Origin of the sequence: Lichenibacterium dinghuense, from assembly GCF_021730615.1 — a bacterium.
In the GTDB taxonomy this organism is placed as follows: domain Bacteria; phylum Pseudomonadota; class Alphaproteobacteria; order Rhizobiales; family Beijerinckiaceae; genus Lichenihabitans; species Lichenihabitans dinghuensis.
The window spans coordinates 2765246-2822916 of record NZ_JAJLMN010000001.1 but is presented as its reverse complement, the minus strand read 5'-3'; the positions used below and the strand labels follow the sequence as shown (position 1 = coordinate 2822916).

The following is a 57671-nucleotide window of genomic DNA, read 5'->3' as shown; positions in this document are numbered from 1 at the left end:
GAGAGGAGGCCGATCATCGGGCCACCGCGGCGCGCATGCGCAGGTCGGCCCAGCGCGCCGCGAAGGCGATCGGCAGGCTGATGGCGATGTAGAGGGCGCCGGCGATCGCGAAGACGTCGAGCCCGTGGAAGGTGCGCTGGGACATGTGGTAGGCCTGGAAGGCGATCTCGCCGACGCCGATCGTGGAGGCCACGGCCGAGTCCTTGAGGAGGCCGATCACGTAGGTGGCGGCCGACGGCAGGGCGATGCGCAGCAGCTGCGGGCCGATCACGTCGGCGAAGCGCGAGCGGGCCGGCAGGTTCAGCACCGCCGCGGCCTCCCACTGGCCGGAATGCACGGCCGCGAGGGCGCCCCGGTAGATCTCGGCCATGTTGGCCGCGGTGATGAGCCCGAGGCCGGCGACCGCGGCCGTGAAGGGGCCGACCGGCACGTAGTCGCTGCCGATGCCGAAGAAGATCACGAACAGCCACACGATCGGCGGGATCGCGCGGAAGGTGAGGATGACGGCGCCGCCGACGAAGCGCAGCGGGGCCGAGGGCGCCATCCTCAGGCCGCAGAGCGCGAGGCCGAGCACGGCGCCGATGGCGAAGGACAGGGCCGTGAGGGCCAGCGTCCAGGGGATGCCGGCCGCGATGCCGAGGAAGATCTCGCCGGTCATCGGTCCTTCACCGCGTTGAGGAAGCGGCGGGCCCGCTCGGTCTGGGGCGCGCGCATCAGCTCGCGGCTCGGGCCCTGCTCGACGATGCGCCCGTCCGCCATGATGATCACGCGGTCCGACACGGTCTCGGCGAAGTGCATCTCGTGGGTCACGACGATCATCGTCATGCCGCCCTCGGCCAGCTCGCGCATCACGGCGAGCACTTCGAGGCCGAGCTCGGGGTCGAGCGCCGAGGTCGGCTCGTCGAACAGCATCAGCTGCGGGTCGAGCGCCAGGGCGCGCGCGATGGCGATGCGCTGCTGCTGCCCGCCCGAACAGCGGGCCGGGTACTGGTCAGCCTTGTTGGCGAGCCCCACGCGGCCGAGCAGGTCCATGGAGCGGGCGTCGGCCTCGGCGCGGCTGCGGCCGAGCACGCGCTCCTGGGCGAGCGACACGTTGCGCAGCACCGTGAGGTGCGGGAACAGGTTGAAGGACTGGAACACCATGCCGACGGCGCGGCGGAGCTGGTTCAGCTCGCGACGCGACGGGCTGTGGCCCGCCTCGATGGTCACGCCGCCGAGGGTCACGCGGCCGCTGGTCGGCGGCTCGAGCTGGTTGATGCAGCGGAGCAGGGTGCTCTTGCCCGACCCGCTCGGCCCGATGATGGCGACGACCTCGCCGGCCCGCATCGTCATGTGGATGTCGTCGAGCACGGTGATGGGCCCGAACCGCTTGCCGACGGCATCGACCTTCAACATCGGCTCGCGCGGCAGGACCGCGACCTCGGCCGCACGTATCTCGGGCTGGAGAGTCATCGCAATGCTCGCTCCCATGGCGGCCCTGTGCATCGTGGGCTCCTGTGATGCGACAAGCTAGCACAGTTTTTTCGACGCGATCAAACACTGTTTGGAATTCTTCGCGTTCAGAAGCCGTGGATATCTCTTTTTCTGCCCGGTTTTTCCGAGATCGCCGCTCCGGATTACTGAAACGGACGCCGATAGCGCGGCGGATGACGCGCCACACCGGCCACGGCTCGACGATTATTGTTGTGATTACGACGGGGCGACGTGAGATCTGCTTACGCCATGGGCGCGAGATCATCCTTTCATCGTCGGCCGGCCCTGATTGCGCTCTGGATGGGCAGTCTCGCTCCGCTCGCCGTGGTCAGCACTCCGGCAGGTTGACGGCCAGCCCGCCGAGGCTGGTTTCCTTGAACTTGTGGCTCATCTCGAGCCCGGTCTGGCGCATCGCCTCGATGCAGTTGTCGAGCGGCATGACGTGCGAGCCGTCCCCGCGGAGCGCCAGCGAGGCCGCCGCCACCGCCTTGATGGCGCCGATGCCGTTGCGCTCGATGCAGGGCACCTGCACGAGGCCCGCCACGGGGTCGCAGGTCATGCCGAGGTGGTGTTCCAGCGCGATCTCGGCCGCGTTCTCGACCTGCTCGGGCGTGCCGCCCAGCACGGCGCAGAGCCCCGCCGCCGCCATGGCGGCCGCCGAGCCGACCTCGCCCTGGCACCCCGCCTCGGCGCCCGAGATCGAGGCGTTGTGCTTGATGAGGCCGCCGACCGCGGCCGCGGTCAGCAGGAAGTCCGAGATCCGCTCGCGGCTCGCCCCGACGCAATGGTCGAGGTAGTAGCGCAGCACGGCGGGCACGACGCCGGCCGCGCCGTTGGTGGGCGCCGTGACCACCACCCCGCCGGCCGCGTTCTCCTCGTTGACCGCCAGCGCGTAGACGCTGAGCCAGTCCGAGGCGACGTGCGGCTGGGCGAGGTTGGTGCCGCGCTCGCGCTCGAGCTGCGCGCGGATGCGCCCGGCGCGCCGCTTCACCCGGAGGCCGCCGGGCAGCTCGCCCTCGCGGACGAGCCCGCGCTCGATGCAGGCGTCCATGGTCGCCCACACGCGGGCGAGGCCGGCCTCGACGGCCTCGGGCGCGCGGTCGGCGCCCTCGTTGGCGCGCTTCATGGCGGCGACCGACAGGCCGCTCGCCCGCGCCATGCGCAGCATGGCGGCCGCGGTCGCGAAGGGGTACGGCCAGCGCGACACCTCCTCGGCGGCCGCCGACACCGCGGCCGCGGGGGCGTCGCGCTCCGCCGCCGTCACGACGAAGCCGCCCCCGATCGAATAATAGGTTTCGGACAGGACGGGGTCGCCGGTCCCGTCGAGGGCCGCGAAGACGAGGCCGTTGGCGTGGCCGGGCAGCGGCGGCCCGTAGTCGAACACGATGTCGCGCGCGGGGTCGAAGCGCAGGCCCGGCAGGCCCGCCGGCGCGAGGCGGTGCGCTTCGGCGAGTTCGGCGAGCTCCCGCTCGGCCGCCGCGCCGTCGAGGTCGGCCGGCCGGTGGCCGAGCAGGCCGAGCGCCACGGCGCGGTCGGTCGCGTGGCCGCGGCCCGTGAAGGCCAGCGAGCCGTGCAGCGTGACGCGGACCGCGCGCGCCGCGGGCCCCGCCGCCGAGCCGCGCAGGAGGTCGAGGAAGTCGGCCGCCGCCGTCATCGGCCCCATGGTGTGGGACGAGGACGGGCCGACGCCGATCTTGAAGACGTCGAAGACGCTGAGGAACATGGGGGGCCCCGTTGCGAAGGGGGCCGGCGCGCCGGCCCCCGCGCGCTCAGCGGTAGATCGGAAAGCGGCGGCACAGCTCCGACACCTCGGCGAGGACGGAGCGCTCCACGGCGGCGTCCCCGTCCGGCCCGGCCGCCGCCAGCGCGTCGACGACTTTGAGGATCAGCTCGCCGACGCGGCGGAACTCGGCCTCGCCGAAGCCGCGCGTGGTGCCGGCCGAGGTGCCGAGGCGCACGCCCGAGGTCACGGCCGGCTTCTCGGGGTCGAACGGGATCGCGTTCTTGTTGCAGGTGAGCCCGGCGCGCTCGAGGGCCTTCTCGGCGTCCTTGCCCTTCACGCCCTTCGGGCGGAGGTCGACCAGCACCATGTGGCAGTCGGTGCCGCCCGACACGATGGCGAGGCCGCCGTCCACCAGCGTGCGGGCCAGCGTGCGGGCGTTGTCGATCACCGCCGCGGCGTAGGCCCTGAACTCGGGCCGCAGCGCCTCGCCGAAGGCCACGGCCTTGGCGGCGACGACGTGCATCAGCGGGCCGCCCTGGTTGCCGGGGAAGACGGCCGAGTTGAACGTCTTGGCGAGGGCCTCGTCGTTCGTCAGGATCATGCCGCCGCGCGGGCCGCGCAGGGTCTTGTGCGTGGTGGTGGTCACCACGTGGGCGTGGGGCAGCGGGTCGGGATAGAGCCGGGCCGCCACGAGGCCGGCGTAGTGGGCCATGTCGACCATCAGCACGGCTCCGACCTCGTCGGCGATGTGCCGGAAGGCCCCGAAGTTGATGGCGCGCGGGTAGGCGGAGGCGCCGGCGACGATCAGCTTGGGCCGCGCCTCGCGCGCCTTGAGGAGCAGCGCGTCGTAGTCGATGAGCTGGTCAGAGGCGCGCACCTCGTAGCTCACTGCGTCGAACCACTTGCCCGACATGGTGACGGGCGAGCCGTGGGTGAGGTGGCCGCCGTGGGCGAGCGACATGCCCATGATGCGGTCGCCGGGCCGGAGCAGCGCCAGGAACACCGCCTGGTTGGCCTGGGCGCCGGAATGGGGCTGGACGTTGGCGAAGCGCGCGCCGAACAGCGCCTTGGCGCGCTCGATCGCCAGCGTCTCCACCTCGTCGACGTGGTCGCAGCCGCCGTAGTAGCGCCGGCCGGGATAGCCTTCCGCGTATTTGTTGGTCAGCACGGAGCCCTGCGCCCGGAGCACGTCGGCCGAGACGATGTTCTCGGAGGCGATGAGCTCGATCTGGCCGGCCTGGCGGTCGTATTCGCGCCCGATCGCGCCGGCGACCTCGGCGTCGGCGAGCGGCTTGTCCAAGTCGAAGTTCAGCATGGGCGTGGTCCTCCGAGAGTTCAGGGCGGCGGGTTCAGATGTCGAGCGCGACCTCGCGGCTCACCGCGTCGAGCAGGCCCCAGACGTGGGACGCGAAGGACTGCCACACCTCGACGCGGTAGTGGTCGGGCCCGTGCTTGACGAGCACGACCGCGGCCCTGTCGAAGATCGTGCGCGTGCAGGAGCCGGCCGGCATGGCGCCGAGGTCGAGCGCGCAGGCGGCGCTCAGCATCTGCTCGGCCGCGGGGCCGATGACCTCGATGCCGACGTCGCGGTGGCTGGTCTCGACCAGGCTGTGCGGGGCGCCGAGCCCGGCGAAGCCCTGCCGCACCGCCTCGGCCTCGCCGGCCGGCGCGATGATCGCCCACTCGTCCGGGCCGAGGCACAGGGCGGTGCGCCCGCCCGCCGCGGCGACGCTGCCGATCCGCCCCGCGAGCGACACGCCGAGCGCGCGCCCCGCCGCCTCGCGGTCCGCCGCCCCCACCCGCAGGCTGAAGCGGGCGCAGTCCTCGGCGGCGCGCACCGTCGCGCGCCGCCCCGCCTCGATCGCGCGCCGCCCCGACAGGGCGTTGCGCTGCTCCAAAGCTCGCGTGACCATGACCATCTCCCTCAGGCCGCCAGCCGCGCGTTCTCGGGGTCGACGAAGACGCAGCCGGTGACCGTCGCCTCCAGCACCGCGCCCGGCATGGGCACGTAGATCGTGCCGCCGTCGCGGGCGCGGCCGCCCTCGATCACCGCCATGGCGATCGAGCGCCCGAGCTCCTCGCTCCAGTAGGACGAGGTGACGTGGCCGATCATGGTCGCCGGGACGGGGCCGTTCGGGTCGGCGACGATCTGCGCGCCCTCCTCCAGCACCACCTTCGGGTCCTTGGTGAGCAGGCCGACGAGCTGCTTGCGGTTCGCCTTCAGCATGTCGGGGCGCGTGAGCGAGCGCTTGCCGACGAAGTCGGGCTTGGCCTTGCCGACCGCCCAGCCGAGGCCGGCGTCGTCGGGCGTCAGCGTGCCGTCCGTGTCCTGGCCCACGATGATGTAGCCCTTCTCGGCGCGCAGCACGTGCATGGTCTCGGTGCCGTAGGGCACGATGCCGTGCGCCTGGCCCGCGGCGTGGATCGCCTCCCAAACGGCGCGGCCGTGGCGGGCCGGCACGTTGACCTCGAAGCCGAGCTCGCCCGTGAAGCTCACCCGGAACAGCCGGGTCGGCACGCCGCAGATCGTGCCCTCGGCCACCGCCATGTGCGGGAAGGCCTCCGGGTCGAGGTCGATGCCCTCGACCAGCGGCGCCAGCACGTCGCGCGCCCTGGGGCCGTTCAGCGCGATCACGGCCCACTGCTCCGTGGTCGAGGTGAGCCACACCTTGAGGTCCGGCCACTCGGTCTGGAGGTAGTCCTCCATCATGTTGAGGACGCGCGCGGCGCCGCCCGTCGTGGTGGTGACGTGGAAGCGGTCCTCGGCGAGGCGGCCCACCACGCCGTCGTCGCGGATGAAGCCGTCCTCGCCCAGCAGCAGGCCGTAGCGGCAGCGGCCGACGCCGAGCTTCAGCCACGCGTTTGTGTACATGCGGTTCATGAAGGCCGCCGCGTCCGGCCCCACGACCTCGATCTTGCCGAGCGTGGAGGCGTCGAACATGCCGACCGCGCTCCGGACAGCGCGGCATTCGCGCTTCACGGCGGCGTGCATGTCCTCGGTCCCTCGCGGGAAGTAGCGGGCGCGGCGCCACAGCGCCACGGGCTCGAAGGCGGCGCCCTGCGCCTCGGCCCAGGCGTCGATGGGCGTGCGCCGCGTCACCTCGAACAGGTCGCCGCGGTTGTAGCCCGCGAAGGCCCCGAAGGTGGTCGGCGTGTAGGGCGGCCGGAAGGTCGTCAGGCCGACCGTCGGGGCCGGGCGCTTCAGGGCGTCGGCCGCGATGGCGAGGCCGTTGATGTTGGACGTCTTGCCCTGGTCGGTCGCCATGCCGTTGGTGGTGTAGCGCTTGATGTGCTCGACCGACCGGAAGCCCTCGCGCACGGCGAGGCGGATGTCCTTCGCCAGCACGTCGTTCTGGAAGTCGACGAAGGCCTTGGCGAAGGACGGGTTCCTGTCGGTCGGCAGGTCGCGCGGCGCGACCCCGGCCATCGAGCCGTCGTGGTCGACCGCGAAGGGGCGGGCCTCGGCCGCGAAGCCCGCATCGGTCGCCGCGGCGGCGCCCGCCGCGGCGCCATCGGCGAGTGCTGTGGCGAGGCCGAAGCGGCCCGCACCGGCGCCGGCGACGCGGCAGTCCTCGGTCGGCTTGCCGGGCAGGAAGGCCTGGCCCTCCTCGTCCCAGTCGAGCTTGCCGCCGGTGTGCGAGAACAGGTGCACGCTCGGCGTCCAGCCGCCCGACATCAGCAGGCAGTCGCAGGCGACCCAGCGCCCGCGGCCGGCCTCGCCCCAGGCCGCGACCGGGTTGACCCGCACGGCGGAGACGCGCAGCCGGCCCCGCGTGCCGGTGACGGTGCCGCCCAGCACGACCTCGATACCGAGGCGGCGCGCCTCGGCGATCAGCCGCTCGTCGACCTGCGGGCGCACGTCGACGATGACAGCGACCGTCGTCCCGGCGCGGGCGAGGTCGAAGGCGGCGTCCCAGGCGGAATCGTTGGAGGTGGCCACGGCGGCGCGGTCGCCCACCCGCACGCCGTAGCGGTTGAGGTAGGTGCGGGCGGCGCCGGCCAGCATCACGCCCGGACGGTCGTTGCCGTCGAACACCAGCGGCCGCTCGATGGCGCCCTGCGCCAGCACGACCTGCTTGGCGCGCACCTTCCACAGCCGCTCGCGCGGGGCGCCGGCCGGCACGGAGGCCATGTGGTCGGTGAGGCGCTGGCACAGGCCGACGAGGTTCTGGTGGTAGTAGCCCACCGCGGTGGTGCGGGTCAGCACGGTGGCGTTGGGCAGGGCCGCCAGCGCGGCGAGGCTTTCCGCCAGCCAGTCCCAGGCCGGGCGGCCGTCGATGCGCGCCTCCGGGTCGGACAGCAGCCAGCCGCCGACCTCCGCGCCCTCGTCGACCAGGACCGTGCGCGCGCCGCTCCTGGCGGCCGCCAGGGCGGCCGACAGGCCGGCCGCGCCGCCGCCGACCACGAGCACGTCGCAGTGGGCGAAGCGGCTGGCGTAGCTGTCGGGGTCGGATTCGGACGGGGCCTTGCCGAGGCCGGCGGCGCCGCGGATCACCGGCTCGTAGACCTTCTTCCAGAAGGACTTCGGCCACATGAAGGTCTTGTAGTAGAAGCCGGCAGAGAACAGCATGTACAGGCTGTCGTTCACGGCGCCGACGTCGGTGCGCAGGTTCGGCCAGCGGTTCTGGCTCTCGGCGCGGAAGCCGTCGAACACTTCGGCGAGGGTCGCGCGGGTGTTGGGCTCGAAGCGCCCGCCGCCGCGGTCCGTGCCGACGAGGGCGTTGGGCTCCTCGCAGCCCGCCGCCAGGATGCCGCGCGGCCGGTGGTACTTGAACGACCGGCCGACGAGGTGGACGCCGTTGGCGAGCAGCGCCGAGGCGAGCGTGTCGCCCTGCCGCCCGGTGAGCCTTTCCCCGTCGAAGGTGAACGACACGGTGCGGCGGCCGTCGAGGCGGCCGCGGCCCGGCACGCGGAAGCGCTCGGCCCCGGCGGCGGGCGCGCCGGCCCCGGCGTGGGCGTCCGGGACGACGTCGGCGCGGTCGGCGACGCGGTAGCTGGTCATCGTCCGATCTCCCGGGCCTCGGCGGCCGGGCGCGCCTGGCCGGCCGGATAGGTGGCGAAGAACTTGTCCGTGACGGTGTCGCGCACGGCATTGAAGAAGCGGCCGCAGCCGTGCAGGTGGCGCCAGCGCTCGTAGTGGGTGCCGCGCGGGTTCGAGCGGACGTAGAGGTGGTCGCGCCATTCCTCGTCGCTGAGCGACGACGGGTCGGCGGGGCGGACGAGGTGCGCCTCGCCCGCGTAGGCGAACTCGAGCTCCGGCCGGGCGGCCTCGCAATAGGGGCAGGTGATGAGCAGCATGGCGGGAACCCTCAGTGCGCCACGGCCGCGGCGGCGGCCTCGTCGATGAGGCGGCCGGTGGTGAAGCGCTCGATCATGTAGGGGGCGTTGATCGGGTGCGGCTCGTCGCGCGCCACCGTGTGGGCGAAGACGTGGGCCGAGCCGGGCGTGGCCTTGAAGCCGCCCGTGCCCCAGCCGCAGTTGACGTAGAGGCCCGGCACCGGCGTCTTGGCGATGATGGGCGAGCGGTCCGGGGTGACGTCGACGATGCCGCCCCATTTGCGCAGCATGCGCATGCGGGTGAAGATCGGGAACACCTCGCAGATCGACGCCAGCGTGTGCTCGATCAGCGGCAGGCCGCCGCGCTGGCTGTAGGACACGTACTGGTCCGTGCCCGAGCCGATCACGAGCTCGCCCTTGTCGGACTGGCTGATGTAGGCGTGCACGGTGTTGGACATGACGATGCAGGGGAAGACCGGCTTGACGGGCTCGGACACCAGCGCCTGCAGGGGATAGCTTTCGAGCGGCATGCGCACGCCCGCCGTGTTCATCACCACCGAGGTGTTGCCGGCCGCCACCACCGCGACCTTCTTGGCGCGCACGAAGCCGCGCGCCGTCTCGACGCCCTGCACGGCGCCCGACAGGTCGCGGCGGATGCCGAGCACGGGGCAGTTCTGGACGATGTCGACGCCGCGCGCCGCGGCGCCGCGGGCGTAGCCCCAGGCCACCGCGTCGTGGCGGGCGACGCCGGCGCGCCGCTGCAGGGCGGCGCCGACCACGGGATAGCGGGCGTTGGCGGCGATGTTGAGCGGCGGGCAGAACTCCTTCGCCTGGCTCGGCGTCAGCCACTCGTTGTCGATGCCGTTCAGGCGGTTCGAGTGGATGTGGCGCTTGAAGCTCTGCTCGTCGTGCACCGTGTGGGCCAGCATCATGCAGCCGCGCTGGGAGAACATGACGTTGTAGTTGAGCTCCTGCGTGAGCCCTTCCCACATCTTCATCGCGTGCTCGTAGAGGCGCGCGCTCTCGTCGTAGAGGTAGTTGGAGCGGATGATGGTGGTGTTGCGGCCCGTGTTGCCGCCTCCTAACCAGCCCTTGTCGATCACCGCCACGTTGGTGATCCCGTGCTCCTTGGCGAGGTAGTAGGCCGTGCCGAGGCCGTGGCCGCCGGCGCCGACGATGACGACGTCGTATTCGTCCTTGAGCTCGGCGTCGGGCCACTGGGCGCGCCAGCCCTTGTTGCCGCCGACGGCCTTGGCGACGATGGCGGGGAAGGAGAAGCGGTCCATGGCGGGCTCCGTGGCGTCGTTGGACGAGGCGTATCGCCGCCCGGCCCCGCGGGACAGGACGGACACGACATGCCAGGATGACGTTCGCGACAGGTCTGAGAAGAATCGATGACGCAACCTGGGAAGGATCTGGGCGCCCGCGGGCGGGACAGCCAGCCGCGCCTCCGCGTCGGGTTCATCCTGGCGCGGCGCTTCACGCTCTGCGCCTTCGCCAACTTCGTCGACGTGCTCCGGCTCGCGGCGGACGAGGGGGACCGCAGCCGGCCGATCCTGTGCCGCTGGAGCGTGCTGTCCGACACGATGAGCGCGGTCGTGTCGAGCTGCGGGGTCGCGGTGCAGCCCAACGCGCGCCTGTCGGACCCGCGCGCCTTCGACTACGTCGTGGTGGTGGGCGGGCTCATCGACGAGATGGACAACCTGAGCGCGGGCACGCTCGCCTTCCTCAAGGCGGCCGCGGCCGCGCGGGTCCCGCTGGTGGGCGTGTGCACCGGCGCGCTCATCCTGCACCGGGCCGGCCTGATGGGCGGCTACCGCTGCTGCGTCAGCTGGTTCCACCACGCCGACTTCCTGGAGCAGTTCGAGGGGCTCGTGCCGGTGTCGGACCAGATCTACGTGATCGACCGCGACCGGCTGACCTGCTCGGGCGGCGCGAGCTCGGCGCATCTCGCGGCCCACCTCGTCGAGCGCCACGTCGGCGAGGCGGCGGCGCACAAGAGCCTGCGCATCATGATCATCGACCAGGTGCTGGCCGGCGAGAAGTCGCAGCCGGGCACGCGGCTCGACCTCGTCACCACGGACGAGACGGCCAGGCGGGCGATGCTGCACATGCACCGCAACATCGAGGCGCCGCTGTCCATCGACGAGGTCGCGCGCCGCATCGGCATGAGCCGCCGCAGCCTCGAACGCCACTTCGACAAGGCCCTCGGCTGCTCGCCGAGCGACTGCTACCTCGAGATGCGGCTCGACCAGGCCGACATGCTGCTGCGCACGACGCGGCAGACCGTGGCGGCGATCGCGGCCTCGACCGGCTTCTGCGACACGTCCCACCTCGCGCGCGCCTTCAAGCGCCACCGCGGCGTCGTCCCGACGGACCTGCGGCGCACCCCCTGACGGCACGCCCCGCGCGCGGCTTGTGCGCCCCGCCCGTGTCGCGAAGATCCTGCCCGGCCGGCGTCTGCATCCCGAGGGCGCCGAAACGCGTGGGCTATGTCTCGCCCGTCGGCAGCGGCCGAATCCGCGCGGAAGTGCCGCGGATCGGCGGGCGCTCAGGCGGCCGCCCCGGCGGACGCGCCGCCGGCCGCCTCAAGGTCCGCCCCGCGCCGACGAACGATCGAACTCGAGGAGCGTCGCATGCCGGAATCCGAGTGGGTTCTCAATCTGTCCTGCAAGGACCGGCCGAGGATCGTCTCCTCCGTCACCAACGCCCTGGCCCTGCTCGGCGCCAACATCGCCGAAAGCGCCCAGTTCTGGGACCGCACGAACCAGAGCTTCTTCATGCGCATCGCCTTCACGGCGTCGGAAGGGCTCGGGCGGCAGGCGCTCGACGCCGTGTTCACGCCGATGTCGGCCGAGTTCGACATGGCGACGACGATCACGCGGCGCTCGGACGTGCCCCGCATCATCATCATGGTGTCGAAGTTCGACCACTGCCTCGAACACCTGCTCTACCAGATCCGGGTCGGCTGGCTGAACGTGCGGGTCGTGGCGATCGTGTCGAACCACGAGACCGCCCGCGGCTCCGCGGACCACGCCGGCATCCCGTTCCACCTCCTGCCGGTCGACAAGTCCAACAAGGCCGAGCAGGAGGCCCGGCTGCTCGACATCTACCGCGACACGGACGCCGAGCTGATCGTCCTCGCGCGCTACATGCAGGTCCTGTCGAACGAGCTGTCGCAGGAGCTCTACGGCCGGGTCATCAACATCCACCACTCGTTCCTGCCGAGCTTCAAGGGGGCCAAGCCCTACCACCAAGCCTTCGACAGGGGCGTGAAGCTGATCGGCGCGACGGGCCACTACGTCACGCCTGACCTCGACGAGGGCCCGATCATCGAGCAGGAAGCGGAGCGGGTCACGCACGCGCTGTCGGCGGACGACCTCGTCGCCGTGGGCCGGGACATCGAGGCGCGCGTGCTGGCGCGCGCCGTGAAGCTCCACGTCGAGCGCCGGGTGATGCTCAACGGCCGCAAGACGGTGGTGCTGTGAGCCGGCCCTCGGGCGACGCGGCGCCGGGGGCGCGCCTCATCGACGGCCGCGGGCTCGCGGACCGCATCGTCGCGGAGGTGCGGGCCGGGGTGGAGGACGGCCGGCGGCGGACGGGGTCGGTCCCCGGCCTCGCCGTGGTCCTCGTCGGGGGCAACCCGGCCAGCCACATCTACGTGGAGGCCAAGCTGCGCAAGGCCCGCGAGGCCGGCATCGACACCTTCGAGCACCGGTTCGACGACATCGACGAGGCCGGGCTGCTCCGCCTGATCGAGCGGCTGAACCGCGACCGGCGCGTCAGCGGCATCCTGGTCCAACTGCCGCTCCCGCCCCACGTGGACCGCCGCCGCGTCCTGTCGGCGGTGTCGCCCGACAAGGACGCGGACGGCTTCCATCCCGAGAACCAGGGGCGCCTCTTCACCGACGCGCCGGGCGTCGTGCCCTGCACGCCCCGGGGATGCCTCGACCTCATCCGGCGCGAGGTGCCCTCGCTCGAAGGGCTCGACGCCGCCGTGGTCGGCGCGTCCAGCATCGTCGGGCGCCCCATGGCGGCCCTGCTGCTGAACCAGGGCTGCACCGTGTCGGTGGGCCACAAGGCCAGCCGCGACCTGCCGGCCCTCACCCGGCGGGCCGACGTCCTCGTCGTCGCGGCCGGCCAGCCCGGCCTCGTGCGGCGGGACTGGGTGAAGCCGGGCGCTGTGGTGGTCGACGTCGGGATCTCGCGCGTGACGGATCCGGTCCTGGGCAGCCGCATCGTCGGCGACGTGGCCTTCGACGAGGTGCGCGAGGTGGCGGGCGCGATCACCCCCGTGCCCGGCGGCGTCGGCCCCATGACGGTGGCCATGCTGATGGCCAACACGCTCGACCTGTTCCTCGGGGCGGCCGGGGAGCGCGGCGCCGCGGCCCTCCTGTGCCAGGGATAGGCGGCGGCCGCGACGCCGGATGTCGTGAAAATCCGGGCGCCCTGGCGCATGGCTCCTGCCGGGTCGCGGCGGGCCGGATATAGTGCGGGCCATCGGCGTCCCGGCCCCGGTGCGGGCCGGGCGCCCGAGGCCAGGCGGGCAGGGACGCGGTCCCCCCGTCCTCATGTCGGACGATGGAACGGCGACGGAGACGTCATGAAGATCCTGGTGCCCGTCAAGCGGGTGGTCGACTACAACGTGAAGATCCGGGTGAAGCCGGACGGCTCGGGCGTGGACCTGGCCAACGTCAAGATGGCGATGAACCCCTTCGACGAGATCGCGGTCGAGGAAGCGCTGCGCCAGAAGGAGGCCGGCAGGGCCAGCGAGGTCGTGGTGGTGTCGATCGGCCCCGCGCAGGCGGTCGAGACGCTGCGCACCGGCCTCGCCATGGGGGCCGACCGCGGCATCCACGTCAAGACCGACGCTCCGCCCGAGCCGCTCGCGGTCGCCAAGGTCCTCGCTGCCGTGTGCAGGGCCGAGGAGCCGGGCGTCGTGATCATGGGCAAGCAGGCCATCGACGACGACTGCAACCAGACCGGCCAGATGCTGGCCGCGCTGCTCGGCTGGGGCCAGGGCACCTTCGCGTCCCGGCTCGTGCTCGGCGCGGGCGAGGCCGAGGTCACCCGCGAGGTGGACGGCGGCGCCCAGACCGTGACGCTGAGGCTGCCCGCGGTGGTGACCACCGACCTGCGGCTCAACGAGCCGCGCACGCGTCGCTGCCCAACATCATGAAGGCCAAGAAGAAGCCGGTCGACGCCCGGACGCCCGACGACTTCGGCGTGGACGTGACGCCGCGCCTCGCCGTGCTGAAGACCGTGGAGCCGCCGCCGCGCCAGGGCGGCGCCAAGGTGGGCTCGGTGGCCGAGCTCGTGGGCAAGCTGCGTGAGACGGGGGTGATCCGATGACGGTTCTCGTGCTGGCCGAACAGAAGGACGGCGTGCTCAACGAGGTGACGGCGCGGGCGCTGACGGCGGCGAAGCAGATCGCCGACGCGGCGGCCGGCGACGCCGTGCACGTGCTGGTGACCGGCCGCGGGGCCGCAGAGGCCGCGCGGGCGGCGGCGCAGCTCGACGGGGTGGGCAAGGTGCACGTGGCCGAGGGCGGCGCGCTCGACCACGGCCTCGCCGAGCCGGCCGCGGCGCTGCTGGTGAGGCTCGCCGACCACCACAAGACCATCGTGGCGCCCGGCACGGCGGCCGCCAAGAACGTCATGCCGCGGCTCGCGGCGCTGCTCGACGTCATGCAGGTGTCGGAGATCACGCGCGTTGTGTCGTCCGACACGTTCGAGCGGCCGATCTACGCCGGCAACGCGATCCAGACGGTGCGGAGCGCCGACCCCGTGAAGGTCGTGACGGTGCGCACGGCGGCCTTCGCGGCGACGCCGTCCGGCACCGCTGCGGCGCCGGTCGAGGCCATCGACGCGTCCGCGATCGCGTCGGACCTGTCGCGGTTCGGGGGCGAGGAGCTGGCGAAGTCGGACCGCCCGGAGCTGACGTCGGCCAAGGTGATCGTGTCGGGCGGGCGGGCGATGGGCAAGGCGGAGAACTTCAAGACCTACCTCGAGCCGATCGCGGACAAGCTCGGGGCGGCGATGGGCGCCTCGCGCGCGGCGGTGGACGCGGGGCTCGCGCCGAACGACTGGCAGGTGGGGCAGACCGGCAAGGTTGTGGCGCCGGAGCTCTACATCGCGGTGGGGATCTCGGGGGCGATCCAGCACCTGGCGGGCATGAAGGACTCCAAGGTCATCGTGGCCATCAACAAGGACGAGGACGCGCCGATCTTCCAGGTGGCGGACTACGGGCTCGTGGGCGACCTGTTCACCATCCTGCCCGAACTCGACGCGGCGCTCGCCGAGGGCTGACGGGGCGGGCGGCCGCGAGGCCGCCATCAGGGACGTGACAGCCCGGCGCGTCCGCGCCCCGCGCGAGAGCGGCGCGGGCGCGCCGGATCATCCAGAACGCGGGAGGGTTTAGCGGTGGCAGCATTTCCTCAGAAGGCCAGGGTGGTGATCGTCGGCCTCGGCGGCATCGTGGGCGCGTCGGTGGTCCACCACCTCGTCGAGCGGGGCTGGGACGACATCGTCGGCATCGACAAGTCCGGCATCCCGACCGACATCGGCTCGACCGCCCACGCGTCCGACTTCTGCTACTCGACCAGCCACGACTTCCTGTCCTGCTGGACCACGCTCTACTCCATCGACTTCTTCGACCGCATGGGCCACTACGCCCGCGTCGGCGGCATCGAGGTGGCCCGCGTCGGCGACGACGAGCGGATGAAGGAGATCCGGCGCAAGGTGTCGTCCGGCAAGGCCTTCGGCACGCGCGCGCGGCTGATGGAGCCGGACGAGGTCAAGGCCAAGTTCCCGCTGATCGAGGAGAGCATGGTCCAGGGCGGGCTGTGGGATCCCGACGCCGGGCTCGTCGTGCCGCGCTCGCAGACGGTCGCCGGCCTCCTCGTCGACGCGGCCGAGAAGTCCGGCAAGCTCCGCGCCTTCGCCAACACGGCCGCGACCTCGCTCGTGTTCGAGGGCGGCCGCGTCGCGGGCGTCGTCACCGAGCGCGGCACGGTCATGGCCGACCACGTCGTGGTCTGCGCGGGCCTGTGGGGCCGCATGGTGGCCGAGATGGCGGGCGAGGACCTGCCCGTGATGCCGATCGACCACCCGCTGATGTTCTTCGGGCCCTTCAAGGAGTTCGAGAACACGGGCCTCGACATCGGCTGGCCGCTGCTGCGCGACCAGGGCAACTCCGCCTACATGCGCGACACGGGCGACCCCACGACGGCCGAGGGCGGCATGATCGAGTGGGGCTACTACGAGGAGCACGCCCCGCGCCTCGTCCACCCGCGCGAGCTGCTCGGCAAGGCCGAGGCCCGCCTGTCGCCGTCCCAGCGCGACCTCGACATGGAGCAGGTGCTCACCCCGCTCGAGCGGGCCATCGAGCTGACGCCCATCCTCGGCGAGCTCGGCTACGACGAGCGCCGCTCCTTCAACGGCCTCCTCCAGGTGACGACCGACGGCAACGCCATGGTGGGCGAGAGCCGGAAGCACCGCGGCCTGTGGTACTGCGTCGGCGTGTGGGTGAAGGACGGGCCCGGCATGGGCAAGCTCCTCGCCGACTGGATGACGGACGGCCGCACCTCGATCGACCACGCCCGCATCGACGTGTCGCGCTTCTACCCGCACCAGCTCGAGGCCGGCTTCATCGCCGACCGCTGCGGCGAGGCGGCCCAGAAGGTGTACAACCCCGGCATCCACCCGCGCGAGCCCTTCAGCCAGGGGCGCGACGTGCGGCGCTCGCCCTTCCACGAGCGCGAGAAGGCGCTCGGCGGCCACTTCATGGAGCTCGGCGGCTGGGAGCGCGCCCACGGCTACGCCGCCAACGCGCACCTCATCGAGCGCTACGGCAATCGCGTGCCGGTGCGCGCCGACGAGTGGGACAACCGCCACTTCTGGCGCGTGTCCAACGCCGAGCAGCTCGCCATGAGCGAGGACTGCGGGCTCATCAACCTGTCCCACTTCGCGATCATCGACGTCGAGGGGCCCGACCACCTCGCCCTGATGGAGTGGGTCTGCGCCGCGAAGATCGGCGGCGACGCCAACGTCGGCAAGGGCATCTACACGCACTTCCTCGACGACGAGGGCATGGTGCGGGCGGACCTGACCGTGTTCCGCATGGCGGACCGCTGCCGCGTGGTCGACGGCGCCGACGCCGGCCCGCGCGACGAGATCTACCTGCGGCGCGTCGCGGCCGACCGGGGCCTCGACGTCACGATCACGGACGTGACGGAACGGTTCGTGACCATCGGCATCTGGGGGCCGAACGCGCGGGCGAAGCTGCAGGAGGTCGTGGCCGACCCGGACGGGCTGTCGCCGGAGCGCTTCCCCTTCGCGGCCATCAAGCCGGTCGAGATCGCGGGGCGGCGGGTGAGCGCCTTCCGCATCTCCTACGTGGGCGAGCAGGGCTACGAGCTGCACATGGCCTACGAGGACGGCCTCGCCGTGTGGGACGCGCTGCGCTCGACCGGCGCCATCGCGGTCGGCATCGAGACCTACGCCAACAGCCGCCGCTTGGAGAAGAGCCTGCGCCTGCAGAACGCCGACCTGTCGACCGAGTACAACCTCCTCGAGGCCGGCCTCGCCCGCCCGAAGGTGAAGGAGGCCGACTTCCGCGGCAAGGCCCGGCACCTGGAGCACCGCGCCCGGGACCACCAGCCGGCGACGCTGTGCACGCTGGTGATGACCGACAACCGGGACGCGCGGGGCGTCGCCCGCTACCCGGTCGGCACCCTGCCGGTCCAGGATCCGGAGACCGGCGAGACGCTGGTCGACGCCATCGGCCGCCGCTCCTACACGACCTCGATCGCCTACGGGCCGAGCCTGGGCAGCAACATCGCCCTGGCCTACCTGCCGCACGGCCGGGCCGAGGTCGGCCGCAAGCTGCAGGTCGAGTATTTCGGCGAGACCTACCCGGTCGAGGTGGCGGCGGTGGGCTACGGCGCGCTCTACGACCCGGAGAACGCCAAGCCGCGGAGCTGAGGGACCATCGACGGTCCCCCGGCCACGTCGCGGTGCGGGGGAGCGGAGCCGGTCCTCCGCGGAGGTGGAGATCGAGGGAGGGGGGATCGGCTCGCGCCGCGAAGTCCCCCATGCATGCGCGAGAGCCCGGCCCAGTGCCGGGCTTTTTCTTTGCTCCGTCGCTTCGGGCCGTTCCGTCGTGTGACGCGGATCACCGGCCCGCACCTCCCCGACGTCCACAGACCCGGATCGAGGGCCGGGGCGGGTCCCCGACCGGCCGCGCCCATCACGGCCGGCCCCGTCGACGGGCCCTGTGTACGGTATCGGACAAATCTTCCCCGCGCACGACGGCAGGTCTTATCTTTGGTTATGTGACTTTCATCTGCTGAATGTTCATCGCGTGCAAGAATAACAGGGTCGGATGTTCTCTGTCACATACTTATTTTTACGATTTTTAACCAATAAAGACAATCATCGGACAAACGATGCGAGCTGTCTTCGGACGAGACTCGGCTCTCCGCTCCACCGTGATCCCTCGCCCCTCGCCGATGGTACGACGCAATGACAGACCCCATGGGCCCGCAGAGGGTCAACAACTTCCGCGACATGATCATCTTCGTCGAGGTCGGGCGCCGGGAAACCTTCACCCATGCCGCACGGGCGCTCGGCCTCCCCGTCTCGACCATCGCCCGCCGGATCGCGGCGCTCGAGAGCGATCTCGGCCTGTCCCTCGTCGAGCGGACGACGCGCGAGCAGAGGCTGACGGCGGACGGGATCCGATGCTTCGAGCGGTGCCGCGACGTCGTGGACGACGCCGTCGCGGCCTACGAGGACGTCCACGCCCAGGCGCACGGGTTGAAGGGGCGGATCCGCCTGGCCCTGCCCGGAGAGGTCGCCGCCGGCACGCTCGCGAGGATCGTGGCGAGCTTCCTGCGCGAGAACGCGGGGATCGACCTCGTGGTGGAGGTCGCGCACGACGGGCAGCGCCTCGGGCACGACCTCGACCTCCTGGTCTGCCTCGGCCCCCCCGACCACGGCGCGCTCGTCACGCGCCGGATCGGCTCGATCGGGCTGCGCCTCTACGCTTCGCCGGGGTATCTCGCCGAGCACGGGGCGATCACGTCGCGGGCCGGCCTCCGCGGCCGCGAGATCCTGGCCGCGCGGGCCTGCGCGGACGGGCTCGCGGGCCTGTCGGACGCCGGCGTGCCCCCGGGCCTCAACTGCGGCGGCCGCCTCACCGTCGAAACCTTCGCGCTCGTGGCCGGGCTGGCGGCGGCCGGCCAGGGCGTCGCGCTGCTGCCGCCCGACGTCGCCGCGCTGCACGTGCGGGCGGGGGCGCTCAGCCCCGTGCTCGCGGACTGGACGCCCGTGCTCCTGCCGGTCTCCATCGTCATGGCGAGCCGGCTCCTGCCCGCCCGCCTGCGCAGCTTCGTCGCCCATCTGGTGGCCCGCTTCCCGGCCGAGGCCGGGGCGGACTGTGCCGGCGAGAAACCCGGGGCGAGGCTGCAGCCCGCCCCTTCGCTCGCGCGCATCGCCCCGCCCGGACCGCGCCTCGCCGGCGCGGCGGCGCGCTGACGGCCCGGCCCCGCCCCGATGGACCTCCAGGACGCGGCGAGCGGCCGCCCCCTCTCCCTCCACGCTCTGCTCGTCATCGCCAGGGCGGTCCGCGACGGCCGGCCGTTCCGCGCCGACGACGCCTTCCTGATGCTCCGCGAGATCCGGCGCGTCTGCCCGGTCTCGCTGCCGGACGCCCTGTCCGAGGGGCGCCTGTCGGCGCTGGAGCGCGCGGCGGACGACCGCACCTACTTGGACCTGCTGGCCCGCTACGCCCTCGCGGAGCTGATCGCGCGGCTGGAGCCGGTCGGCGGCGGCCCCTGGGCGTGAGCGGGGCGCCTCACCCGCCCATCAGCCGAAGCACCTCGGCGCGGATCGCCCCGCCCAGGATGGCGTAGCCCACCATGGTGGGGTGCAGCCCGTCGAACAGCACCTGGTCCGAGATGCGGCCGTCGGCGCCCACCAGGGCCGCGCCGGGGTCGAGGAAGAACACGGTCCTGCCGTCAGCGCAGCGGCGCACCAGGGCGCTGACGGCCGCGTTCACGGCGCGCTCGGGCGCGGCGGCGTCCCGGCCGCGCGGCAGGAGGCCGAGCAGCAGCACCTTGCTCGACGGCGAGCGCGCCCGCACGAGGCGGACGATCTCGGCGATGCCGAGCGCCGTGTCCTCGGCGCGGCTGTTCCAGTTCGCGTTGTTGGTGCCGATCAGCACCACGACGACCTCCGGGCGAAGCGACGGGCCCCACTGGCCCCCGCCGAGACGCCACAGCGCGCCCCCCGTCGTGTCGCCCCAGAGGCCGAGGTTGAGGGGCGACAGCCCGCCCCAGAACAGGTCCCAGGTCACCGGGTCCCAGCCCTGGACGATGGAGTCGCCCACGAAGGCGAGCCGGACCCGGCCGAGGTCCTGCCCCCGCAGACGGCGGTCGAGGTCCTCGTCGCGGCGGCGCCACTCGTCGACCGGGACCGGGCGGGGCACGGCCTCGGCCGGCATCGGCGCGCGGGCCGGCAGGGCCGCGCAGGCCGGGGCGGCGAGGCTGCGGCCCGGAGAGCAGCAGGCCAGGACGAGGCCGAGGAGGAGCGCGCGGCGCAGGGCGGCCTCCGTTCAGCGCAGGTAGGGCGCGATGGCGTTGACCGACATGAAGGCGGTCGCCTTCCCGGCCGGCGCCATCAGCCACACGCTGTACTGGCCGCCGGCCCCGATCTCGCCGAGGTCCAACGCGGCGCTCTGCCCCGTGGAACAGGCGGCGCGCAGCCGCACCTTCGCGGCGGGGTTGACGGCGCGCCCGCGCATCGCGGACGGCCCCACACCGGCGAAGACCGCCCGGCCTCCCGGATCGAGCTGCAGGGTCGCCGCGGCGCAGCCCGGCGCGGCGTTGTAGAAGGAGAGGCGCGCCCGGGTCTGGCTGACCTCGGCCTCGTCCCTCACCGCGGCGAGCGCCATGTCCGGCCCGACCAGCACCGTGTCGAAGGAGCCCGGCTCGACCGCGAAGGCGCCCCGCCCGCTGCGGCCGCCGGCGCTCACCTGCGCTTCGAGATCGCGCCCCGCCACGCCCTCGACGACGCGATAGCTGGAGACGCGCGCCGCCCCCTCGGTGCCGAGCGTCATCGCCTCGCCGAAGCCCGCGGGGCGCACCGTCACGGGCTCGGCCCCCGTGTTGACGAACCGGACGTAGGCGTAGCCGTCCGGCAGGCGGTCCGGATAGAGCATGGTCTGGGCTCGCGCCGGGCCGCAGAGCGCGGCCGCGAGCAGGACGCCCGCGCCGATCCGTCGGAGTCGATCCATCGTGTCTGTCCTGCTGTGCCACGCCTCGGGCGCGGCGGGTTGAAGCGGGGTCACCGCGGGCGGGCGGGGAGCGGACGGGCCGGGCCCGGTCAGCGGTGGGCGAGGCCCTGCACGGCGGGGGTCTGGGCAATGGCCTGCGTGAGCGCCGCGCCCCACTTCTGGTAGCCGACGGCGGTGTAGTGCTGGCCGTCGAAGGTCGGCCATTCGCCGGGCTTCGACAGGGCGAGCGAGTCGACGTAGGAGCAGGGCGCGACCGCGGTGGCCAGGAAGTCCGACAGCTCCTTCGCGCGGGCGTAGGTCTTGAAGTAGGGGCCGCCCTCCGTGCCCCAGCCCGGCCCGATCCACACGCAGGGCAGGTGGTGGGCCGCGACGCGCGCCGTCAGCTCCTCGACGTTCTCCCGGATCCAGGGCCGCGGCATCTCGCGCTGATTGTAGCCGCCCATCGTGTCGCCGATGCCGATCACCACGACGTCGGGCTTGGTGCGGTCGATCAGGGCATCGATGGACCAGCTCACGGCTTTCGGGGAGCGGTCCTCCTGGACCGGGCCGGCGCCGACGCGCTGGGCCGTGCCGCAGGGCACCGGGCGCGGCGCCACCCAGGCCCCCGCCGGCATGCCGCAGGCGCCGAAGGCCTCGCTCCGGGCGCCGGCCTTCACGAGGCCGTCCTGCAGCGTCGTGATCAGGTAGTTCTTGGTCGCGAAATGGCTGTCGCCGATCATCAGGAAGGCCAGCCCGGCGAGGAGGTTCTGCATGTGAGGAGATCCGTCGGCGCGACCGCCATGAGCATGGCCGTGCGCATCGTTGAGCGAGGGAAAGGGGTGAGCCGGACGCCGAGAAGACCGATCGTCTTCTGTCGGTATCCGGATCGCCTTGTGATTATTATTGGATCTATATTATCTTTGTCTGAACAGCTCGGCGTAGAGCGCGCGGTCCGAACTGTCGAGCGGCAGGCCGACGGCGCGCTCGGGGATCTCCCACACGACGAGCCGCGGCGGCGCGTCGGGGGCGGCGCCCGCGAAGTAGCGGCCTGCCGCGCCCGCGAAGGCGCCCCCGGCCAGCGCCACGTTGTCGACCGGACGGCCGAGCGCCTCCTCGAGGCGCCCCTGGAAGTCGCTGTGGAGCGAGAAGGAGCTGCCGAGAAGCACGACGTCGCCGTTCGGCGCCCCGTCGAGCAGGTCGCCCGCGGGCGGCGGGGCCTCGACCGCGACCGTGCGCTCGACCCGCTCGCGGTCCGGGCGGGGGCGGAGCGCGGGTGTCGTGTCGGGCACCTGGTCGAGCCCCATCAGGCGCAGGAGGTCGCCCGGCCGGTCGGTCTCGGCCTCGGCCCGCTCCGTGCGGTAGCGGGCCGCGGGCCCGGGCGGCATCGTCACGGCGGCGGCGATGAGGCGCACCGCGAGCGCGGCGCCGCGCCCGTTCCAGTGGGTGTCGGTGCGGAAGAACAGGGGCCCGTCCCGCCGCGCCGCCGCCATGGGGGCCGCGAGGTCGACGGCGTGGACGCGGCGCGCCAGCAGCAGGTGGGTGAAGGCGCCGTAGCGCGCGTCCGCCTGCGCCGAGCGCGGCGCGCCGCAGAGCGATCCCGCCTCGACCCGCGCCTTGTCGGGCACGAGCGCCACCACGAGCTCGGTGTTGCGGGCCGCGAGCGCCGCGGCGGCGCGGGCGAGGATGTCGGCCCGCTCCCGCATGGCCTCGTCGGCGTGGGGCCAGGGCCTGAGCTCCTCGGTGAGGAAGAGCCAGTCGCCGCAGCCGACCGCCACCTGCGGGCCGCCCGAGCCGAAGACGCGCCAGCGCACCACCCCGCCGGCCGCGCGCAGCAGCCCGTCGGCCGGCAGGGCGCGGGACTCCACGGCGTCGACGGCCGCCGCGGCCCGGCCGTCGAGCAGCGCGGGGCCGTCGAGGAGGGCGGACAGGCGCCGCGCGGCCGCCGGCGTCGACAGGGCGGCCGTGCCCTGCCAGGCGCCGACGGCCAGCGCCGCCAGCATGAGGAGCCCGAGCGTCCGCTCGGCCGACGCGAGGGCGTCGCGGCGGCGGGCCGCCGGGGGTGCGCTGTGCTGGAGAACGATGCTCATGGCTCAGAACTGGAAGTAGAGGAACGGCACCGCGTCGCGGCTGTAGAGCAGCACCACGGCGAGGGCGAAGCCGGCCGGGGGCGCGGCGGTCCACAGGGCCAGCCCGGCCGGCCCGCGATCCCCGGCCGCGACGGCGGGCGCGGGGCGGCGGAGGCGGTCCCGCAGCAGCGGGGCGTAGACCAGGGCCGCGGCGATCGGCACGAACAGCAGGCGGTCGGGCGTGGCCTGCCAGGCGAGCGCGTCGGACAGCGGCAGCCCGTTCAGCCCCACCATGCCGCGGTACATCGCGAGCGCGCCGCCCACGTCGGGCGCGCGGAAGATCACCCAGCCGAGCACCACGGCGAGGAGCGTGAGGGCGTTGGCGAGCGGATAGGGCATCGCGGCCCGGCCGCGCCCCCGCGCCCACCAGCGGTGGGCGCCGAGCAGCGCCCCGTGCCACAGGCCCCAGACCACGAAGGTCCAGCTCGCGCCGTGCCACAGCCCGCCGATCGCCATCACCTCCATCAGGTTGACGTAGGTGCGCAGGCTGCCGCGGCGGTTCCCCCCGAGCGGGATGTAGAGGTAGTCGCGCAGGAACCGCGACAGGGTGATGTGCCAGCGCTGCCAGAAGTCCTGGATCGAGGCGGCGAGGTAGGGGTGGTCGAAGTTGCGGGGGAAGTGGAAGCCGATCATGCGGGACAGGCCGATCGCCATCAGCGAATAGCCGGCGAAGTCGAAGTAGAGCTGCAGCGTGTAGCCCGCCGCGCCGAGCCACGCATCCGCCAGCGTCGGGCGCGGGAGCGCGAAGGCGGCGTCCGCGAGCGGGCTCAGCGTGTCGGCCACGGCGACCTTCATGGCGAAGCCCACCATGAAGGTGCGGCTGCCGATGCCGAACGCGCGCAGCGAGTGCTGCCGCCGGTGCATGTCGCCCTTGATCTCGGCGTAGCGCACGATCGGCCCGGCGATGAGCTGGCTGAAGATCGCCTTGTAGGCCGCGTAGTCCAGGAACGACCGGCACACCGGCACGTCGCCCCGGCCGACGTCGACCAGGTAGGAGATCGACTGCAGGACGTAGAAGGACAGGCCGATCGGCAGCACGACCTCGGTCCAGCCCGCGGGCGGGCGGCCGAGCGCGCCGAGCACCTCGTTGAAGGTCGCGACGCCGAAGTTGGCGTATTTGAACCAGGCGAGCACGCCGAGGTCGCCCGCGATGCCGAGCGCCATGAGGCGGCGGGCCCGCGGGGTCCGGGGCCCGGCCGCGCCCATCAGGCAGCCGATCGCGTAGGTGAAACCCGTGACGCCGACCAGGAGGCCGAGGAAGTCGACCCGCCACCAGGCGTAGAACGCCCAGGAGAAGATCAATATCGTCCAGTTCCGCCGCCCCGCCGGCGTCGCGAAGTAGCAGGCCAGGAACAGCGGCAGGAACAGGAACAGGAACGGGAAGGAGGCGAAGACCATTCCGGGCGACTCTCGGTGTTGTGCGAAGGAGATTCGGCTCTTCAGCGGGCCTCGTCGAAGCTGTAGCGGGCGGACACCAGGGCGCTGCCCTCGGTGTAGTCGCCGGCCCGCTGGAAGGCGGCGCGCGCGCTCAATCGCAGCGCGTCGCCGAGCCGGTAGGCGACCTCTCCGGCGATCCCGCCCGCGGGGCCGAACTCATGGCTTCCGGCCGTCCTCGCGGCGACCGACGGGTCGCCGGCCGCCACGCGGTCGAGCCGCGCCTGCAGCAGCGGGTCGTCGGGGAAGACGGGCGCGCCCTTCTGCCCGAAGCTCTGCAGGCCGAGCGACGCCTCGACCTTGTAGCTCAGCCGGTCCGTCGGCCGGTCGCGCCACGTCACGGGGATCTGCGCCGCCACGTAGTGCTGCGGGCTGAAATATCCGCCGTGGCCGTAGGTGAACAGGTTGTCGTTCCGGCCATAGTCGTAGAAGGGCAGGCTCACCCCGACCTGGAGCTCGCGCGCCTCGCCGGCGATCACGCCGTAGGAGCCGCCGAGCTGGGCCTGCACGAAGGGATTGTCCTCGACGTGGTGGCCGGTGACGACGCCCCCGCCGGCGCCGCCGTAGAAGAACCAGCGGCCGGGCGCCCATTCGAGCTGCGCCACGCCGCGGTTCGCCACCACCCCGCCCCAGGTGAGGCCCGTGCCGGGATCGCGCGCGCCCGCGTAGGACAGGACGCTGTTGACGATCGCCCGCCGGTCGCCCGTGAAGCGCAGCCGCAGGTCGCGGCCGATTTGCGGCGCCAGCTCCAGCCCGCCGACGACGTTGGACTCGCGAAAGCCGAGCGGCGTCGCGCCGACGTCCGCGGTCAGGAAGCGGTAGCTGTAGGACAGGCCGAGCGCCGTGCCGGCGGCGCGCTGGGCACCGGCGGCGGCGGGCCCGGCCGCGCCGGCGAGCGGGGCCGTGCCGAAGCGCGACAGCGCGCCGGAGGCGCCGCCGCCGGCCGTGCCGCCGTCCGCCACCGTCGGGGTGACGGCGGCGCGCAGCAGGCCCACGCCGCCCGGCGCGACCGAGGCCTCGACCGGCGCCGAGGCGACGCCGAGCCGGCTCAGCCCGCCCTCGCCGGAGCGGCCGAGCAGGGCGAGGCCGGTCTGCACGGCGGGCGCCACCCTGTCGCGCAGGCTGGCGATGTCGCGGTCGATCGAGCGGTCGAGGGCGCCGGAGGGCAGCCCGTCGACGCCGGCCTCGCCGAGCACGCCGGGCGTCGCCGGCGGAGCCCCGGCGCCCCCCTCCCGGAACGGGTTGGGTCCCGGCGCGGCCGCGGAGGCGAGGGGGGCCGGCCCGGCGGCCCGCGCGCCGTCCGTCGCGGCCGCGCTCCCCGCCCGCAGCGCGCGGGCTTCCCGCAGGTCGGCGAGGGCGCGGGTGCCCTCGTCCCGCGCCTCCGCGGCGTCGGCCGAGGCCAGATAGGCGCGGGGATCGCGCGGCGCGCGGCGCACCCCCTCGGCCGCCACCGCGGCGGCGCCGTCGAGGTCGCCGGCGTCGATCAGCGCCGCGACGTCGGCGCGGCGGACGTCGAGGTCGGCCGGGTCGCGGTCGAGCAGCGCCGCCGTGATCGCCGCCGCGCGGGCGACGTCGCCCCGCCGCCCGTAGAGCCGCGCCAGCGCGAGGTTCGGCGCGGGCGCGTCCGGGCGGAGGGCGAGGCGCGGCGCGAGGCGGTCGTAGGCGTCGGCGTCCCGCCCGTCGGCCAGGAGCGCGTCGGCCTCGGCGGCCGCGACGCCGTCGCGCAGGCGGCCCAGCGCGTCCCGCTCGCCCGGCGGCAGGCGCGCGGCGTCGAGGCTCCCCACCAGGGCCGCGGCGTCGCCGCCGTAGCCGGCCGCCAGCAGCGCGCCCGCGTAGGCGAGGCGCCGGCCGGCCTCCCCTGCGCCCGGCGCGGCCGCCAGCGCGGTGGCGACGGCGTCGCGCGCGCCGGGTTTGTCGTCCCTGTCCATCAGCGCCGCGGCGACCGCGACGACGCGCTCCCCGGTCGGGTCGGGCCGGGCCGCGAGGGCCAGGAGGGCGGCGCGGGCCTCGGCCCGCCCGAGGCCCCGCGTCGCGCGGGCGATCTCGCCCCGGGCGGCGAAGCGCGCCTCGACGGCGAGGATCGCCGGCGTGCGCCGCGCCGCCGGCAGCCGCGCCGCCAGCGCCGCGGCGCGCGCGAGGTCGCCCGCGTCGCTGGCGAAGTAGAAGGCGGCCTCGACGCCGTCCGGGTCGGAACCGTCGCCGATCCCCGCCATGACGCGCCCGGCGTCCTCGGCCCGGCCCTGGGCCGCGAGGGCGCGGGCCATCTCGAGCCGCAGCCAGGGGTTCGCCGGGTCGGCCGCGACGGCGGAGCGGTAGAGCCCGGCCTTGGCGACCGGGTCGGCGACGCCGCGCGCCTCCTCGCGCAGGCGCTCGGCGCGGGCGCGCCCGACGGCGCGGCGTCCGGCGGCGTCGCCGACGCGGGCGTAGAGCGCCTCCGCCTCCGCGTCGCGCCCCGCCCGCAGCAGCACGCCGGCGAGCCCGATGAGGAGCGCCGAGGCGTTCGGTTGGCCCGCGAGGGCGCGGCGGAAGCTCGCCTCCGCGGCCTTGAGCTCGCCGGCGCGGGCCTGAATGTCGCCGAGCTGGCCCTGGGCGGCGGCGCTCGGGCGCGGGCCGGACAGGGACTTCAGCAGGGCCTCGGCCTCGGCATAGCGCCCGCCCCGCGTCAGCCGCGCCACTGCGGCGTAGCGCGCCCGCACGGCGCGGGCGGCGGCGGGGTCCCCGCCCCCCTTGCCCGTGCCCGCCTCGGTGCCGCGCAGCGCCGCCGCGATGCCCTCCGCCTCGCTCGGGCCGAGCGCGAGGGCGCGCTTGAGCAGCGCTCGCCCTTCCGCGACGCGCCCCTGGCGCAGCCGCACGAGGCCGAGGCCGGCCGCGGCGTCCGCATCCTTGTCGTTCATCGCCAGCGCTTTCCCGAAGTCGCGCTCCGCTTCCGCGAGGCGCCGGCCCTTCAGCGCGTCGAAGGCGGCGTTGCGGGCGTGCCCGGCCTCGTCGAGCGGCGTCACGACGGGGTGGCGCGCCGCTTCGAGCTTGGCCGCCACCTCGGCGTCCTCGGGATGGAGCGCCGCGTAGGGCGCGATGAGCGGCGCGCTCGCGGGCTCGTCCGGCAGCCAGAACAGGGCTTGGCGCAGCGCGCCGCCGGCCTCGGCCGCCACCGCGGGGTCGCGGGACAGGGCGGCGAGGCGGGCGATGCCGTCCGTCCGGCTGAGCTCGCGGTAGGTCAGCAGGCGCGCGTAGGCGAGTTGCGCGGCGAGGTCGCGCGGCTCGGCCGCGACGGCGCGGCGCAGCCCGTCCCGCGCCTCGTCGAAGCCGCCCGAGGTTCCGCCGAGCGTCTCGTAATATTCGATCGCCAAGCCAGGCGGCGGCTCGCCGCCGCCGAAGGCCGCGCGGTAGCGCGCGACCGCGTCGGCGAGCTTGCCGGCCCCCGCGGCGCCTCGCGCCTCGGCCAGCGCGGCCGCCTCCGGCGGCTTGGCGCGCAGCGCCGCCTCGGCGGAGGCGACGCGGGGATCGCCGGGATGGGCCGCGCGCAGGCGGGCGAGCGCCGCCTCGGCCTCGGGCCGCGCGCCCGCCTCGGCGGCGACCCGGACGGTCATCAGGAGGGCGTCGGCGTCGTCGGGGGCGATCTGCAGGGCGCGGCGCAGGCTGTCGAGCGCGCGGGCGCCCTCGTGCCGGCCGCGCCAGAACGAGGCCTGTCCGAGCAGCATCGCCAGCAGATCGGCCGGGGCGGCGCCGGGGAGCGGGGCCCCGGCCGCGTCCGGTGCCGCCGTGGCCTCCGCCGGAGAGGCTCCGGCGGGCGTGAGGATCGCCGGCCGCGACGCGCCCTCGACCGCGGCGGAGGCCGCCTGCGGTCCGGCGACGAGCTGCGGCACGGCCGCGGAGGCCACCAGCACAGCCCGCCAGCCGGAAGGCCGCAGCGGGATCATCGAGCCGGGTCGCCGCGAAGGCGGGTGAGCGTTGGGCGTCATGGCGGGATCGACTCGCTCCACGGGCGGAGCCTCGCTGTCGACGAAGCAGCTCAGGCCGGCAACCGTGATACTCTGTCCATCATGGATATAGGCAAAAGATGGAGAAGTAATTACGGCGCATTCGATCCGTCAAAACACTGAATACTTGAACCGAGATACAGTATAGACGCATCCCTGTTCCACCGCGCCGCGGCGCGGAGGGGACGGCGGCGGCCCCGGGCGGCCCGCGAGGCCGTCCGGGATGCGGCCTCAGCCCGCCCGGGTGCCGGCCCGCCGGCGCAGCAGGCGGAAGGCGGCGACGGACAGCAGCAGGGCGGCGAGGAGCACGAGGCCCAGCACGCCGAGGGGCGAGCCGCCCAGCGCCCAGGCGGGGTAGAGCCAGAACGGCAGGTTCCCCACGCGGTAGGTCGGGCCGACGCGGTAGCTCGTCGTGACCCCGCCGGAGCGGAGCGACAGGTCGCCCTGGACCGCGGCGGCCTGCTGCGCGTCCCCCAGGCTGGCCACGATGTCGGTGAGGCCCTCGGGGCGCTCGGCCACCAGGGCGACGAGGCTGCGCCCCGCGGCGAGGGGGCTCTGCGCCCCGACCAGCGCCGCCAGCGAGCCCGACGCCGCGGCCCTGATCTGCGCCTCGGCGTCCCGGCGGTCGTCCCCGCTCCGGTCGCCGAACAGGCGCCCGAGACCCGGCAGCGACCGGTTCAGGTGCACCGACAGGGTGCCGCGGTCGAGGCCGAGCGCGCTCCCGTCGAGGAGCTTCGCCGCCTCGCCGAGGCGGTCGAGCCCGCCGATCAGCAGCAGGTCGCGGTCGGAGACGCGCCCGAGCTCGTCGGGGAAGGCGACGGAGACGCGCGCCGCCGGCGTGCCGGTGAGCGAGCCGACCCGCCCCATGAGGTCGAGAAAGCTCTCGACCTCGGCCGGCGCCGGCCGGCGCGGCAGCACCACCGCGGTCTCGCCGAGGTCGGCCATGCGGCTGAACGGGAAGGCGCTGTTGACGAAGAACTGCAGGTTCGGGAGCGTCGCCACGTGGTAGGCGCGGCTGAGGTCGATCGTGCTGTCGGGGCTCACCGCCATGCGCAGGTCGTTCGGCACGGCGACGCATTCCCCGCGGTCGAGCGGGCGGGCGTCGAAGGCGAAGCTGAGGTCGTTCCGGCCGAACACCGCGTAGGGCGGCAGGTCGAGCCTGTGGTGCGCGGCGTCGGCCGCGGCCGAACCGGGCCACAGGGTGCGGGCCAGGCCGGCGTCCCCGGCGAGGGGCGCGGAGCCGAGGTAGCGGTCGTTGAGGGCCACGTCGAGGCGCGAGGCGGCGACGTCCACCACGGGCCCGCCGGGGGCGCGGTACACCACGTCGACCGGGAAGGCGCGGTCCCGCCAGGTGGCGAGGTCGGGCGCCGTGCGGAACGGCACGTGCACCGTGCCCGGCACGTAGCCGACGCCTTCGAGGTCCGCGGCGTTCACCAGCTCGCCGAACTTCACCGGCCGGTCCGTGGCGATCCAGGCCGGCGCGTCGTAGGGTGCGCGCCCCGCGATGGAGGGCGGCGCGACGGCGGCGCTGCTGCCGCCGAGCGCGCGGCTGCCGAGCGCCAGGGCCTGCGCGGCGCCCACGAGCTCGGCCTCCGTGCGGCCCGCGACGACGAGCAGCGAGCCCGAAGGGTCGTCGGGATTGGCCACGACCTCGACCGTCGGCCCCGCGATCGGCGGCATCGCCAACCCGGGCGGCATCGCCTCCGGGGTCGCGAGCACCACGGCGTTGCCGGTGCGCGGGCCGTCGCCGGCCACGGGGAAGCTGGCCCCGCGGAAGTCGGCGAGCTGGCCGAACCAGGACGACACGATGCCGGCGGCCGCGAGCGCGCCCGCGCCGGGCGCGGCCGGGAGCACGAAGGGCAGCACGAGCGGCCGCTTCTCGTGCGCGTCGAAGAAGGGCGAGGGAAGCTCCGCGAGGTCGTGCCGGGGCGGCAGGCGCACCAGCGTCAGGGTCAGCGTGCTCGTGTCGGCGATCGTCGACCACAGCAGCCCGCTGAGCATGTCGTTGCACTTCGGCGTGTAGCGCCCGGAGAAGCGGAAGTTCAGCCGGTTGTCGGGCCCGAAGAACAGGGGGCTCGCGTCCATCACGACGTGGTCGAACCGCGGCTGGTCCTTGGTCACGGGGATCGTGCCGACGTATTGCTCGTTCAGCGTGACGGTGACGTTGCTGAGCTCCGGGATGAGCGCGGGCGACATGGCGCCGGACAGGTCGAGGCTGGCGGCGGTGACCACCTCGTCGGCGCGGACGCCGAACTGCACGCCGCCCAGTTCGCTGGTGCCGCGCAGCGCCAGCGGGCCCAGCGCCCCGAGCTGCCGGAGGGTGAAGCTTTCCCGGCGGGTTTCGGCGCGCGCCAGCGGGCCGGGCGCCGCCGGGGCGGCCTCGGGCGGCACGGCCGGCGGCAGCGCGGCGGCGGGCAGGCCCGCGACGGCCCGCGCCGCCGGTGGGCGGGCCGCGGCGCGCGCCGGCGGGGCTTCGGGGGACCGCGGCCCGTCCTCGGCCGCGGCGAGGGCGGGCTGCACGGCGGCGGCGAGGGCCAGCAGGAGCGCGGGGAGCGTGCGGTCGGTGCTCATGGCCGGAGTTCCAGGTTCATCTCGTCCTCGCCCGACACGGCCGCCGCGAGGGTCGGCCCGGGATCGTTTCGGCGCGCCGCGGCGGAGCGGCGCGAGGCCCGGCGGCCGCGGAGCGCGGCGGCGGAGCGCGCGTGGTGGTCCCCGATGCTGACCAGCACCTGCCACAGGCTCGCCAGGGGGCGGTCGGCGGCATGGGGCGCCCAGTCCACCCAGGCGTCGGCGCGGCCGAACACGAGCCGCACGATGGCGGCCTCGTCGGCGATGGTTTCGGGCCGCCAGCCCACCCTCATCCGGTCCCCGTCCCAGCCCAGCAGCCGCGCCGGCAGCGCGACGGCGCCGCTCCCGAGGTCGACGCCGATCCGCAGGGGCGCAGCCCCGTCGAGCGTGCCGTCCGCGAGGGCCGGCCGCTCCACCGTCAGGGCGGCCCCGCCCCGGCTGACGTCGCGCGTCGTCGCGGCGAGGCTCCGCCCGTCCGCGAGGTGGACGGTGGCCGGCAGGGCGGCCTTGACGCGCGGGCTGCTGCTCTCGTGCCGCCGCTCCCCGCCGACCGCCAGCGCGGCCAGGACCACGAGGAGCGAGAAGGCCGCCCACACGCTGTTCAGCACCAGCGCCTGGCCGGTCAGGAGGTCGCCCGGGCCGGCGAGGAGGGCCGCGAGGCCGCGGACCACCCCGGCCCCCAGCAGGCCGGCCAGTATCGCGTTCGGGTAGGCGGCGCCATGGTCGAAGAAGTCCTCCTCCAGCCGCGAGCCCTTGCGGGTGACGTTGAACCGCGCCCGCTTGGGCATCAGCAGCGTGTGCACGGTCAGGCGCACCAGGAAGAGCGCCAGCACGGTCTCGTAGATCTCACTCCAGAACGAATGGCGCCAGTTCTTCGCCAGCCGCGAGTTGACGCCGACCGCGAGCGCGATGTGCGGCAGCGCGTAGGCGGCGATGGCCAGCGGCGAGGCCGCGATGAGGTTCAGGCCGCACAGGAGGTAGGCGAGCGGCGCGACGAGGAAGACCGTCCGCGGGATGGCGAACAGGAAGTGCGCCACGACCTGCACGTAGCAGACGCGCTGCCCCAGCGTGAGGCCGCGGCCGAGGGCCGGGTTGTCGGCGCGCAGGATCTGGATCATGCCGCGGGCCCAGCGCGAGCGCTGCGCGATGTGGTCGCGCAGCCGCTCCGTCGCGAGGCCGGCCGCCAGCGGCAGGCCGAGGTAGGCGCTGTCCCACCCCCGGCGGTGCAGGCGCAGCATGGTGTGGGCGTCCTCGGTGACGGACTCGGTCGAGAAGCCGCCGATCTCGTCGAGGGCCGCGCGCCGCAGCACCGCGCAGGAGCCGCAGAAGAAGGCTGCGTTCCAGAAGTCGTTGCCGTCCTGCACCAGGCCGTAGAAGAGGCGGCTTTCCGACGGCACGCGGCGGCCGCGGGCGAGGTTCCGCTCGAACGGGTCGGGCGAATAGAAGTGGTGCGGCGTCTGCACCAGGGCGAGGCGCGGCTCCCGCACCATCCACCCCATCGTCAACTGCAGGAAGGCGCGCGTCGGGATGTGGTCGCTGTCGAAGACCGCGACGTGCTCGCCGCCGGTCCGGCCCAGCGCGTGGTTCAGGTTGCCCGCCTTGGCGTGGGCGTTGTCGGGCCGGGCGATGTAGCCCACCCCCGCCTCGGCCGCGAAGCGCGCGAAGGCGTCCCGCCGCCCGTCGTCGAGCAGGTGGACCCGGAGGCGGTCGCGCGGCCAGTCCATGGCGAGGCAGCCGAGCACCGTCGTGCGGACCACGGACAGGGGCTCGTCGTAGGTGGGGACGAACACGTCCACCGACGGCCAGAGCGCGACGTCGTCCGGCAGCGGCACGGGCTTGCGCCCGAGCGGCCACAGGGTCTGGACATAGCCGAACACCAGCACGACGACGGCGTAGAGCTCGGCGGCGACGAGCAGGCCGCCGAGGGCCATCTCGACGGGGCTGCCGGTCCCGAGCGTGTCCAGCGCGCGCCAGGTCACGTAGCGGAGCGAGGTCAGCACGGACAGCATCGCCAGGAACACCGACATGCCGCGGCGTTCGACGCGCCTCGCCGCGAGGAACACGGCGAAGCTGAGCGCCGCCACGGCGGCCTGCTGCGGCGGCCGGAGCGGGACCGTGACGGCCGCCATCAGGGCCACGAGGCCCACCGCGCCCGCGGCGATCTCGATCCCGTGGCTGGAGGGCCGGCGCCGTGGCCGCGGCGGGCTCGCCCGCACCGCCGTCGTGTTCATGGATTCCGTCTCCCTGGGCATGGCCCGCGTTCGGCCGCGCGGGCACGGCGCCGACATCCGGGCCGGTCCGAGAGCGACGGCGGCCCTCGCCGTTCGGCCACCCTCTCCGGATCGGCGGCGACGACATCGACCCGCAGTCACCGCCACACGGTTATCGTCGAACTATTTTGCCGAACTCTTAAATACATCGGCGATTCAAGAAGATTATACTTGCACTCAATTCAATATAGGAGGCAACCATCGACAGCATAAAGGCGCATCGGCCGAGATGAACTCGGAGATCGGCACGCATGCGGGCTCGGAAGCGCGCCGAGGGGCCGCCGAGCCTTCGCGCGCCATCGGTCCGCGTCTCCGCGACGTGGCGATCAGCTCCCGGCCGGTCGCATCGCGAGACGGTTTCGCCGCGCACCGGCCGGGCAGGACCGATGCTCCCCGAAAAGCTCGGACGGGGAGAGCCGTTCGTCGGCAAGGGTCAGAGGCGCGGCGACGCAGGCTGCGCGAGGACCCGAACATCGTCGCCGGCGAGGCGGCGGAGCGGCCCGCGCGGGCCGGCTCGCTCCGGTCGGCGGACGTCGGCGCGGGGCCGCTCCCGCCGCCGGTCGGGAAGCGCCGCCCCCCGCTGCGCGTCCGGCGGAAAGGTCCGGTAGGGGAAGCCCGCCATGCCGAATGCGGCGAACACGGCCTCGATGTCGTGGAGATCCCGCGCCATGGTGGTCTGTCTCGTCAGGGGGGACGGGCCGCCCCGCGCCGCGGTCCGGTCACGGGGCATAGGCGGGCCCGAAGGTTTCGAGCGGCAGCAGCCTCAGGAACTGGACGGCGACGCCGCCCTCGATGTGGCGCACCACGCGCGCCTGGGTGGTCCCCAGCCGGACGAGCTCCCCGACCTCGAACGCGGCCCCGACCAGGACGGCCGCGCCCGAGCGCGACAGGTTCGTGATCCGGCCCTCGGCCGCCTCGCCTCCGGCCCTCGTCAGCGTGGTGTCCGGGCACTCCGAAGCGATGCGACGGAAGCCGCGCAGGTCCTCGACCGTCCCGCGGGGCAACCGGGCCAGCATCTCGAACTGGCGCACCAAGCGCAGCCATTTGGCCGGCGGCGCGGCGATGCGGACGCCGAACCGGCCGTCATCCACGTCCGTCACGGCGCCCTCGATGCGCCCGACGAGGTCCAGGTAGAGCACGACGCGCGCCCCCGCGGTCGGCCGCAGCCCCTCGGCGACGACCTGGCCCAGCCGTCCCCGGATCGAGGCGAGCAGGCATCTCGCCTCCTCCAGCCCGTCGCTGAGGAACCGTCCGGGCAGGCGCACGTGCAGGTCCTCGCCAGCATCCACCGCCGCCACAACGGAGTCCGGCCGCGGCTTGCCCAGTGCTGAACACCGATGATCGATCGACCAATCCATCCGGCAGGCTCGATATTGTATTTGGTATTTCAATCAAAATCTATCGACGTCCGGACATGAACTTGATCACAGTCCGGTCTTCATCGACCGACATCGAGAAAACCTCACATATCGAACTGTCGACGGCAAGAGCCCCGCATGAGAAACTGTTTCGCAGCCGCCCGTGTCAGATGCGGGCCGGGGAAGTCGCCGCATCGACGACGCTCACCTCCATGCGTCGCGTGAGATGGCGCGCCGGCTGACGGTGAAACTCGGAGCGCTGGCGTCGCCGGGGCCGGCAAGGTGGCACCGCGGCGCTCGAAGTGCTTCGCCAGGCGCCGGTGACGCCCGGGGGGAACCCTTCGCGGTGCTCGCGGCCCCGCGAGCGTCGGATGGAGCTGTTCGCGGATCGTGTCCGCGGGCCGTCCGCCTGGAGTTGCGGACGATGTCGTCGATCGTCGGGCGCGGAGAGAAGCCGTCCCGCGGCGGGCAGCGCAACGCGCGCGCTCCGTAGCAGCTACGGCACCGCACGCAGGCCGGTCTCGCATGGCCGACGATCCGGAAGCGCATCCGGGATCGGGGGGGCCGGGCACGGCCCACTCCGCCGTCGCCGGATCGCCGGTGCCTCGGTGCTTGCGGGTTTTCCGCGCCTCGTCGGCGCCGCCCGTCACGGTCTCGGGCGTCGTGTCGCCGCTGCGTCACGCCGGAGCGGCGAGGCGCCCGGGCCGTCGGACTGTCGGGAGGCGGTCGCCACGGGGACGGATGCGGCGGGCGCGGGAAGCGCCGGCGCGGCCGGCCTCACTCCGCCGCGGCCGCGAGCCAGCCGAGCAGCGCGACGGTGATGAGGACCGACAGGCCCAGGCCCAGAACTGCCGCCATCCCGCATCCTCCCCCTCCGCCCGGGGAACCGCGGCCCCGCCGCCCCGTGGGGGCGGGGCGGCGGGGTCCTGCACCGGGGCGGCGGGCGGTGCCGCCCCGGCCCGACCCTTCTCACCCGCCGCGACGGGGAAGCTTTGGCGGAGCTGTTTCGCGCGCGTGTCGGCGCGGGGCCGTTCCGGGGCGCCTTTCGCCGCACTGCCGCATGGATTAAGTCCGGGTGAAATCCTCACCGCCCGGGACCCCATGATCCGCCTCGACAAGATCGGCAAGCAGAACGGCAACCAGATCGTCTTCATCGAGGCCTCGGCCGCGCTGCAGCGCGGCGAGAAGGTCGGCCTCGTGGGGCCGAACGGCGCCGGCAAGACGACCCTGTTCCGCCTGATCACCGGCCAGGAGCAGCCCGACGAGGGAACGGTCTCGACCGACCGCGGCGTCACCATCGGCTACTTCAGCCAGGACGTCGGCGAGATGAGCGGCCGCAGCGCGGTCGCCGAGGTGATGGACGGCTCGGGGCCCGTCAGCGCGGTCGCGGCCGAGCTCGCGGAGCTCGAGGCCGCTATGGCGGACCCGGACCGCACCGACGAGATGGACGCGATCGTCGCCCGCTACGGCGACGTGCAGGCGCGCTTCGACGAGCTCGGCGGCTACGCGCTGGAAGGCCAGGCCCGCGAGGTGCTGGGGGGCCTCTCCTTCACCCCCGAGATGATGGACGGGGACGTGGGCGCCCTGTCGGGCGGCTGGAAGATGCGCGTGGCGCTGGCCCGCATCCTGCTGATGCGCCCCGACGCAATGCTGCTCGACGAGCCTTCGAACCACCTCGACCTCGAAAGCCTGATCTGGCTGGAGGACTTCCTCAAGGCCTACGAGGGCGCCCTGGTGCTGACCTCGCACGACCGCGAGTTCATGAACCGCATCGTGGGGCGCGTGGTCGAGATCGACGGCGGCGGCCTCACCTCCTATTCGGGCGACCTCGCCTTCTACGAGGGCCAGCGCGCGCTGAACGAGAAGCAGCAGCAGGCGCAGTTCGAGCGCCAGCAGGCCATGCTGGCCAAGGAGATCAAGTTCATCGAGCGCTTCAAGGCGCGCGCGTCCCACGCCGCGCAGGTGCAGAGCCGCGTGAAGAAGCTCGACAAGATCGAGCTCGTCGAGCCGCCGAAGCGCCGCCAGTCGGTGCAGTTCGACTTCCCGCCCGCGCCGCGCTCGGGCGACGACGTCGTGGCGCTGAAGAATGTGAACAAGCGCTACGGCTCGCGCACGATCTACGAGGGGCTCGACTTCTCGGTGTCGCGCCGCGAGCGCTGGTGCGTGATGGGCGTCAACGGCGCCGGCAAGTCGACGCTGCTCAAGCTCGTCACCGGCACGACCGAGCCCGACGAGGGCGAGGTGAAGCTCGGGGGCAGCGTCAAGCTCGGCTACTTCGCCCAGCACGCCATGGACCTGATCGACGACGAGGACACGGTGTTCGGCGCGCTGGAGCGCGCCTTCCCGCAGGCCGGCCAGGGCTCGCTGCGCGCGCTCGCCGGCTGCTTCGGCTTCTCGGGCGACGACGTCGAGAAGCGCTGCCGCGTGCTGTCGGGCGGCGAGAAGGCGCGGCTCGTGATGGCGCGCATGCTCTACGACCCGCCGAACTTCCTGGTGCTCGACGAGCCCACCAACCACCTCGACATGGGCACCAAGGAGATGCTGATCGCGGCGCTGGCGCAATACGAGGGCACGATGCTCTTCGTGAGCCACGACCGGCACTTCCTCGCAGCCCTGTCGAACCGCGTGCTGGAGCTGACGCCGGACGGCGTGCACAAGTATGGCGGCGGCTACACCGAATACGTCGCCCGCACCGGGCAGGAGGCGCCGGGGCTGCGGAGCTGACCGGACGGCCGCGTCAGGCCGCCGCCGGCTCCATCCTGAGGCCCGTGGTGCGGTCGAAGACGTGCAGGCGCTCGGGCGGGAAGCTCACCCTCAGGCGGTCGCCGACGCCCGCGGCCGTCCCGGCGAGCTTGACGGTCAGCGAGGCCCCGCCCGGCCGCGCGGCGTGGACCAGCGCTTCCGAGCCCAGCGGCTCGACGAGCTCGACCGGCCATTCCGCGCCCGCGGGGTCGAGCATCACGTGCTCGGGGCGGATGCCCACCGTGACGGGGCGGCCGTCGCCGCCGGCGTGGCGCCCGCCCGGCAGCGGGATCTCGACGCCGTCGACCGCCAGGGCCGCGCCGCCCCGCGCCAGCGTGCCGGGCAGGAGGTTCATCGCGGGCGAGCCGATGAAGCCCGCCACATAGGTGTCGGCCGGGCGCTCGAACACCTCCAGGGGCGTGGCGAGCTGCACCGGCACCCCTTGGTGCATCACCAGCAGGCGGTCGCCCAGCGTCATGGCCTCGACCTGGTCGTGGGTGACGTAGAGGCTCGTGACCCCGAGGCGGCGCTGCAGGCGGCGGATCTCGCCACGCATCTGCACGCGCAGCTTGGCGTCGAGGTTGGACAGCGGCTCGTCGAACAGGAACAGCTTCGGGTCGCGCACGATGGCGCGGCCCATGGCGACGCGCTGGCGCTGGCCGCCGGACAGCTGGCGCGGCTTGCGCGCCAGCAGCGCACCCAGCCCGAGCAGGGCGGCCGCGTCGTCGACCTTGGTCCGGATGGCCGCCTTGGCGAGGCCGCGGATCTTGAGCCCGTAGGCCATGTTGTCGAAGACGCTCATGTGCGGGTAGAGCGCGTAGTTCTGGAACACCATGGCGACGTCGCGCGCGGACGGGTCGGCGCCCGTGACGTCGCGCCCGTCGATCAGGATGCGCCCGGAGGTCGGCGCCTCCAGCCCGGCGACGAGGCGCAGCAGCGTGGACTTGCCGCAGCCGGAGGCGCCGACGATCACCAGCATCTCGCCGTCCGCGAGGTCGAGGTCGACCCCCTTCAGGATCTCGTGGCCGCCGAAGCTCTTGCGCAGGCCTTCGAGCCGGAGGCCCGCCATCACTTGTCTCCCTCGGTCAGGCCCTTCACGAACCAGCGCTGCATGGCCACCACCACGACCACGGGCGGCAGCAGCGCCAGCACGGCGGTGGCCATCACCTTGTTCCACGCCGTCTCGGTGTCGATGCCGATCATCTTGACGATGCCGATCACCACCGTGTCGAGGTGGGGGTCGGTGACGACCAGCAGCGGCCACAGATACTGGTTCCAGCCGTACACGAACAGGATCACGAACAGCGCCGCGATGTTGGCGCCCGACACCGGGATCACGACGTCGAACAGGAAGCGCAGCGGCCCGGCGCCGTCGATGCGCGCCGCCTCGACGAGCTCGTCCGGGATGGCCGTGAAGGTCTGCCGGAACAGCAGCGTCGCGGTGGCCGAGGCGATCAGCGGCACGGTCAGGCCCGAGAAGGTGTTGACCATGCCGAGCGTGGACATGACCTGGAAGGTCGGCACCAGCCGCACCTCGACGGGCAGCATCAGCGTCATGAAGATGACCCAGAAGGCCGCCATCCGCAGCGGGAAGCGAAAGAACGCCACCGCGTAGGCCGAGGGGATCGACAGCGCGATCTTGCCGAGCGCGATGGCGAGCGCCATGCCGAAGGACACCAAGAGCTCGCGCCACACCGGCCCGGCCCCGGCCGAGCTGTTGAGCAGCACGTCCCGGTAGACGGCGAAGCCGGACAGGCGCGGGACGAGCGACAGGTCGCCGCGCGCGATGGCGGCCGCGTCCTGGGTCGAGCCCGCCACCGCGATCCAGATCGGGAAGGCGAAGATCAGCACCGCGAGGCCCAGCACGGCGTGGGGGAGGAGGCGGGAGGTCACGGCGCTGCCCCTCCCCGCTCATCCCCGCGCAGGCGGGGATCCAGCGCGAGAAGCCGGCCGAAGGCCGTCAAAATGGGAGACGCTTCCGGATCGGAGTGCGGGGGCAGGAGAAGGCCGGCCTTCGGCCGGACGTTCCGCGCTGGGTCCCCGCCTGCGCGGGGACGAGCGGCGTAGCGGAGTGCGGTCACGTCCCCGCCTTCCGCCCGAGGAACCGGAACTGCAGCGCGGACAGCACGATCACCCCCGCCATCAGCACCACGGACTGCGCCGAGGACGAGCCGATGTCGGCGTTGACGATGCCGTCGAGGTAGACCTTCAGCACCAGCGTCTGCGTGGACTGGCCGGGGCCGCCCTGCGTCAGGGCGTAGACGGTCGCGAAGGTATCGAAGGCCGCGTAGACGAGGTCGACGACCAGGAGGAAGAACACCACCGGCATCAGCAGCGGCAGCACGATGGTGCGGAAGCGGTAGAAGCCTCGGGAGCCGTCGATGCGAGCCGCCTCGATCACGCTCCTCGGGATGGCCTGCAGCCCCGCCAGGAAGAAGATGAAGTTGTAGCTGACCTGCTTCCAGGCGCTGGCGCCGACGATCAACGCCATGGCCTCGGCGCCGTTCAGCTTGTAGTCCCAGGGCACGCCGATCCGGTTCAGCCACGCGCCGACGAGGCCGATCTGGGGATGGAACATCAGCACCCACAGCACCGCCGACATGGCGGGCGCGACCGCGTAGGGCCAGACCAGCATGGTGCGGTAGAAGGCGCGGCCGCGGATCTCCGCGTCGGCGAAGACCGCGAACAGCAGGGCGAGGCCCATCGACAGGGCCGTGACGGCCGCGCAGAACAGCACCGTGCGGGCGACCGCCGCCCCGTAGAGCGGGTCGGCGAACAGCGACGCGAAGTTCTCGAGGCCCGCGAACTCGCTCGACGTGCCGAAGGCGTCCTCGCGCTGCAGGCTCGACCATATCGCTTGGCCGGCCGGCCACAGGAAGAACACCGCCGTCAGCGCGAGCTGGGGCAGCACCAGGAGGGCGGGCAGGGCCCGCCCCGGGAAGATCGTGCGGCGATCCATGGTGTCCGCGGGCCGGCGCCGCGCCTCAGCCGCGCGCCGACTTCTGGAAGTCGCGCAGGATGCGGTTGCCGCGCTCGACGGCGCTGTCCATCGCGGTCTGCGCACTCTGCTGACCCTGCAGCGCCTTCTCGATCTCCTCGTAGATCACGGCGCGGATCTCGGGCAGGCGGCCGAGGCGCAGGCCGCGCGAGTTGGCGGTCAGCTCGCCGCGCTCGAGCTGCTGCACGGGCAGGTCGGTGCCGGGGTTCTTGGCGTAGTAGCCGGACGCCTCGGTGGCGTCGTAGCCCGCCACCGTCACCGGCACGTAGCCGGTGTGCTGCGCGTAGAGCGCGACCTGCTCGGGCTTCGAGATGAACGCGTAGAAGGCGGCGACGGCCTTGTACTCGGCCTCGGTGCGCTTCGGCGCGTTCAGGGCCCACAGGCTGGCGCCGCCGATGATGGAGTTGTTGGGCTTCGGGTTGAGCGACGGCTCGACCGGCAGCAGGGCCTCGGCATAGCGGAACTGCGCGTTCTTGACGATGTCGGCGCGGCCCGACGACGAGCCGAAGCCGATGGCGGCCTGCCCGGAATAGAAGATCGCGTCCGGCCCCGAGTCGCGGCCCGTGTATTTGAAGGCGCCGTCCTTCGCCAGATCCATGAAGCGCTGGAGCTGCGCCACGAAGGGCTTTCCGTTGACGAGAAGCTGGGCGCCGAGGCCGTCGTAGCCGTCGCCCTCGGTCGCGTAGGCGATGTTCTGGATCGCGGCGAATTCCTCGAACTGGATCCAGGGCATCCAGGCCGTGGTCGAGGCGATCGGGGTCGGCGCCTTGGAGGCCAGGGTTCGCGCGGCGCGGTCGTAGTCGTCGTAGGTGACGGGCGGCTTCTCGGGGTCGAGGCCGGCCTTCTCGAAGGCGTCCTTGTTGTACCACATCACCGCCGTCGAGGAGTTGAACGGCATGGAGGCGAGCTTGCCGTCGGACAGGCTGTAGTAGCCGCGCACGCCGGGGATGTAGCTCGACGGGTCGAGCTTGAAGCCGGTCTCCTCCGCGAGCTTCCAGGCCGGCTTCACGGCCGGGCCCGCCTGCAGCATGGTGCCGGTGCCGACCTCGAACACCTGCACGATGTTGGGCGCCTGGCCGCCGCGGTAGGCCGCGATGGCGGCCGTGAGCGTCTCGGGGTAGCTGCCCTTGTAGACGGCTTCCAGCACGACGTCGGACTGGCTGGCGTTGAAGTCCCGCACGATGCGGTCGATCTCCGCGCCGTTGGCGGCCGACATGGCGTGCCAGAACACGATGCGGGTGGGCTCGCCCGCGGCCCGGACGGCGCCGGGCAGGGCCGCCCAGGCGGCGAGGGTGCCGGCGCCCGCGAGCAGGTTGCGACGATCCATGAAGCTTCTCCCCGCCGGCGGGCACGGTCCGCGGCGGGGCGCAGCTATACCGGAACGCCGGGCCGCCGCAAGCGGCGGACCAGCGCTCTGCACGCAATTTCGACTGAACAGAACCGGCGCGGCCCGTCCATGACAGGAAGATGACGGCGGACTATACTTGCCGGAGGCTGCGGCGCGTCAGGCCGCCTCGCCCTTGGCGGGCGGCAGGCCGATCGACGGCCCGTGGCCGCGGAAGTTGCGCAGCCACCAGGCCCAGTCCTGCGGCACGAGGTGGAAGGGGTCGTTGTGCTGCAGCTCGCGCGCCGCCCACACGGGCCAGTGCGGGTTGGCCAGCGCCGGCCGGCCGAGGAACACGAGGTCGATCAGCTCCTCGCGGATCACGCGGTCGGCGGTCCCCGGCACGCCGAGGTTCCAGCTCGTTCCCACCGGGATGCCGACCTCCTCGCGCACGCGGTTGGCGCGCTTGAGCATGAAGCCGACCTCGTTGAACGGCGGGTCGGTCATGTCGTCGGTGTTGAAGCCGAGGGACAGGTCCGCGAGGTCGAGCCCGTGGTCCTTCATGGCGCGGATCGCCAGGAGCGAGTCCTCGAACTGCACGCCCTTGGCGTTGAGGTCGTCCGAGCCGAGCCGCATGGTCAGCGGGTATTCCTCCGGCCACACGGCCCGCACGGCGTCGAGCGCCTCCAGGTGGAAGCGCATGCGGTTCTCGACCGAGCCGCCGTACTGGTCGGTGCGCTGGTTGGCGAGCGGCGAGAAGAAGGAAGCCCCGAGGTAGCCGTGGGCGTAGTGCATCTCCAGCCACTTGTAGCCGGCGTCCCGCGCGCGGCGCGCCGCGTCCGCGTAGGATCGGTGGAGGGCCTTGATGTCCTCGACGCTGAGCTCGCGCACGGGGAAGTCGTGGCCGTTGCCGTAGGGGATGGCGGAGGGCGCCACGCATTCCCAGCCGTGCTCGTGGTCGGGCGGGAGCTGGCGCCAGGTGCCGCGCTCGTTGGTGCCCTTGTGGGGCGGCAGCTCGCTGCCCTTGCGCCCCGTGTGGCCGAGCTGGATGGCGGGCACGCCGCCCATGCGCTCGACGATGGCGCAGACGCGCGCGTGGCCCTCGATCTGCGCGTCGTCCCAGATGCCGGCGCAGGAGGTGGTGGTGCGCCCGTCCGGCGTGATGGCCATCTGCTCGCCGAACACGAGGCCGAAGCCGCCGGCCGCGCGGGCGCCGAGGTAGCTCACGTGGTAGTCGTCGAGCTTGCCGTCGACCGAGTTGTACATGGTCATCGGCGACATGACGATGCGGTTGCGCAGCGTCACGCCCTTGAGCGTGAAGGGGCTGAACAGGTCGGGCACGGGGAGCCTCGCGAGGGATGATGTCGCGGCTCAGCTTTCAAGACGCGTGCCAGACCGGGGCGATGCCCATCGCGGCCGGCGCCTCAGCCCCGCGCCCCGACGGCGTGGACCACCTGCGCGCCGGCCTCGTACCAGACCTCCTTCGCGGCCCGGAAGCGCACCGGGGCGAGGTCCGTCACGGGCAGCGGCAGGTCGGCCTCGCCGATCTCGCCGAGGCACAGCCGGGCGAGGCAGCGCCCGAAGGCGGTGCCGGGCGCGATGCCGCGGCCGTTGTAGCCGCTGAAGCCGACGACGCCGCGAGCCAGACGGTGGAAGCGCGGCACGGCGTCGGCCGTCATGCCGATGGCGCCGTACCATTCGTGCTGGAAACCGACCCCGGCGAGCTGCGGAAACAATCTCGCGAGCGCCCGCCGCGCCCAGGCGCGGTGCACGGTGCGCCCGGTGCCGCGCAGCGCGCCGACGCTGCCGAAGACGAGCCGCCCCGCCGCGTCGAAGCGGAAGGAGCTCAGCACCTCGCGCGTGTCCCACACGCCCTCGCGCCCCGGCAGGATCGAGCGGGCGAGGTTCGACGACAGCGGCGCCGTGGCGAGGTTGAAATAGGGGAGGTGCACCTGCTCGGCCCGCACGCCGGGCCAGGGGGAGCCCGCCGGCCCATGGCCGGCCCCATAGGCGTCGGTGGCCACGATCACGCGGGGCGCCGCGACGCTGCCGGCCGCGGTGCGAAGCCGCCAGACCGCGCCCTCGTCCTCCGCCGCCGTGACGGGGCTGCCCGTGAAGAGGCGCGCCCCGGCCCGCAGGGCCGCGCCGGCGAGGCCGCGCGCGTAGGCCAACGGCTGCACGGTGCCGGCCCGGCGGTCGAGCAGCGCGCCCGCGTAGGCGGAGGTGCCCACGGCGCCGGCCGCCGCGCCGGCGTCGAGCAGCGCGACCGGCGCGCCGCGGGCCCGCCACTGCCGCGCCCGCTCGGTCACCTCGGCGAGGCCGGAAGCGCCGACCGCGCAGTGCAGCGTCCCGGCCCGGACCGCCTCGCAGGCGATGCCATGGCGCTCGACCGTGTCGAAGACCAGCCCCGGCGCGTCGCCGAGCTCCCTCAGCAAGCGCTCGCCGTGGACCGGCCCGAGCAGTTCCGGCACCGCGTCCGGCATGATCCACAGGCCGGCGTTGACGAGGCCGACGTTGCGGCCCGAGCCGCCGAAGCCGACCTCGACGGCCTCCAGCAGCGCCACGGAGGCGCCGCCCTCGGCGAGGTGCAGCGCGGCCGACAGGCCCGTGTAGCCGCCGCCCACGATCGCGACGTCGGCCGCGACGTCGCCGGCGAGCGACCCCGTCTCGGGCGCCGGCGGCGCCGAGCCCTCCCACAGCCCGTGGCTGCGGGGGTCGCCCCTCACCCCGCGGAGCCTTCGAGATGCGCCAGGATGGCCTCGACGGGGTGGCGCGGCCGGTGCCCGGCGAAGCGCTCCGTCTGGCAGCGGCAGGAGAAGCCGGTGGCGAGTGTCGCGGCCGGATCGGGGCCGATCCGGCTCCGCCAGCCGATGTCGAAGATGCGGCGCGACAGCTCCGCCTGCTCGGCCTGATGGCCGAACAGGCCGGCCATGCCGCAGCAGCCGACCTTGGGGAAGCGCGCGTCGAGCCCGAGATGCGTCATCACCCTGCCCCAGCGCGCCGCGGTTTCGGGCTGTGCGGTCTTCTCGGTGCAGTGGAGCAGGATGTCGAAGGCGGGTCCAGCCCCGCGCGGCCGGGCCGGGATGCGCCCGGCCGCCGCCTCATCGGCGAGGAAACGGTCGATCGACACCACGGGGGCGAGCGGCTGAAGCACGGAATATTCCGCATATTCCTTGTACTCGCCGTCGTGGAGCAAACCGGTCGCGGCATCGAGGCTGACGAGCGGCACGCCCTCGGCGGCGAGCCGGGCGCGTTCGGCCAGGGCGCGGCGCGCGACCTTCGCGAAGGCGCCCTCCAGGCCCAGCACCTGCAGCGCCTTGCCGTTGGGGCGAACGGCGGAGACCGTCACGCGGTAGCCGAGCCGCTCCAGCAGTCGCCCCGCGGCGTCGATCACCGCGCCGTCGAAGGTCGACAGGAAGCTGTCGCGCAGCAGCACGACGCGCGGGCCGCCGCCGGAGGCGCGCGGCCGCCAGCGCGTCGGCGCGGGATGCGGCAGGTCGACGAGGCCGAAGCGGCCCCGCAGCAGTCCCCGCACCGGCCCCGACCCCATGAGCGCGCCGGCGAGGCCGGGCGCGGCGCGCACGAGCCCGAGCCCGGCTTCGAGGTGGCGCAACAGATGGTCGCGCAGCGGGCGCGGCCGCGATGCGTGGTAGGCGCCGAGGAAGCGCGACCGCATCTCGGGGATGTTCACCTTGACGGGGCAGAGGCTCGCGCAGGCCTTGCAGGACAGGCAGGTGTCCATGGAGGCCTTGGTGTCGGCCTCCACGGCGGCGAGCTCGGCCGCCACGTCGCGACCCCGCGCCGCCTCGGAGCGCAGCCGCATCCAGGCGCGCAGCAGCGTGGCCCGGCCCTTCGGCGACTGCACGCGGTCCCGCGTCGCGTGGTAGGACGGGCACATGGCGTCGTAGTCGTCCCACGAGTGGCAGGCGGCGTTGCCGTTGCAGCTCACGGCGCGGCCGAGCCCCGCCCGCTGGTCCTCGGCGATCAGACGGTCGAAGCTGCCGCGGGTCGGGACCTGGTCGATGCGGTCGATCGGGCCGCCGAGGCCGGGCGAGGCGAGCTTGCCGGGGTTCAGCAGGTTGTCGGGGTCGAAGGCGCCCTTGATGCGGCACAGCTCGTCGTAGAGCACGGGGCCGAAGAACAGCGGCGAGAACTCGCCGCGGTAGCCGCGCCCGTGCTCGCCCCAGATCAGCCCGCCGTGGCGCTTCACGAGATCCGCGACCTCGTCCGACACGGCGCGGATCATCGCCTCCTCGGCCGGGTCCGTCATGTCGAGCGAGGGGCGGACGTGGAGGCAGCCGACGTCGGCGTGGCCGTACATGCCGTAGCCGAGCCCGCGCCGGTCGAGCAGGCCGCGGAACTCCGCCACGAAGTCGGCGAGCCGCTCGGGCGGCACGGCCGTGTCCTCGACGAAGGCCGTGCCCTGGCGGCGCGTGCCCTCCATCTCGCCGAGACGCCCCATGAGGCCCACGGCCTTCTCGCGCATCGTCCACACCTGGGCGACGCGCGCGGGGTCGTCGATCCGCGCCCAGTCCATGGCGGGGAAGGGCGAGGCGGCGAGCAGCGCCGCGCAGCGCTCCGCGGCGGCCGCGAGCGCGTCCCGGTCGTCGCCCGCGAACTCGACCACGTTGAGGCCGCGCACCGCCGCCGCAGCGGGGCCGCCCAGCACGGATTCGAGGCCGGACCAGATGACGTCGCGGCTCGCCAGCTCCAGCGTCTTGTCGTCGAGGATCTCGATCGCCAGCGGGTCGGCGGCGAGCAGGTGCTGCACGTCGCGCAGCGCCGCGTCGAAGGAGCCGTAGCGCGCCACCATCAGCAGGCGGTGCTTCGGCAGCGGCGTGATGCGCAGCACGGCGCGCTTCGTCACCGCCAGCGTGCCCTCGGAGCCGGCGAGGAGCCGGACGAGGTCGTAGGTGCCGTCCTGGCGCGTCACGCCCTGGAGATTGTAGCCGGTGAGGCCCCGGTTCATCGCCGGGAACGTGTCGGCGATGAGCGCGGCATGCTCCTCGACGACGCGCAGCACCTCGGCGTGGGCCTCGCCGGCGACGCCGCCCGCCGCAACCACCGCCTCGACCTCGGCGCGGCTGCGCGGGCGCACGGTGAAGTCGGAGCCGTCCGACAGCACCACGTCGAGCGACAGCACGTGGTCCGAGGTGCGGCCGTAGATGCGCGAGCCCTTGCCCGAGGCGTCGGTGGCGATCATGCCGCCGATCGTGGCGCGGGTCGCGGTCGACACCGCGGGCGGGAAGAAGAAGCCGTGCGGGCGCAGGGCCGCGTTGAGCTGGTCCAGCACCACGCCGGGCTCGACCGCCACGGTGCGGGCCTCGACGTCGAGCGCGAGGATGCGGTTCATGTGGCGCGACAGGTCGAGCACGGCGCCGCCGGTCAACGACTGGCCGTTGGTGCCGGTGCCGCCGCCGCGCGGCGACAGCGCGAGGTCGGGCACGGCGCGGGCGGCCCGCACGGCGGCGTTCACGTCCGCGGCGGCGAGCGGGTGCAGCACCGCGGCGGGCATGACCTGGTAGACGCTGTTGTCGGTGGCCGCGACGAGGCGCGGGCCGATGCCGGTCTCGACGTCGCCCGAGAAGCCCTCGCGCGCCAGGGCGGCCCGCAGCGCCTCGGCGCGGGCGGCCTCGCCGGCGCGGGCCTGGCGGTCCAGCGTTGTGACGTTCGCGTCCACGGGAGGGCTCCGGTCGGGGGTGGGGCTTCACCGCCCGAGATAGCGGCTCGGGCACGCGACCGCAAAGCCGCTCCGTCCCGCCCGGACGCGCTCAATCGAAGCGGCGCCCCCCCGCAGCGGCTCCCGCGCGCGATCGAGGGACGCGACCGGAATCCGGCGACCCGCGCCCCTCCGTACCGAGCTGGCCCGGGGAGGGACGGCTTCCGTGCTTCGCCTCGCGGCATCAGATGTCGTAGCTCGACGCCTCGGACCGCCGCGCCCGCTCGCGTGCGGCTTCCCGCAGGAGGGCCTCGAAGGCGACCGACACCTTCGTGCGGAAGCGTTCCTTGTGGCGCACGAGCGCGAAGCGGCGCGTCGGCAGGGGATGGTCGATGCGGCACAGGCGGCCCGCCGCGACGTGGGGCTGGACGACGAGGTCCGACACGGCGGTCAGGGCGTCGCTGCCGATCGCCGCCGCGCAGACGGCCTCGTTGGTCGGCAGGGTCAGCACCACGCGGAGCTTCCCGAGGTCCACGCCCCGCTCGCGTAGCGCCGCTTCGAGGGCCGCGCGCGTCCCGGAGCCCGGCTCGCGCATCACCCAGCGGGCGGCCTCCAGCGCCGAGGCGGGCACGTCCCGGCGCCGGGCGAGCGGATGCCGCGGCGACGCCGCGACGACGAGGCGGTCGTCGGCGAGCGGCACGACGCTGAGCGCCGGCTCCGCGACCTCGCCCTCGACGCAGCCGATCTCGGCCTCGCCGGCCAGCACGGCGGCGACCACGCCCGCGGTGTTGCCTTCGGCGAGGCTGAGGGCGATCCCGTCATGCGCGGCCGCGAACCGCATCAGCAGCGGCGGCAGCCAGTAGCTGGCCAGCGTCTGGCTCGCCGCCAGGCTGAGCCGGCCGCGCTTCAGGCCGCCGAGCTCCTGCAGCGCCAGTTCCGCCCCTTCCGCGGCCGCCAGCACCGTCCGCGCTTCGCCCAGGAACGCGCGCCCGTCCTCGCTCAACTCGAGGCGCCGGCCGACGCGGTGGAACAGCCGCACGCCGTGGCGGCCCTCCAGCGCCTGGATGGCCGCGGTCGCGGCCGAGGGCGTGAGGTGGCAGGCTTCCGCGCCCCGCGTCAGGTGCTCGCGCTCCGCCACGGCGACGAAGACGCGGAGCTGGTCCAGGGTCATTCGATCCACCCGAACGGAACGGTCGAAACATGCGAATGGATTGAACACGCCCGGCGCCGCACATCAAGCGGGACCGGAGACGTCCCATGCAGCCCTCCTCGCCCTCGCGCCTCGCCGTCCTGCCGGGGCTCGCCCTCTGCGCCGGCGTGACGGCCCTGGCCTGCGGGGGCGAGGCGCTCGAAGCCCACCTCCTGGGACGCTCCTGGCTCGAAGCCCTGGTGCTCGCCATCCTGCTCGGCACGGCGGTCCGCACCGCCTGGACGCCTGGCGCCCGTTTCCGCGCGGGCATCGCCTTCGGGGCCAAGCAGATGCTGGAAGTCGCGGTCGCCCTGCTGGGCGTCTCGATCTCGTTCCGCACCCTGGCCGCGGTCGGGCCGGGTCTCCTGTTCGGCATCGCCGGCGTGGTCGCCCTCGCGATCCCGGCGAGCTTCGGCATCTGCCGCCTGCTCGGCCTGCCGCGGCGCATGGCCGTGCTGGTCGCCTGCGGCAACTCGATCTGCGGCAACTCCGCCATCGCGGCCGTGGCGCCGGCGATCGGGGCGGACGGCGACGACGTCGCGGCCTCCATCGCCTTCACGGCGGTGCTCGGCGTGGTGGTCGTGCTCGGGCTGCCGCTGTTCGGCGCCGCGCTCGGCCTCAGCCCGCTCCGCTTCGGCACGCTCGCCGGCCTCACCGTCTACGCGGTGCCGCAGGTCCTCGCCGCCGCGGCGCCGGTCGGCCCCGCCGCCGTGCAGATCGGCACGGTCGTCAAGCTGGTGCGCGTGCTGATGCTCGGCCCCGTGGTGCTGGCGCTGTCGGTGCTGGCGGGCCGCCGGCGCGCCGAGCCGGGCGAGGCCGCCCCCCGCGCCGCGGCCGGCGGCGTCCGCCTCCGCCGCATGGTGCCGCCGTTCATCCTGGCCTTCCTGGCCCTCGCGGCCCTGCGCTCGGCCGGCCTCGTGCCCGCGGCGGCGCTCGCCCCGGCGGCCGCGCTCGCCGACGGCCTCACCATCCTGTCGATGGCGGCGCTCGGCCTCGGGGTGGACGTGCGGGTCGTCGCGAAGGCCGGGCCGCGCGTGACCTGCGCCGTCACGCTGTCGCTCCTCGTGCTCGGCGCCGTGAGCCTCGGGCTGATCCGCATCCTCGGCCTCGCGTGAGAGGGGCGGGCCGGGTCGCCCCGGCCGAACCGCGCCGCTCGCAGGCGCGGCGGCGCCTCATTCCCGCGGCATGTTTCGCCGGTGCTGCGCCACCGGGATCATCGCCCGCACGCGCTCGACCCGCTCCGGCTCGACCCGCCCCGCCGCGATCCCGACCCCGTCGCTCGCCCGCGCCGTGACGAGGCCCCAGGGGTCGACCAGCATGGAATGGCCGTAGGTGGTGCGGGTCTGCCCGCCCTGGGCGAAGGTGCCGGTCTGCGCCGCCGCGGCGACGTAGCATTCCGTCTCGATCGCGCGGGCGCGCAGCAGCACCTCCCAGTGGTCCTTGCCGGTCTGCATCGTGAAGGCGGCCGGCACGGCGATGAGGCGCGCGCCGCGGTCCATCAGCGCCTGGTACAGGAACGGGAAGCGGATGTCGTAGCAGATCGAGCAGCCGACCGTAACGCCCTCGCAATCGTAGGTGGCGACGGCCTCGCCGGGCGCGAACGAGGCGCTTTCCCGGTATTCGGTGCCGTCCGGCGCCGTGATGTCGAAGAGGTGAATCTTGCGGTAGCGGGCCACCTCGCGGCCGCTCCGGTCGAACGCCACGGCCGTGTTGCCGATGCGCTCCCCGCCGGGCAGCCGCTCCAGCATCGAGCCCGCGTGGATGAACACGCCGTGGCGCCGCGCGAGGCCCGCCATCGCCGCGTAGGCTTCGCCGTCCGGCAGGCGGTCGGCCGCGGCGAACTTCGCCTCCCGGGTGCCGCCGAGGAAGTCGAAGCATTCGGGCAGCAGCACCCAGTCGGGCCGCTCCTCGGCGACGGCGCGCTCGATCAGCGCCGCGGCCTGCCGGAGGTTGGCAGCGCGGTCGTGGCCGGAGTTCATCTGGATCAGCGCGACCTTCATGAGCGGCACTCCCGGGATCGTCCACCTGTGCCATCCGTGCACGGCCCCGCGCCGCGCGGCAAGCGCGGGGGCGCCCGATCCGGCCCGATCCGGCACGGGATCGACCCTTCGGCGAGGGCACGCGGCTTGCGGCGAGCGGGGGGACTTCAGACTTCCCGGGATCGCCCCTCGTGCCGCGCGCCGCCCTCCTCTCCGCTTCCCTGGCCGCCTCGCGGCGGCGCTCCCTCGCTCACCGCCTGTCGCGCGTCCGGCCCAGCACGGCCTTGACGCGGGTCGGCTTCCTGCTGCTGGCGGCCGGGCTCGACGCGGCGGCGATCCTCGGGATCGCGGCCGCGAGCGGCGCGGCGCTCGGCCACGGGGCGGAACCGTTCAAGGACATCGTGCTCGGCGCCGCCATGGCGGTGCTGTTCGTGGTCCCGGGCGCCCTGCGGCACGACTACGCCATCACGCGCTACCTGTCCCACAAGGGCCACGCCAAGCGCGCGCTGACGCTGTGGGGCATGGCGGCCGCCGGGGCGCTGGGCTTCGCCTTCCTGACCAAGACCACCGACAGCTTCTCGCGCGGCGGCACGCTGGGGCTGGTGGTCGGGGGCGCGGCGGGGCTGCTGGTGCTGCGCACCGCGCTGGTCGGCGTCATGCAGTCGCGCGCCGCGGCGGGCCGGGTCGCGTCGCGCCACATCTTCCTCGTCGGCGACGAGGACATGATCCGCGCCTTCTCCGAGCGCCACGCGCCCCACCAGGTCGGCCTGCGGGTCGTCGGCGCCGCGGTGCTGCGGCCGGGCGAAGACACCCGCGCCGACGACCTCGCCCTCGCGGTCGCGTCGGCACGGGTGATCCGGCCGGACGACGTCTACATCCTCGTGCCCTGGGGCGACCGCGACCGGCTGGACGCCGCGATCGACGCCTTCATGGGCGTGCCGGCGGCCGTGCACCTCGCGCCCGAGCGCTTCCTCGACAAGTTCGACGACCTCCACGTGATCCGCAACGGCTCGGTGGCGTCGCTGCACCTCGTGCGCCGGCCGCTGTCGTCGAGCGAGGTGCTGGCCAAGCGCGCCCTCGACGTGGCCCTGGCCGCGGCCGCGCTCCTCGTTCTGGCCCCGCTCTTCGCCGCGATGGCGGTGCTGATCCGGCGCGAAAGCCCCGGCCCCGTGTTCTTCAAGCAGCGCCGCTACGGCTTCAACCAGGAGCCGTTCCGCATCTACAAGTTCCGCTCGATGAGCGTCGCCGAGGACGGCCGCGCCGTGCGCCAGGCGACAGCGGGCGACAGCCGCATCACGCGGATCGGCCGCTTCATGCGCCGCACCAACGTCGACGAGCTGCCGCAGCTCCTCAACGTGCTGCGCGGCGAGATGAGCCTCGTCGGCCCCCGCCCCCACGCCATGGCGCACGACCAGGCCTTCGAGCGCGAGGTCGCGCTCTACGCCCGCCGCCACAACGTCCGCCCCGGCATCACCGGCTGGGCGCAGGTCAACGGCTGGCGCGGCGAGACGGACACGCCCGAGAAGGTGATCGGCCGCGTCGAGCACGACCTCTACTACATCGACAACTGGTCGCTGATGCTCGACCTGTCGATCATGGTGCGGACGGTGTTCTCGCGGAAGGCCTACAGGAACGCGGGCTGAGCGGGGGGCGCTACCAGGCGAGGTCTGGGATCGCGTAGGCGGGCCGGTGCGCCGCGCCCCGGAGGAAGGCCGCGAGCCGGGCGGGGTCGAGCGTGCCGTCGCCCGGCCCCGTGTCGTCGCGGTGGATGCCGTTGGTGACGAACAGGCAGTCGAGCCCTCGGGCCACCGCGCCGGCGACGTCCGTGCGCATGCCGTCGCCGACCGCCAGCACGCGCGACGCGTCGACGTCCCGCCCGCGCGCCGCGGCGGCCAGGGACAGCGCGAGGTCGTAGATCGGCGCGTGCGGCTTGCCGGCGTAGAGCACGGTGCCGCCGAGCGCCTCGTAGCGCTCCGCCAGGGCGCCGGCGCAGAAGATCAGCTGGTCGCCCACGTGCACCACCACGTCCGGGTTGGCGCAGATCATGGCGATCCCGCGCTCGCGCATGGCCGCGTAGGTGGCCTCGTAGTGGTCGGGCGTCTCCGTGCGGTCGTCGAACAGGCCCGAGCAGATGACGTGGGCGGCCTCGTGCAGCTCGCCGAGCCGCGGGCGCCGCCCGGTCTTGGCATGGACCTCGTCCATCAGGGCGCGGTCGCGCTCGGGGCCGATGTGGTGGAACGGCCCCTCGCCGCGCGCCGCGATCAGCGCCACCGTGCTGTCGCCCGAGGTGACGATGTCGTCGTAGGCCGTGCGCGGCACGCCGAGCGCGTCGAGCTGGGCGCGGATCGGCGCGTTGGGCCGCGGCGCGTTGGTGATCAGCACCACCGTGCCCCCGCCCTCGCGGAACCGCGTCAGCGCCGCGGCGGGGCCGGGAAAGGACCGCTTGCCGTCGTGCAGCACGCCCCACACGTCCGACAGGACGACGTCGTAGCGGTCCGCGACGGCCGACAGGCCGGGCAGGATGGGCGTGGTGGGGGCGGGCTCGGTCATGCGGGCGGGCTTACGCGCGGGGGCGCGGCATGTCGAGGCGGGCCGTCTCCCACAAATATCAAACCCGCCCCGCAACCGCGGACGGCCTTCCGTCGTAGTGGCGCTGAACGCGGATGGGTTTGGCGAGGCGCCGGTGCCGGGCCTATAAGCGCCGCCCGCCGGCCCCGTCGGCCGGCCTCGGCACCAGGAAGATCTTCATGGCCATCGCCAGCATCAAGCCGCTCTTCACGACCAAGTCCGTCGCCACGGGAGGCCGCAACGGCGTCAGCAAGGCCGACGACGGCAGCGTGTCGGTGACGCTGTCCGTGCCGAAGGAGATGGGCGGCCCCGGCAAGCCCGGCACCACCACGCCCGAGCACCTCTTCGCCACCGGCTATGCCGCCTGCTTCTGCGGCGCGCTCGACTTCGCGGCCAAGCAGGCCAAGAAGGACGCCACCGGCGCCGAGGTCACCTGCGCGGTGTCGATCGGCCCGCGCGAGGGCGGCGGCTTCGGCCTCGCGGTGCGTATGACCGTGGTGGACGGCAAGATCCCCACCGCCGAGCTGAAGGAGCTGGTCGAGCAGGCCCATACCGTGGTCTGCCCCTACTCCCACGCGACGCGCGACAACGTCGACGTCCAGTTCGACGTCCAGGGCGCCTGACGCCCCTCCCCCTTCTCGCGGCTTCGACCCGTCGGGCCGCGCAGGACCGGCCCGGGCTCCCGCGGGAGCCCGGGTCCCGCATCACCTCAGGAGTCGAGACCATGCCAGTCGAAGCCAAGTACAAGACCTCCGCCACGGCCACGGGCGGCGGCCGCGACGGCCGCACCACGCTGGAAGACAAGACCATGGACCTCCAGCTGACCGTGCCGAAGGAGCTCGGCGGCCCGGGCGGCGACGGCGCCAACCCGGAGAAGCTCTTCGCGCTCGGCTACGCGGCCTGCTACCTCGGCGCCATGCGGGTCGGCTCGCAGCAGACCGGCATCAAGATCCCGCAGGGCTCGACCGTGAAGGCCGACATCGGCATCGGCCCGCGCTCCGAGGGCGGCTTCGGCATCACGACCGACCTCGAGGTGTACCTGCCCGGCCTCTCCAAGGAGGATGCCGAGAAGCTCGCCGAGGCGACCCACGGCATCTGCCCCTATTCCAACGCCATCCGCGGCAACGTCGCGCTGAACACCAAGGTCCGCACCTGACCCGAGGGCGGGCCGCGATCGGGTGACCCCGCCCGATCGCGTGATCCTGCCCGCAGCGACGCGGGGCCGGAGCCGCGACGGTTCCGGCCCGGGCCGGGGGCGCGTCCCCCGGCCGCTTCCATCGGGACCGGCCTCGACGTAAGGTGAGGGGCGGTCCCGCGGTCCGGGGCCATCCTTCCCGTCTCAGGGAGCCCCGATGCCCTCCTCCGCCGCCGCCCTGGCCCCGCAGGCCGAGATCCCCAACGATCTCGAAGCCTTCTGGATGCCGTTCACGCCGAACCGCTCCTTCAAGAAGAACCCGCGCATGATCACGCGGGCCAAGGGCATGTTCTACTACACGCCGGACGGCCGCGCCGTGACGGACGGCACCGCGGGCCTGTGGTGCACCAACGCCGGCCACAACCGCGAGCCCATCGTGGCCGCCATCCAGGCGCAGGCGGCCGAGCTCGACTACGCCCCCGCGTTCCAGTTCGGGCACCCCAAGGCCTTCTCGGTCGCGTCCCGCATCGCGGCGCTCGCGCCCGCCGACCTCGACCACGTGTTCTTCGCCAACTCCGGCTCGGAAGCCGTCGACACGGCGCTGAAGATCGCCCTCGCGTACCACAACGTCGCCGGCCGGGGCGGCCGCACCCGCCTCATCGGCCGCGAGCGCGGCTACCACGGCGTGGGCTTCGGCGGCATCTCGGTCGGCGGCATCGTGTCGAACCGCAAGCAGTACGGCACGCTGCTCAGCGGCGTCGACCACCTGCCCCACACGTACAGCCGCGAGCACCAGGCCTTCACCAAGGGCGAGCCGGAGTGGGGCGCCCACCTCGCCGACGAGCTCGAGCGCATCGTCATGCTGCACGACGCCTCGACCGTCGCGGCCGTGATCGTGGAGCCGATGGCGGGCTCGACCGGCGTGCTGCCGCCGCCCAAGGGCTACCTGCAGCGGCTGCGCGCCATCTGCGACCGGCACGGCATCCTGCTCATCTTCGACGAGGTGATCTCGGGCTTCGGCCGCCTCGGCCACGCCTTCGCGGCCGAGCGCTACGGCGTCGTGCCGGACATGATCTGCTTCGCCAAGGGCGTCACCTCCGGCACGGTGCCGATGGGCGGCGTCGTGGTGAGGAAGCCCATCTACGACGCCTTCATGCGCGGGCCCGAGCACGTCATCGAGCTGTTCCACGGCTACACCTATTCGGCGCATCCGCTGGCCTGCGCGGCCTCCCTGGCGGCGCTCGACGTGTACCGGGACGAGGACCTGTTCGGCCGCGCGCTGAGGCTGGAGCCGGTGTGGGCCGAGGCGATCCACGGGCTGCGCGGCCTGCCCAACGTGCTCGACATCCGCACGGTCGGGCTCGTCGCGGCGATCGACCTCGCGTCGCGGCCGGACGCGGTCGGGGCCCGCGCCTACGAGGCGATGGACCGCGCCTTCCGCGAGCACGACCTGATGGTCCGCATCACCGGCGACACGATCGCGCTGACCCCGCCGCTCATCATCTCCGAGACCGAGATCGGCGACATCGCCGACAAGCTGAAGACGCTGCTGTCGACCCTGCGCTGAGGCTGCATCGACGATCCGGTTTCCAAAGGGCTGGCCCTTTGGCGGGGTTTGGGGCAGAGCCCCAAAGAAATACTCCCATCGGGGCTCCGCCCCGAGCCCCGCCAAAGGCCGAGGGCCTTTGGAAACCCGTTCAGAGCACGATGACCGACCTCACCAAGCCCCGCCTGCCCCGCGGCCTCGCCGACCGCGGGCCCGCCGACCTCGCCGCGACCGCCCGCATCACGGCGGCGATCCGCGACACCTACGAGCTCTACGGCTTCGAGGCGGTGGAGACGCCCTTCATCGAATACACGGACGCGCTCGGCAAGTTCCTGCCCGACCTCGACCGCCCCAACGCCGGCGTCTTCTCCTTCAAGGACGACGACGACCAGTGGCTGTCGCTGCGCTACGACCTGACGGCCCCGCTCGCCCGCTCGGTGGCGGAGCGCTACGACGCGCTGCCTAAGCCCTACCGCTCCTACCGCTCGGGCCCGGTGTTCCGCAACGAGAAGCCCGGTCCCGGCCGCTTCCGCCAGTTCATCCAGTTCGACGCCGACACGGTGGGCTCCGCCTCCGTCGCGGCCGACGCCGAGATGTGCATCATGGCAGCCGACACGCTGGAGCGGCTCGGCATCGCGCGCACCGACTTCGCCGTGAAGGTCAACGACCGCAAGGTGCTCGACGGCGTCATGGAGCTGATCGGCCTCGGCGGCGAGGCCGACGCGGGCCGGCGCCTCACCGTGCTGCGCGCGGTCGACAAGCTCGACCGGCTCGGGCCCGCGGGCGTGGAAGCGCTGCTCGGCGCCGGGCGCCGCGACGACTCCGGCGACTTCACCAAGGGCGCGGGCCTGCCGCCCGACGCCATCGCGCGCGTGCTCGCCTTCACGGCCGCGCGGGGCGCCACCGCGGCCGACACGGTCGCGAACCTGCGCGACGCGGTCGCGGGCTCGGCGCGGGGCGAGGAGGGCGTCGCCGAACTCGCCGAGATCGCGCGGCTCGTCGAGGCCGCCGGCCGCTCGGATTGCGTGGTGATCGACCCCTCGGTCGTGCGCGGCCTCGAATATTACACCGGCCCGGTCTTCGAGGCCGAGCTGCTGTTCACCGTCACGGGCGAGGATGGCGAGCCGATCCGCTTCGGCTCGGTCGGCGGCGGCGGCCGCTACGACGGGCTCGTGGCGCGCTTCCGCGGCGAGCCGGTGCCGGCGACCGGCTTCTCGGTCGGCGTGTCGCGCCTCGTCGCGGCCCTCAAGGCCGTGCGCAGCCCGCTCGTCGGCACGGCGCAGCCCCGCGGCCCCGTGGTGGTGGCGGTGCTGGATAAGGGGGAAATGGCCCGCTACCAGGGCCTCGTGACGCGGCTGCGCGCGGCCGGCATCGCGTCCGAGCTCTACCTCGGCGCCTCGGGCATGAACGCCCAGCTCAAATACGCCGACAAGCGCAACAGCGCCTGCGCGGTGCTGCAGGGCTCGAACGAGCGCGACGCCGAGGGCGGCCCCGTGGTGATGATCCGCGATCTCGTGCTCGGCGCCGAGCTCGCCAAGGGCTCCAAGGACCGCTCCGATTACCTGGAGCTGCGCCAGCGCGCGCAGTTCCCCGTGGCCGAGGACGCCATGGTGGAGGCCGTGCGCGAGGTGTTGGCGCGTCACGGAGATTGAAGGCCGCTTCACGCCGGCCGCCGGGCGGCATAGCATCGCGCACTCTGTCCCCGGGAGACGCGCGATGGACCTCGGCACCGCGGCCACCTTCGCCCTGGCCTTCTTCCTCTTCGCCGCGAGCCCCGGGCCGGACAACATCACGATCCTGTCGAAGACCGTGAACGACGGGCCCGCACACGGCGTCGCCTACGGCTGCGGCGTGGTGGCGAGCATCGGCTGCTTTGTGGTCCTGGCCGCGGTGGGGCTCGACGCCGTCGCGGGTGCGGTGGGCGAACACATCCGCTTCGTGCGCTACCTCGGCGCGGCCTACCTGGTCTACACCGGCATCGCGATGTGGCGCGCCCCCGTCGCGGTCGCGCCGCGGCGGCTGCGGGGCGGCCTCCTGCGGCTCTTCGGC

Annotated in this window: 44 protein-coding genes and 1 pseudogene (2 of these 45 running past the window's edge); 16 read left to right on the top strand and 29 right to left on the bottom strand. The window is 73.7% G+C overall.

Features of this window, described 5'->3' with window-relative positions:
- The 9 genes from L7N97_RS13460 to L7N97_RS13420 form a co-directional block, all read right to left on the bottom strand.
- On the bottom strand, positions 1–17 hold the 5' end (the start) of the coding sequence (locus L7N97_RS13460) for an amino acid ABC transporter permease (RefSeq protein WP_237478847.1). The gene continues 643 nt to the left of window position 1, outside the view; only the first 17 of its 660 coding nucleotides appear in the window; its start codon is at positions 15–17; its stop codon lies off the left edge, out of view.
- Positions 14–658: an amino acid ABC transporter permease gene (locus tag L7N97_RS13455; protein ID WP_237478846.1), complete on the bottom strand. Its 645-nt coding sequence runs from the start codon at positions 656–658 to the stop codon at positions 14–16. The genes L7N97_RS13460 and L7N97_RS13455 overlap by 4 nt, the downstream gene beginning before the upstream one ends.
- On the bottom strand, positions 655–1395 hold the full coding sequence (locus tag L7N97_RS13450) for an amino acid ABC transporter ATP-binding protein (protein ID WP_237482224.1): 741 nt from the start codon (positions 1393–1395) through the stop codon (positions 655–657). Before L7N97_RS13450 ends, L7N97_RS13455 begins: the two co-directional genes overlap by 4 nt.
- Positions 1396–1801: 406 nt before the next feature.
- Entirely contained in the window at positions 1802–3196 is a 1395-nt protein-coding gene (locus L7N97_RS13445; RefSeq protein WP_237478844.1) for an L-serine ammonia-lyase, read from the bottom strand.
- A gap of 46 nt (positions 3197–3242) precedes the next feature.
- Positions 3243–4511, bottom strand: a complete 1269-nt coding sequence (gene glyA, locus L7N97_RS13440) for a serine hydroxymethyltransferase (RefSeq protein ID WP_237478843.1) — start codon at positions 4509–4511, stop codon at positions 3243–3245.
- 34 nt (positions 4512–4545) lie between these two features.
- Positions 4546–5109: a sarcosine oxidase subunit gamma gene (locus L7N97_RS13435; RefSeq protein ID WP_237478841.1), complete on the bottom strand. Its 564-nt coding sequence runs from the start codon at positions 5107–5109 to the stop codon at positions 4546–4548.
- Positions 5110–5120: 11 nt separating this feature from the next.
- Positions 5121–8198: a sarcosine oxidase subunit alpha family protein gene (locus L7N97_RS13430; RefSeq protein WP_237478840.1), complete on the bottom strand. Its 3078-nt coding sequence runs from the start codon at positions 8196–8198 to the stop codon at positions 5121–5123.
- Positions 8195–8494 (bottom strand): sarcosine oxidase subunit delta, encoded by a 300-nt coding sequence (locus L7N97_RS13425; RefSeq protein WP_237478838.1) that lies wholly within the window; start codon positions 8492–8494, stop codon positions 8195–8197. Before L7N97_RS13425 ends, L7N97_RS13430 begins: the two co-directional genes overlap by 4 nt.
- A gap of 11 nt (positions 8495–8505) precedes the next feature.
- A complete protein-coding gene (locus tag L7N97_RS13420; protein WP_237478836.1) occupies positions 8506–9759 on the bottom strand; it encodes a sarcosine oxidase subunit beta family protein in 1254 nt (417 codons plus the stop codon).
- A gap of 108 nt (positions 9760–9867) precedes the next feature.
- On the opposite strand from L7N97_RS13420, the gene L7N97_RS13415 reads away from it, so the two are divergent.
- The 8 genes and pseudogenes from L7N97_RS13415 (at position 9868) to L7N97_RS13380 (ending at position 19320) form a co-directional block, all read left to right on the top strand.
- Entirely contained in the window at positions 9868–10869 is a 1002-nt protein-coding gene (locus L7N97_RS13415) for a GlxA family transcriptional regulator (RefSeq protein ID WP_237478835.1), read from the top strand.
- A gap of 240 nt (positions 10870–11109) precedes the next feature.
- Positions 11110–11961 carry a formyltetrahydrofolate deformylase gene (gene purU, locus L7N97_RS13410; RefSeq protein ID WP_237478833.1) on the top strand — a complete coding sequence of 284 codons (852 nt, stop codon included), beginning with the start codon at positions 11110–11112 and terminating at the stop codon, positions 11959–11961.
- The gene (locus tag L7N97_RS13405; protein ID WP_237478831.1) at positions 11958–12881 is read left to right on the top strand and encodes a bifunctional 5,10-methylenetetrahydrofolate dehydrogenase/5,10-methenyltetrahydrofolate cyclohydrolase; all 924 of its coding nucleotides are present in this window, start codon (positions 11958–11960) and stop codon (positions 12879–12881) included. The genes purU and L7N97_RS13405 overlap by 4 nt, the downstream gene beginning before the upstream one ends.
- 195 nt (positions 12882–13076) lie before the next feature.
- Positions 13077–13825, top strand: a pseudogene (locus tag L7N97_RS13400) (electron transfer flavoprotein subunit beta/FixA family protein).
- Complete coding sequence (locus L7N97_RS13395) at positions 13822–14781, top strand: electron transfer flavoprotein subunit alpha/FixB family protein (RefSeq protein WP_237477018.1); 960 nt, start codon at positions 13822–13824, stop codon at positions 14779–14781. The pseudogene L7N97_RS13400 and the gene L7N97_RS13395 overlap by 4 nt, the downstream one beginning before the upstream one ends.
- Positions 14782–14895: 114 nt before the next feature.
- Positions 14896–17457: a GcvT family protein gene (locus tag L7N97_RS13390; protein WP_237478830.1), complete on the top strand. Its 2562-nt coding sequence runs from the start codon at positions 14896–14898 to the stop codon at positions 17455–17457.
- 552 nt (positions 17458–18009) lie between these two features.
- Positions 18010–19011, top strand: coding sequence for a LysR family transcriptional regulator (locus tag L7N97_RS13385; RefSeq protein ID WP_237478829.1), 1002 nt, complete (start codon positions 18010–18012; stop codon positions 19009–19011).
- Between the two features lie 18 nt (positions 19012–19029).
- Complete coding sequence (locus L7N97_RS13380) at positions 19030–19320, top strand: hypothetical protein (RefSeq protein ID WP_237478827.1); 291 nt, start codon at positions 19030–19032, stop codon at positions 19318–19320.
- Between the two features lie 10 nt (positions 19321–19330).
- Here L7N97_RS13380 and L7N97_RS13375 read toward each other — a convergent pair whose 3' ends face one another.
- The 10 genes from L7N97_RS13375 to L7N97_RS30270 all read right to left on the bottom strand — a co-directional run bounded on the left by L7N97_RS13375 (position 19331) and on the right by L7N97_RS30270 (position 34422).
- Positions 19331–19963: a GDSL-type esterase/lipase family protein gene (locus tag L7N97_RS13375; protein ID WP_237478826.1), complete on the bottom strand. Its 633-nt coding sequence runs from the start codon at positions 19961–19963 to the stop codon at positions 19331–19333.
- A gap of 126 nt (positions 19964–20089) precedes the next feature.
- A complete protein-coding gene (locus L7N97_RS13370; RefSeq protein ID WP_237478824.1) occupies positions 20090–20770 on the bottom strand; it encodes a hypothetical protein in 681 nt (226 codons plus the stop codon).
- Between the two features lie 89 nt (positions 20771–20859).
- Entirely contained in the window at positions 20860–21522 is a 663-nt protein-coding gene (locus L7N97_RS13365) for an SGNH/GDSL hydrolase family protein (protein ID WP_237478823.1), read from the bottom strand.
- 141 nt (positions 21523–21663) lie between these two features.
- The gene (locus L7N97_RS13360; RefSeq protein ID WP_237478821.1) at positions 21664–22836 is read right to left on the bottom strand and encodes an alginate O-acetyltransferase AlgX-related protein; all 1173 of its coding nucleotides are present in this window, start codon (positions 22834–22836) and stop codon (positions 21664–21666) included.
- Between the two features lie 3 nt (positions 22837–22839).
- The gene (locus tag L7N97_RS13355; RefSeq protein ID WP_237478820.1) at positions 22840–24273 is read right to left on the bottom strand and encodes an MBOAT family O-acyltransferase; all 1434 of its coding nucleotides are present in this window, start codon (positions 24271–24273) and stop codon (positions 22840–22842) included.
- Between the two features lie 41 nt (positions 24274–24314).
- On the bottom strand, positions 24315–28226 hold the full coding sequence (locus L7N97_RS13350) for a cellulose synthase subunit BcsC-related outer membrane protein (RefSeq protein ID WP_237478818.1): 3912 nt from the start codon (positions 28224–28226) through the stop codon (positions 24315–24317).
- A 291-nt stretch (positions 28227–28517) separates the two neighbouring features.
- Positions 28518–30857: a cellulose biosynthesis cyclic di-GMP-binding regulatory protein BcsB gene (gene bcsB / locus L7N97_RS13345; protein ID WP_237478817.1), complete on the bottom strand. Its 2340-nt coding sequence runs from the start codon at positions 30855–30857 to the stop codon at positions 28518–28520.
- The gene (bcsA, locus tag L7N97_RS13340) at positions 30854–33085 is read right to left on the bottom strand and encodes a UDP-forming cellulose synthase catalytic subunit (RefSeq protein ID WP_237478815.1); all 2232 of its coding nucleotides are present in this window, start codon (positions 33083–33085) and stop codon (positions 30854–30856) included. Before bcsA ends, bcsB begins: the two co-directional genes overlap by 4 nt.
- Positions 33086–33557: 472 nt before the next feature.
- Entirely contained in the window at positions 33558–33794 is a 237-nt protein-coding gene (locus L7N97_RS13335; RefSeq protein ID WP_237478813.1) for a hypothetical protein, read from the bottom strand.
- Between the two features lie 49 nt (positions 33795–33843).
- A complete protein-coding gene (locus tag L7N97_RS30270) occupies positions 33844–34422 on the bottom strand; it encodes a PilZ domain-containing protein (RefSeq protein ID WP_237478811.1) in 579 nt (192 codons plus the stop codon).
- A 1161-nt stretch (positions 34423–35583) separates the two neighbouring features.
- On the opposite strand from L7N97_RS30270, the gene L7N97_RS13325 reads away from it, so the two are divergent.
- The gene (locus L7N97_RS13325) at positions 35584–37206 is read left to right on the top strand and encodes an ABC-F family ATP-binding cassette domain-containing protein (RefSeq protein WP_237478810.1); all 1623 of its coding nucleotides are present in this window, start codon (positions 35584–35586) and stop codon (positions 37204–37206) included.
- A gap of 13 nt (positions 37207–37219) precedes the next feature.
- Here L7N97_RS13325 and L7N97_RS13320 read toward each other — a convergent pair whose 3' ends face one another.
- From L7N97_RS13320 to L7N97_RS13285, 8 genes are all read right to left on the bottom strand, one after another.
- Positions 37220–38293: an ABC transporter ATP-binding protein gene (locus tag L7N97_RS13320; protein WP_237478809.1), complete on the bottom strand. Its 1074-nt coding sequence runs from the start codon at positions 38291–38293 to the stop codon at positions 37220–37222.
- The gene (gene ugpE, locus L7N97_RS13315; RefSeq protein ID WP_237478807.1) at positions 38293–39117 is read right to left on the bottom strand and encodes a sn-glycerol-3-phosphate ABC transporter permease UgpE; all 825 of its coding nucleotides are present in this window, start codon (positions 39115–39117) and stop codon (positions 38293–38295) included. Before ugpE ends, L7N97_RS13320 begins: the two co-directional genes overlap by 1 nt.
- A gap of 184 nt (positions 39118–39301) precedes the next feature.
- Positions 39302–40183: an ABC transporter permease subunit gene (locus tag L7N97_RS13310; protein ID WP_237478805.1), complete on the bottom strand. Its 882-nt coding sequence runs from the start codon at positions 40181–40183 to the stop codon at positions 39302–39304.
- Positions 40184–40208: 25 nt separating this feature from the next.
- Entirely contained in the window at positions 40209–41549 is a 1341-nt protein-coding gene (gene ugpB / locus L7N97_RS13305) for a sn-glycerol-3-phosphate ABC transporter substrate-binding protein UgpB (RefSeq protein ID WP_237478803.1), read from the bottom strand.
- 177 nt (positions 41550–41726) lie between these two features.
- On the bottom strand, positions 41727–42887 hold the full coding sequence (locus tag L7N97_RS13300; RefSeq protein WP_237478802.1) for an oxidoreductase: 1161 nt from the start codon (positions 42885–42887) through the stop codon (positions 41727–41729).
- 83 nt (positions 42888–42970) lie between these two features.
- Complete coding sequence (locus tag L7N97_RS13295; protein ID WP_237478800.1) at positions 42971–44272, bottom strand: NAD(P)/FAD-dependent oxidoreductase; 1302 nt, start codon at positions 44270–44272, stop codon at positions 42971–42973.
- Positions 44269–47226, bottom strand: coding sequence for an FAD-binding and (Fe-S)-binding domain-containing protein (locus tag L7N97_RS13290; RefSeq protein ID WP_237478799.1), 2958 nt, complete (start codon positions 47224–47226; stop codon positions 44269–44271). The genes L7N97_RS13295 and L7N97_RS13290 overlap by 4 nt, the downstream gene beginning before the upstream one ends.
- A 223-nt stretch (positions 47227–47449) precedes the next feature.
- Entirely contained in the window at positions 47450–48376 is a 927-nt protein-coding gene (locus L7N97_RS13285; protein WP_237478796.1) for a LysR family transcriptional regulator, read from the bottom strand.
- Between the two features lie 86 nt (positions 48377–48462).
- Between L7N97_RS13285 and L7N97_RS13280 the strand changes: the two genes are divergently transcribed.
- On the top strand, positions 48463–49509 hold the full coding sequence (locus L7N97_RS13280; protein ID WP_237478795.1) for a YeiH family protein: 1047 nt from the start codon (positions 48463–48465) through the stop codon (positions 49507–49509).
- A gap of 57 nt (positions 49510–49566) precedes the next feature.
- On the opposite strand, the gene L7N97_RS13275 is transcribed toward L7N97_RS13280, so the two are convergent.
- A complete protein-coding gene (locus L7N97_RS13275) occupies positions 49567–50394 on the bottom strand; it encodes a carbon-nitrogen hydrolase family protein (RefSeq protein WP_237482222.1) in 828 nt (275 codons plus the stop codon).
- 170 nt (positions 50395–50564) lie between these two features.
- Between L7N97_RS13275 and L7N97_RS13270 the strand changes: the two genes are divergently transcribed.
- Positions 50565–52016, top strand: coding sequence for an exopolysaccharide biosynthesis polyprenyl glycosylphosphotransferase (locus L7N97_RS13270; protein ID WP_237478793.1), 1452 nt, complete (start codon positions 50565–50567; stop codon positions 52014–52016).
- A gap of 10 nt (positions 52017–52026) precedes the next feature.
- On the opposite strand, the gene L7N97_RS13265 is transcribed toward L7N97_RS13270, so the two are convergent.
- A complete protein-coding gene (locus L7N97_RS13265; RefSeq protein ID WP_237478792.1) occupies positions 52027–52923 on the bottom strand; it encodes a TIGR01459 family HAD-type hydrolase in 897 nt (298 codons plus the stop codon).
- A gap of 197 nt (positions 52924–53120) precedes the next feature.
- On the opposite strand from L7N97_RS13265, the gene L7N97_RS13260 reads away from it, so the two are divergent.
- The 5 genes from L7N97_RS13260 to L7N97_RS13240 all read left to right on the top strand — a co-directional run.
- Positions 53121–53564 carry an Ohr family peroxiredoxin gene (locus L7N97_RS13260; protein WP_255721659.1) on the top strand — a complete coding sequence of 148 codons (444 nt, stop codon included), beginning with the start codon at positions 53121–53123 and terminating at the stop codon, positions 53562–53564.
- A gap of 101 nt (positions 53565–53665) precedes the next feature.
- Complete coding sequence (locus L7N97_RS13255; RefSeq protein WP_237478791.1) at positions 53666–54097, top strand: organic hydroperoxide resistance protein; 432 nt, start codon at positions 53666–53668, stop codon at positions 54095–54097.
- A 196-nt stretch (positions 54098–54293) separates the two neighbouring features.
- A complete protein-coding gene (gene aptA / locus L7N97_RS13250) occupies positions 54294–55643 on the top strand; it encodes an omega-aminotransferase AptA (protein ID WP_237478790.1) in 1350 nt (449 codons plus the stop codon).
- A gap of 140 nt (positions 55644–55783) precedes the next feature.
- Positions 55784–57274, top strand: a complete 1491-nt coding sequence (hisS, locus tag L7N97_RS13245) for a histidine--tRNA ligase (protein WP_237478789.1) — start codon at positions 55784–55786, stop codon at positions 57272–57274.
- A gap of 64 nt (positions 57275–57338) precedes the next feature.
- On the top strand, positions 57339–57671 hold the 5' portion of the coding sequence (locus L7N97_RS13240; protein WP_237478788.1) for a LysE family translocator. The gene runs 273 nt beyond the window's last position; only the first 333 of its 606 coding nucleotides appear in the window; its start codon is at positions 57339–57341; its stop codon lies off the right edge, out of view.

What these genes read in the sequence shown, in the direction of transcription:
- L7N97_RS13455 (WP_237478846.1), bottom strand. Translation starts at nt 658, where the DNA reads ATGACCGGCGAGATCTTCCTCGGCATCGCGGCCGGCATCCCCTGGACG.
- L7N97_RS13450 (WP_237482224.1), bottom strand. Translation starts at nt 1,395, where the DNA reads ATGTTGAAGGTCGATGCCGTCGGCAAGCGGTTCGGGCCCATCACCGTG.
- L7N97_RS13445 (WP_237478844.1), bottom strand. Translation starts at nt 3,196, where the DNA reads ATGTTCCTCAGCGTCTTCGACGTCTTCAAGATCGGCGTCGGCCCGTCC.
- glyA (WP_237478843.1), bottom strand. Translation starts at nt 4,511, where the DNA reads ATGCTGAACTTCGACTTGGACAAGCCGCTCGCCGACGCCGAGGTCGCC.
- L7N97_RS13435 (WP_237478841.1), bottom strand. Translation starts at nt 5,109, where the DNA reads ATGGTCACGCGAGCTTTGGAGCAGCGCAACGCCCTGTCGGGGCGGCGC.
- L7N97_RS13430 (WP_237478840.1), bottom strand. Translation starts at nt 8,198, where the DNA reads ATGACCAGCTACCGCGTCGCCGACCGCGCCGACGTCGTCCCGGACGCC.
- L7N97_RS13425 (WP_237478838.1), bottom strand. Translation starts at nt 8,494, where the DNA reads ATGCTGCTCATCACCTGCCCCTATTGCGAGGCCGCCCGGCCGGAGCTC.
- L7N97_RS13420 (WP_237478836.1), bottom strand. Translation starts at nt 9,759, where the DNA reads ATGGACCGCTTCTCCTTCCCCGCCATCGTCGCCAAGGCCGTCGGCGGC.
- L7N97_RS13415 (WP_237478835.1), top strand. Translation starts at nt 9,868, where the DNA reads ATGACGCAACCTGGGAAGGATCTGGGCGCCCGCGGGCGGGACAGCCAG.
- purU (WP_237478833.1), top strand. Translation starts at nt 11,110, where the DNA reads ATGCCGGAATCCGAGTGGGTTCTCAATCTGTCCTGCAAGGACCGGCCG.
- L7N97_RS13395 (WP_237477018.1), top strand. Translation starts at nt 13,822, where the DNA reads ATGACGGTTCTCGTGCTGGCCGAACAGAAGGACGGCGTGCTCAACGAG.
- L7N97_RS13385 (WP_237478829.1), top strand. Translation starts at nt 18,010, where the DNA reads ATGGGCCCGCAGAGGGTCAACAACTTCCGCGACATGATCATCTTCGTC.
- L7N97_RS13380 (WP_237478827.1), top strand. Translation starts at nt 19,030, where the DNA reads ATGGACCTCCAGGACGCGGCGAGCGGCCGCCCCCTCTCCCTCCACGCT.
- L7N97_RS13370 (WP_237478824.1), bottom strand. Translation starts at nt 20,770, where the DNA reads ATGGATCGACTCCGACGGATCGGCGCGGGCGTCCTGCTCGCGGCCGCG.
- L7N97_RS13365 (WP_237478823.1), bottom strand. Translation starts at nt 21,522, where the DNA reads ATGCAGAACCTCCTCGCCGGGCTGGCCTTCCTGATGATCGGCGACAGC.
- L7N97_RS13360 (WP_237478821.1), bottom strand. Translation starts at nt 22,836, where the DNA reads ATGAGCATCGTTCTCCAGCACAGCGCACCCCCGGCGGCCCGCCGCCGC.
- L7N97_RS13355 (WP_237478820.1), bottom strand. Translation starts at nt 24,273, where the DNA reads ATGGTCTTCGCCTCCTTCCCGTTCCTGTTCCTGTTCCTGCCGCTGTTC.
- L7N97_RS13350 (WP_237478818.1), bottom strand. Translation starts at nt 28,226, where the DNA reads ATGATCCCGCTGCGGCCTTCCGGCTGGCGGGCTGTGCTGGTGGCCTCC.
- bcsB (WP_237478817.1), bottom strand. Translation starts at nt 30,857, where the DNA reads ATGAGCACCGACCGCACGCTCCCCGCGCTCCTGCTGGCCCTCGCCGCC.
- bcsA (WP_237478815.1), bottom strand. Translation starts at nt 33,085, where the DNA reads ATGAACACGACGGCGGTGCGGGCGAGCCCGCCGCGGCCACGGCGCCGG.
- L7N97_RS13335 (WP_237478813.1), bottom strand. Translation starts at nt 33,794, where the DNA reads ATGGCGCGGGATCTCCACGACATCGAGGCCGTGTTCGCCGCATTCGGC.
- L7N97_RS13325 (WP_237478810.1), top strand. Translation starts at nt 35,584, where the DNA reads ATGATCCGCCTCGACAAGATCGGCAAGCAGAACGGCAACCAGATCGTC.
- L7N97_RS13320 (WP_237478809.1), bottom strand. Translation starts at nt 38,293, where the DNA reads ATGGCGGGCCTCCGGCTCGAAGGCCTGCGCAAGAGCTTCGGCGGCCAC.
- L7N97_RS13310 (WP_237478805.1), bottom strand. Translation starts at nt 40,183, where the DNA reads ATGGATCGCCGCACGATCTTCCCGGGGCGGGCCCTGCCCGCCCTCCTG.
- ugpB (WP_237478803.1), bottom strand. Translation starts at nt 41,549, where the DNA reads ATGGATCGTCGCAACCTGCTCGCGGGCGCCGGCACCCTCGCCGCCTGG.
- L7N97_RS13285 (WP_237478796.1), bottom strand. Translation starts at nt 48,376, where the DNA reads ATGACCCTGGACCAGCTCCGCGTCTTCGTCGCCGTGGCGGAGCGCGAG.
- L7N97_RS13280 (WP_237478795.1), top strand. Translation starts at nt 48,463, where the DNA reads ATGCAGCCCTCCTCGCCCTCGCGCCTCGCCGTCCTGCCGGGGCTCGCC.
- L7N97_RS13275 (WP_237482222.1), bottom strand. Translation starts at nt 50,394, where the DNA reads ATGAAGGTCGCGCTGATCCAGATGAACTCCGGCCACGACCGCGCTGCC.
- L7N97_RS13265 (WP_237478792.1), bottom strand. Translation starts at nt 52,923, where the DNA reads ATGACCGAGCCCGCCCCCACCACGCCCATCCTGCCCGGCCTGTCGGCC.
- L7N97_RS13260 (WP_255721659.1), top strand. Translation starts at nt 53,121, where the DNA reads ATGGCCATCGCCAGCATCAAGCCGCTCTTCACGACCAAGTCCGTCGCC.
- L7N97_RS13255 (WP_237478791.1), top strand. Translation starts at nt 53,666, where the DNA reads ATGCCAGTCGAAGCCAAGTACAAGACCTCCGCCACGGCCACGGGCGGC.
- aptA (WP_237478790.1), top strand. Translation starts at nt 54,294, where the DNA reads ATGCCCTCCTCCGCCGCCGCCCTGGCCCCGCAGGCCGAGATCCCCAAC.
- hisS (WP_237478789.1), top strand. Translation starts at nt 55,784, where the DNA reads ATGACCGACCTCACCAAGCCCCGCCTGCCCCGCGGCCTCGCCGACCGC.